This is a genomic window from Marinobacter nauticus ATCC 49840 (genome assembly GCF_000284615.1).
Lineage (GTDB): Bacteria > Pseudomonadota > Gammaproteobacteria > Pseudomonadales > Oleiphilaceae > Marinobacter > Marinobacter nauticus.
Map to the genome: position 1 here is coordinate 3,329,635 of NC_017067.1, position 56,412 is coordinate 3,386,046.

At 58.5% G+C, this 56,412-nt stretch carries 54 protein-coding genes (2 of these 54 cut by a window edge); 20 read left to right on the forward strand and 34 right to left on the reverse strand.

The genetic code is table 11. The features are described from left to right. From MARHY_RS15475 to pqqA, 11 genes are all read right to left on the reverse strand, one after another. On the reverse strand, window positions 1-40 hold the 5' portion of the coding sequence (locus MARHY_RS15475; protein ID WP_014422641.1) for a DUF4956 domain-containing protein. It extends 542 nt beyond the left edge of the window; only the first 40 of its 582 coding nucleotides appear in the window; it begins with the start codon at window positions 38-40; its stop codon lies beyond the left edge, outside the window. Beyond that, entirely contained in the window at window positions 24-782 is a 759-nt protein-coding gene (locus MARHY_RS15480; protein ID WP_014422642.1) for a polyphosphate polymerase domain-containing protein, read from the reverse strand. The genes MARHY_RS15475 and MARHY_RS15480 overlap by 17 nt, the downstream gene beginning before the upstream one ends. Continuing rightward, window positions 779-2,557, reverse strand: coding sequence for a CotH kinase family protein (locus MARHY_RS15485; protein ID WP_114433885.1), 1,779 nt, complete (start codon window positions 2,555-2,557; stop codon window positions 779-781). The genes MARHY_RS15480 and MARHY_RS15485 overlap by 4 nt, the downstream gene beginning before the upstream one ends. 101 nt (window positions 2,558-2,658) lie before the next feature. Beyond that, window positions 2,659-4,413: a hybrid sensor histidine kinase/response regulator gene (locus MARHY_RS15490; protein WP_014422644.1), complete on the reverse strand. Its 1,755-nt coding sequence runs from the start codon at window positions 4,411-4,413 to the stop codon at window positions 2,659-2,661. Then, window positions 4,397-5,560 (reverse strand): alcohol dehydrogenase-like regulatory protein ErcA, encoded by a 1,164-nt coding sequence (gene ercA, locus MARHY_RS15495; RefSeq protein ID WP_014422645.1) that lies wholly within the window; start codon window positions 5,558-5,560, stop codon window positions 4,397-4,399. The genes MARHY_RS15490 and ercA overlap by 17 nt, the downstream gene beginning before the upstream one ends. 92 nt (window positions 5,561-5,652) lie before the next feature. Beyond that, window positions 5,653-7,476, reverse strand: coding sequence for an alpha/beta hydrolase family protein (locus MARHY_RS15500; RefSeq protein WP_014422646.1), 1,824 nt, complete (start codon window positions 7,474-7,476; stop codon window positions 5,653-5,655). Continuing rightward, the gene (pqqE, locus tag MARHY_RS15505) at window positions 7,457-8,590 is read right to left on the reverse strand and encodes a pyrroloquinoline quinone biosynthesis protein PqqE (protein WP_014422647.1); all 1,134 of its coding nucleotides are present in this window, start codon (window positions 8,588-8,590) and stop codon (window positions 7,457-7,459) included. The genes MARHY_RS15500 and pqqE overlap by 20 nt, the downstream gene beginning before the upstream one ends. After that, window positions 8,587-8,850: a pyrroloquinoline quinone biosynthesis peptide chaperone PqqD gene (gene pqqD, locus MARHY_RS15510; protein WP_023009649.1), complete on the reverse strand. Its 264-nt coding sequence runs from the start codon at window positions 8,848-8,850 to the stop codon at window positions 8,587-8,589. The genes pqqE and pqqD overlap by 4 nt, the downstream gene beginning before the upstream one ends. 10 nt (window positions 8,851-8,860) lie before the next feature. Next, window positions 8,861-9,616: a pyrroloquinoline-quinone synthase PqqC gene (gene pqqC / locus MARHY_RS15515; protein ID WP_014422649.1), complete on the reverse strand. Its 756-nt coding sequence runs from the start codon at window positions 9,614-9,616 to the stop codon at window positions 8,861-8,863. A gap of 8 nt (window positions 9,617-9,624) precedes the next feature. Beyond that, window positions 9,625-10,542 (reverse strand): pyrroloquinoline quinone biosynthesis protein PqqB, encoded by a 918-nt coding sequence (gene pqqB / locus MARHY_RS15520; RefSeq protein ID WP_014422650.1) that lies wholly within the window; start codon window positions 10,540-10,542, stop codon window positions 9,625-9,627. 55 nt (window positions 10,543-10,597) lie between these two features. After that, window positions 10,598-10,669, reverse strand: a complete 72-nt coding sequence (gene pqqA / locus MARHY_RS18645; protein ID WP_007153157.1) for a pyrroloquinoline quinone precursor peptide PqqA — start codon at window positions 10,667-10,669, stop codon at window positions 10,598-10,600. Window positions 10,670-10,895: 226 nt separating this feature from the next. Between pqqA and MARHY_RS15525 the strand changes: the two genes are divergently transcribed. After that, complete coding sequence (locus MARHY_RS15525) at window positions 10,896-13,004, forward strand: NosR/NirI family protein (protein ID WP_014422651.1); 2,109 nt, start codon at window positions 10,896-10,898, stop codon at window positions 13,002-13,004. A gap of 12 nt (window positions 13,005-13,016) precedes the next feature. Here MARHY_RS15525 and MARHY_RS15530 read toward each other — a convergent pair whose 3' ends face one another. The 5 genes from MARHY_RS15530 to MARHY_RS15550 all read right to left on the reverse strand — a co-directional run bounded on the left by MARHY_RS15530 (window position 13,017) and on the right by MARHY_RS15550 (window position 18,888). Beyond that, the gene (locus MARHY_RS15530) at window positions 13,017-13,595 is read right to left on the reverse strand and encodes a peroxidase-related enzyme (protein WP_014422652.1); all 579 of its coding nucleotides are present in this window, start codon (window positions 13,593-13,595) and stop codon (window positions 13,017-13,019) included. A 40-nt stretch (window positions 13,596-13,635) separates the two neighbouring features. Beyond that, on the reverse strand, window positions 13,636-14,619 hold the full coding sequence (acuI, locus tag MARHY_RS15535; protein ID WP_014422653.1) for an acrylyl-CoA reductase (NADPH): 984 nt from the start codon (window positions 14,617-14,619) through the stop codon (window positions 13,636-13,638). Window positions 14,620-14,666: 47 nt separating this feature from the next. Then, entirely contained in the window at window positions 14,667-15,308 is a 642-nt protein-coding gene (gene acuR, locus MARHY_RS15540) for an acrylate utilization transcriptional regulator AcuR (protein ID WP_014422654.1), read from the reverse strand. A 229-nt stretch (window positions 15,309-15,537) separates the two neighbouring features. Next, the gene (gene exaC, locus MARHY_RS15545; RefSeq protein ID WP_014422655.1) at window positions 15,538-17,058 is read right to left on the reverse strand and encodes an acetaldehyde dehydrogenase ExaC; all 1,521 of its coding nucleotides are present in this window, start codon (window positions 17,056-17,058) and stop codon (window positions 15,538-15,540) included. A 204-nt stretch (window positions 17,059-17,262) separates the two neighbouring features. Then, entirely contained in the window at window positions 17,263-18,888 is a 1,626-nt protein-coding gene (locus MARHY_RS15550) for an AMP-binding protein (protein WP_014422656.1), read from the reverse strand. Window positions 18,889-19,059: 171 nt separating this feature from the next. On the opposite strand from MARHY_RS15550, the gene MARHY_RS15555 reads away from it, so the two are divergent. Further along, window positions 19,060-20,163, forward strand: a complete 1,104-nt coding sequence (locus tag MARHY_RS15555) for an AraC family transcriptional regulator (RefSeq protein ID WP_014422657.1) — start codon at window positions 19,060-19,062, stop codon at window positions 20,161-20,163. A gap of 61 nt (window positions 20,164-20,224) precedes the next feature. Here MARHY_RS15555 and MARHY_RS15560 read toward each other — a convergent pair whose 3' ends face one another. The 3 genes from MARHY_RS15560 to pedF form a co-directional block, all read right to left on the reverse strand. Next, window positions 20,225-22,000, reverse strand: coding sequence for a PQQ-dependent methanol/ethanol family dehydrogenase (locus MARHY_RS15560; protein WP_014422658.1), 1,776 nt, complete (start codon window positions 21,998-22,000; stop codon window positions 20,225-20,227). A 189-nt stretch (window positions 22,001-22,189) separates the two neighbouring features. Next, window positions 22,190-23,146, reverse strand: coding sequence for a substrate-binding periplasmic protein (locus tag MARHY_RS15565; RefSeq protein ID WP_014422659.1), 957 nt, complete (start codon window positions 23,144-23,146; stop codon window positions 22,190-22,192). Between the two features lie 75 nt (window positions 23,147-23,221). After that, a complete protein-coding gene (gene pedF, locus MARHY_RS15570) occupies window positions 23,222-23,650 on the reverse strand; it encodes a cytochrome c-550 PedF (protein ID WP_014422660.1) in 429 nt (142 codons plus the stop codon). A gap of 366 nt (window positions 23,651-24,016) precedes the next feature. Here pedF and MARHY_RS15575 point away from each other — a divergent pair, with 366 nt between their 5' ends. Both MARHY_RS15575 and MARHY_RS15580 read left to right on the forward strand, forming a co-directional pair. Next, entirely contained in the window at window positions 24,017-25,873 is a 1,857-nt protein-coding gene (locus MARHY_RS15575; protein ID WP_014422661.1) for a PQQ-dependent methanol/ethanol family dehydrogenase, read from the forward strand. Window positions 25,874-25,939: 66 nt separating this feature from the next. Then, on the forward strand, window positions 25,940-26,593 hold the full coding sequence (locus tag MARHY_RS15580) for a pentapeptide repeat-containing protein (RefSeq protein ID WP_014422662.1): 654 nt from the start codon (window positions 25,940-25,942) through the stop codon (window positions 26,591-26,593). 12 nt (window positions 26,594-26,605) lie between these two features. Here the strand turns inward: MARHY_RS15580 and MARHY_RS15585 are convergent, their stop codons facing one another. Next, the gene (locus MARHY_RS15585; protein ID WP_014422663.1) at window positions 26,606-27,262 is read right to left on the reverse strand and encodes a response regulator; all 657 of its coding nucleotides are present in this window, start codon (window positions 27,260-27,262) and stop codon (window positions 26,606-26,608) included. Continuing rightward, window positions 27,259-28,482 carry a sensor histidine kinase gene (locus tag MARHY_RS15590; RefSeq protein WP_014422664.1) on the reverse strand — a complete coding sequence of 408 codons (1,224 nt, stop codon included), beginning with the start codon at window positions 28,480-28,482 and terminating at the stop codon, window positions 27,259-27,261. Before MARHY_RS15590 ends, MARHY_RS15585 begins: the two co-directional genes overlap by 4 nt. 163 nt (window positions 28,483-28,645) lie before the next feature. Between MARHY_RS15590 and MARHY_RS15595 the strand changes: the two genes are divergently transcribed. From MARHY_RS15595 to MARHY_RS15610, 4 genes are read left to right on the forward strand one after another with little or no spacing between them, the layout of a single operon-like run. Beyond that, a complete protein-coding gene (locus MARHY_RS15595; RefSeq protein WP_014422665.1) occupies window positions 28,646-29,818 on the forward strand; it encodes a lanthanide ABC transporter ABC transporter substrate-binding protein PedA1 in 1,173 nt (390 codons plus the stop codon). 41 nt (window positions 29,819-29,859) lie between these two features. Continuing rightward, window positions 29,860-30,834, forward strand: a complete 975-nt coding sequence (locus MARHY_RS15600) for a YVTN family beta-propeller repeat protein (protein ID WP_014422666.1) — start codon at window positions 29,860-29,862, stop codon at window positions 30,832-30,834. Beyond that, complete coding sequence (locus tag MARHY_RS15605; RefSeq protein WP_014422667.1) at window positions 30,831-31,553, forward strand: lanthanide ABC transporter ATP-binding protein PedB/LutE; 723 nt, start codon at window positions 30,831-30,833, stop codon at window positions 31,551-31,553. Before MARHY_RS15600 ends, MARHY_RS15605 begins: the two co-directional genes overlap by 4 nt. Window position 31,554: 1 nt before the next feature. Then, entirely contained in the window at window positions 31,555-32,358 is an 804-nt protein-coding gene (locus MARHY_RS15610) for a lanthanide ABC transporter permease protein PedC (RefSeq protein ID WP_014422668.1), read from the forward strand. Here MARHY_RS15610 and MARHY_RS15615 read toward each other — a convergent pair. The 5 genes from MARHY_RS15615 to MARHY_RS15635 are packed head-to-tail and all read right to left on the reverse strand — an operon-like array spanning window position 32,296 to window position 37,154. Then, complete coding sequence (locus MARHY_RS15615; protein ID WP_014422669.1) at window positions 32,296-33,084, reverse strand: metal ABC transporter permease; 789 nt, start codon at window positions 33,082-33,084, stop codon at window positions 32,296-32,298. The two genes, MARHY_RS15610 and MARHY_RS15615, sit on opposite strands and share 63 nt — an antisense overlap. Next, the gene (locus tag MARHY_RS15620) at window positions 33,071-33,991 is read right to left on the reverse strand and encodes a metal ABC transporter solute-binding protein, Zn/Mn family (protein ID WP_014422670.1); all 921 of its coding nucleotides are present in this window, start codon (window positions 33,989-33,991) and stop codon (window positions 33,071-33,073) included. Before MARHY_RS15620 ends, MARHY_RS15615 begins: the two co-directional genes overlap by 14 nt. Window position 33,992: 1 nt before the next feature. Continuing rightward, window positions 33,993-35,108: a hypothetical protein gene (locus MARHY_RS15625; protein WP_014422671.1), complete on the reverse strand. Its 1,116-nt coding sequence runs from the start codon at window positions 35,106-35,108 to the stop codon at window positions 33,993-33,995. Between the two features lie 60 nt (window positions 35,109-35,168). Then, window positions 35,169-36,476: a hypothetical protein gene (locus tag MARHY_RS15630; RefSeq protein WP_014422672.1), complete on the reverse strand. Its 1,308-nt coding sequence runs from the start codon at window positions 36,474-36,476 to the stop codon at window positions 35,169-35,171. Window positions 36,477-36,518: 42 nt separating this feature from the next. Next, window positions 36,519-37,154: a DUF1826 domain-containing protein gene (locus MARHY_RS15635; protein ID WP_014422673.1), complete on the reverse strand. Its 636-nt coding sequence runs from the start codon at window positions 37,152-37,154 to the stop codon at window positions 36,519-36,521. A gap of 140 nt (window positions 37,155-37,294) precedes the next feature. On the opposite strand from MARHY_RS15635, the gene zigA reads away from it, so the two are divergent. Both zigA and MARHY_RS15645 read left to right on the forward strand, forming a co-directional pair. Further along, window positions 37,295-38,497: a zinc metallochaperone GTPase ZigA gene (gene zigA, locus MARHY_RS15640; protein ID WP_014422674.1), complete on the forward strand. Its 1,203-nt coding sequence runs from the start codon at window positions 37,295-37,297 to the stop codon at window positions 38,495-38,497. Window positions 38,498-38,626: 129 nt separating this feature from the next. After that, complete coding sequence (locus MARHY_RS15645; protein ID WP_226374351.1) at window positions 38,627-39,961, forward strand: peptidoglycan DD-metalloendopeptidase family protein; 1,335 nt, start codon at window positions 38,627-38,629, stop codon at window positions 39,959-39,961. A 19-nt stretch (window positions 39,962-39,980) separates the two neighbouring features. Here MARHY_RS15645 and MARHY_RS15650 read toward each other — a convergent pair whose 3' ends face one another. From MARHY_RS15650 to MARHY_RS15660, 3 genes are read right to left on the reverse strand one after another with little or no spacing between them, the layout of a single operon-like run. Next, complete coding sequence (locus MARHY_RS15650) at window positions 39,981-40,637, reverse strand: ATP-binding cassette domain-containing protein (RefSeq protein WP_014422676.1); 657 nt, start codon at window positions 40,635-40,637, stop codon at window positions 39,981-39,983. After that, window positions 40,630-41,406 carry an ABC transporter permease gene (locus MARHY_RS15655; protein WP_014422677.1) on the reverse strand — a complete coding sequence of 259 codons (777 nt, stop codon included), beginning with the start codon at window positions 41,404-41,406 and terminating at the stop codon, window positions 40,630-40,632. Before MARHY_RS15655 ends, MARHY_RS15650 begins: the two co-directional genes overlap by 8 nt. Further along, window positions 41,403-42,425, reverse strand: coding sequence for an ABC transporter substrate-binding protein (locus MARHY_RS15660; RefSeq protein ID WP_050999027.1), 1,023 nt, complete (start codon window positions 42,423-42,425; stop codon window positions 41,403-41,405). The genes MARHY_RS15655 and MARHY_RS15660 overlap by 4 nt, the downstream gene beginning before the upstream one ends. 265 nt (window positions 42,426-42,690) lie before the next feature. Between MARHY_RS15660 and MARHY_RS15665 the strand changes: the two genes are divergently transcribed. Continuing rightward, window positions 42,691-43,368 (forward strand): response regulator, encoded by a 678-nt coding sequence (locus MARHY_RS15665; protein WP_031210333.1) that lies wholly within the window; start codon window positions 42,691-42,693, stop codon window positions 43,366-43,368. Window positions 43,369-43,422: 54 nt separating this feature from the next. Here the strand turns inward: MARHY_RS15665 and MARHY_RS15670 are convergent, their stop codons facing one another. From MARHY_RS15670 to MARHY_RS15685, 4 genes are all read right to left on the reverse strand, one after another. Next, entirely contained in the window at window positions 43,423-45,696 is a 2,274-nt protein-coding gene (locus MARHY_RS15670; RefSeq protein ID WP_014422680.1) for a hybrid sensor histidine kinase/response regulator, read from the reverse strand. Continuing rightward, entirely contained in the window at window positions 45,668-46,831 is a 1,164-nt protein-coding gene (nosP, locus tag MARHY_RS15675; protein WP_041655635.1) for a nitric oxide-sensing protein NosP, read from the reverse strand. The genes MARHY_RS15670 and nosP overlap by 29 nt, the downstream gene beginning before the upstream one ends. 243 nt (window positions 46,832-47,074) lie before the next feature. Next, window positions 47,075-48,178: a porin gene (locus tag MARHY_RS15680; RefSeq protein WP_014422682.1), complete on the reverse strand. Its 1,104-nt coding sequence runs from the start codon at window positions 48,176-48,178 to the stop codon at window positions 47,075-47,077. A gap of 174 nt (window positions 48,179-48,352) precedes the next feature. Further along, window positions 48,353-49,711 (reverse strand): WS/DGAT domain-containing protein, encoded by a 1,359-nt coding sequence (locus tag MARHY_RS15685; protein ID WP_014422683.1) that lies wholly within the window; start codon window positions 49,709-49,711, stop codon window positions 48,353-48,355. A 347-nt stretch (window positions 49,712-50,058) separates the two neighbouring features. On the opposite strand from MARHY_RS15685, the gene MARHY_RS15690 reads away from it, so the two are divergent. Both MARHY_RS15690 and MARHY_RS15695 read left to right on the forward strand, forming a co-directional pair. Next, the gene (locus tag MARHY_RS15690) at window positions 50,059-50,982 is read left to right on the forward strand and encodes a hypothetical protein (protein ID WP_011786824.1); all 924 of its coding nucleotides are present in this window, start codon (window positions 50,059-50,061) and stop codon (window positions 50,980-50,982) included. Between the two features lie 81 nt (window positions 50,983-51,063). Then, the gene (locus MARHY_RS15695) at window positions 51,064-51,813 is read left to right on the forward strand and encodes a DUF8198 family protein (protein ID WP_014422684.1); all 750 of its coding nucleotides are present in this window, start codon (window positions 51,064-51,066) and stop codon (window positions 51,811-51,813) included. Window positions 51,814-51,819: 6 nt separating this feature from the next. Here MARHY_RS15695 and MARHY_RS15700 read toward each other — a convergent pair whose 3' ends face one another. After that, on the reverse strand, window positions 51,820-52,098 hold the full coding sequence (locus tag MARHY_RS15700; RefSeq protein ID WP_011786826.1) for a polyhydroxyalkanoic acid system family protein: 279 nt from the start codon (window positions 52,096-52,098) through the stop codon (window positions 51,820-51,822). 116 nt (window positions 52,099-52,214) lie between these two features. Between MARHY_RS15700 and ubiE the strand changes: the two genes are divergently transcribed. From ubiE to tatB, 7 genes are all read left to right on the forward strand, one after another. Beyond that, window positions 52,215-52,997: a bifunctional demethylmenaquinone methyltransferase/2-methoxy-6-polyprenyl-1,4-benzoquinol methylase UbiE gene (gene ubiE, locus MARHY_RS15705; RefSeq protein WP_014422685.1), complete on the forward strand. Its 783-nt coding sequence runs from the start codon at window positions 52,215-52,217 to the stop codon at window positions 52,995-52,997. Next, entirely contained in the window at window positions 52,997-53,638 is a 642-nt protein-coding gene (locus tag MARHY_RS15710) for a ubiquinone biosynthesis accessory factor UbiJ (protein WP_014422686.1), read from the forward strand. The genes ubiE and MARHY_RS15710 overlap by 1 nt, the downstream gene beginning before the upstream one ends. Beyond that, a complete protein-coding gene (gene ubiB / locus MARHY_RS15715; RefSeq protein ID WP_014422687.1) occupies window positions 53,635-55,278 on the forward strand; it encodes a ubiquinone biosynthesis regulatory protein kinase UbiB in 1,644 nt (547 codons plus the stop codon). Before MARHY_RS15710 ends, ubiB begins: the two co-directional genes overlap by 4 nt. Before the next feature lie 27 nt (window positions 55,279-55,305). Then, window positions 55,306-55,722 carry a phosphoribosyl-AMP cyclohydrolase gene (gene hisI, locus MARHY_RS15720; RefSeq protein WP_014422688.1) on the forward strand — a complete coding sequence of 139 codons (417 nt, stop codon included), beginning with the start codon at window positions 55,306-55,308 and terminating at the stop codon, window positions 55,720-55,722. Between the two features lie 12 nt (window positions 55,723-55,734). Then, window positions 55,735-56,064 carry a phosphoribosyl-ATP diphosphatase gene (locus MARHY_RS15725; protein WP_014422689.1) on the forward strand — a complete coding sequence of 110 codons (330 nt, stop codon included), beginning with the start codon at window positions 55,735-55,737 and terminating at the stop codon, window positions 56,062-56,064. A gap of 86 nt (window positions 56,065-56,150) precedes the next feature. Further along, window positions 56,151-56,378, forward strand: a complete 228-nt coding sequence (tatA, locus tag MARHY_RS15730) for a Sec-independent protein translocase subunit TatA (RefSeq protein WP_014422690.1) — start codon at window positions 56,151-56,153, stop codon at window positions 56,376-56,378. Between the two features lie 11 nt (window positions 56,379-56,389). Then, window positions 56,390-56,412, forward strand: the start of a protein-coding gene (gene tatB, locus MARHY_RS15735) for a Sec-independent protein translocase protein TatB (RefSeq protein WP_014422691.1). It continues 433 nt past the right edge of the window; the window shows 23 of its 456 coding nt (coding positions 1-23); it begins with the start codon at window positions 56,390-56,392; its stop codon lies beyond the right edge, outside the window.

Here is a 56,412-nt window from a genome sequence, read left to right on the forward strand (position 1 = left end):
ACAGCCGGATAACAAAATGGAGGTCAACTGCAGATTCCATGAACGCTCCTTAACAACGGTTTGAATCGATTGGTTTTCAGGTTGTCTCCGTCCAGAAAAACCCGACCAACGCAGTACTTGCTGAAAGTCACGGGCCTGTATCCGAGCGCGGCCAGACGCGCCATCAAAGGCGAGCCAGAGGCTTTCCGGTCATATTTGATTTCGAAAATGGCAAGACCTGGGAGCGCAACGGAATGCTGTCGATCAGGCGTCTGGAATGAGAGCCCGGTATCCACCGTCACCCGCTCATGGCCGTCCCGCCGGAGCAAAGTCATCCGTTCATACCGGACAAAAAGTGCCGGCCGCATCCCTGCAGCCGGAAGGCCGAATTGCCCGGAAAGGAAATCATTGATGACGCGCGGGTCCCGACCGTCTCCGGTTAACGACAAGCGGGTTTTGATGGTGCGTTGCCGGTTGCTCTTCTTCTTGACTTCAAGAAAGCTCTCTCCGCTTTGCCGGTAGTGACGAATCCGCAGCTTGAAACGATTGAGCTTGCCGTTGTGATGATCCAGATACAGCTGGCTGTCCGGCGTATCCAGATACAGGGTGTCGTAGGTAAAACGCCGAGCCGCCCCAATCTCAAGCATCGAATACTCGCGCTCCAGGCCCTGAAGACACTGGTCGAGCTCATGAGCCGGAATCATGAACTTGGTGTCCACACGGTTCATCAGGAGCGCTCTTGCCTGCGCCTCAAGGGAATGCCCGGCAAATCTCGCCACCGGGCTACCAACGGCCATGTTCATGGCACGTCGGCCACGTACTCCAGGGTGGCATCCAGGGTGATTGCCACGTCCCCGGCCTGCTCCCCGGTGCCAACACTGGTCAGGGTAATTTGCCCTTGAGCTCCCAGAGCAATCGTCCGGACATCTCCGGGCAGGCTCTCATCCACCTCAAACAGCAGCGCATTGGTGGCAAAGCCATGGAGGCGATGGCTACCCGGTACGTAGTCCGACGATTCAATAAACAGCTGAAGCACATAGGGTTTGAAGCTGTCACCGGCATCCACGCCGATCATCAGGAGGCTAACGACCGCCGGTTTGGTTTCCCGGTCCACGGAATACACCAGGCTGTCCACTTCAAAGGCGGCGTAGGTCAGGCTGGCACTGACGTTGCGCCCGTCCGGCAAGGTGAAATTGAATGCACCTCGGTCATTTCCGCTCTGGGATGTGATGTTGCCCGTCAAAGCCGTCGTGGTGGGCGCGCTGCAATCCGGCTCCTTGTCTGCCAGAAGCGAGACTTCGCCTGTCGGCGTCTCCGCCGCCATCGCCTGTTCCAGAACAGCCCTGCGGGCGGGCTGGTAATCATCGTCGCCCGGCTCACCGTTGCCGATGATAAAGCGTTGCAGGCTGGCCGCCGCCTCCTCGGTGGTTCCGGTCAATTGACGAATGCGCGCCAGGCGGTCGGTCAAGGCATTCTCATCCCACTGGGTTTCCAACAGGTTCTCCAGCTCCGCATAATAGGCTGCCCGGTATTCGGGTATCTGGAACAGACGATCTGCGAGCCGGAAGTTGCGATAGAAAACACCGGTTAGCGGCTTGAGCGGATGGTCCCCGCGAAAAGCCGTGTCCGCCCCCCAGGGAATGAAATGGAACAGTCCGTCCTCCGGGTTACGGTAAATATGGAAGTTGTTGGCATTACCGGTGGCAGAATCCCAGGCGCCGAGCAAGGTTTCCACCGCCCAGAAGCGGATGAACTCGTCCACATCGACCAACTGCGGCAACACGTTCAGCATCTGCTCATCTGGCAACGCCAGAGCTTCTGCAACGGCTTGCAGATCGCTTCGGTCGTTTTCCTTTTCGTTGGTCTTCTTCTCGAATCGCTGGCTCAGCCAGGTACCAAAATCGGCAGTCTGCGCCTCATACTGATTGCCCTCATCGTTGCCGAACGCACGGGTCAGGAAAGGCTTTTTAAGAGGCTCGACATTGGTAAACACGCCGAGTGTTTCGCCGTTCACGGTTACCCTGGCGTAGTTGCATCTTGGCGCCGCAATGCCGGCTTCACGGAACTGGTCATACGCCATGCATTGCCTGGCATTGGAAGGATCCTGGCGGTTGTTGTTCAGGGTCATCCGTGAGGAATTCTGGTAGGTCCGGCCTTTTTGCAGGTCGTTGAAATCCAGCTTGAGAGAGGGAATGCTTGGGCTGAGAGAACCCATATAACCCTTTTTGCGAACAATGACGTTGTCCATCCGATCGCCATCAATCGACACACGCGCGGTAAATTCCGTGTATTCGAACGGCGGTATACACTCGCGATCCGTGCTCGCCAGGGTACGCCCCTCGGCACGCAGCTTTTCGAAATCATCAGCGGACATACGAATGTCCACGGCCATTATCCGATCCGGGGCGTAAAGGTCGCCATCGCCACCAATGTTGACCGGCTCAACCGGAGCATCGAAGTCCGAGGGATCAGAAGAATCCGAGCCTCCGCCCCCGCAGCCCTGCAGCACCACCAACGCCATGCCTGCCATTAGCCAGCGGCAGCGCCCCCACGATGTTCTGAATCCTGTTGTTGTCATGAAGCACTCCCTGAAGATTGTCTATCGTGGCCGGGGGAAAACCGGCTTCAGGAAGTATTGCGGTTGGAATGCACGGGAGTCTGTAAGACGGTCTTACAGCGTCAGAACGACGACGAGGCAATCAGGCTGGTCAGCAATGCCCGCAGTCGGTTGGGCTTGACCGGTTTATTCAATACAGGAAGATACTGGGCTCGTAACAAGGCCCGCGTCTCGTCACTGCGATCAGCCGTAATGATGGCCCCGGGCAGGTCCATCGCCAGATGTCGCCGCACCGAGTGAATGGCATCAAAACCGGTCTGGCCATCATCGAGATGGTAATCCGCAAGCACGGCTCTCGGAGTCAAGCCGGATTCATCCAGTCGGGCCAGGGCATGCTCCCGGCCACCGGCCGTAATCACGACACACCCCCATCGACTGAGAAGCGTCGCCATGCTCTCAAGGACGGCTGGCTCGTTATCAATGACCAGAACCGGAGTTCCCTCAAAACCGCAGTCTGTCGACACGGCCGGGGCAGGTTTCGCAAAGGCCTGCAACGTTGGCACGGGAACGCGTGGCAGCGTTACGGTGAAGCGAGAGCCAAGCCCGGGTCTTGACGCCACGTCAATCCGATAGCCCAGAACCCGAACCATTCGCTCGACAATGGCCAGCCCAAGGCCAACCCCTTGCCTGCCACCGCCCCCCTGCGGCAGGATCTGATGAAACTCGGTAAAGATTTCATCGAGCTTGGCGGCATCAATCCCGACGCCGGTATCCCAGACTTCGAGCCGAACGTCATCATCGCGCACACGCACCGCCAGCATCACACCACCGGACCGCGTGTAACGGAAAGCATTGCTGAGCAGGTTTCGAAGAATACGGGTGAGCATACGTTGATCCGTGCGCACCATGGCCGGTGAAGAACGGACCCGAAAACCAAGCCCTGCGTTGGCCGCCACGGCCTCAAACTCGCTGCCGAGACTGCGCGCCAGCTCATCGACGTCGGTATACACCAGATCGGGCTTCATCGCCTGCTGATCCAGCTTGGAGATGTCCAGCAAATCCGCCAGAAGATCCTCTGCGCCTTCCAGAGCACGGTGGGCCTGGTGCACCATCCGGCGTTCGGCATCGGGCAGGGTGCTGTCCTGCAACGCCGAGATCATGAGCCGGGCGGCATTCAACGGCTGAAGTAAATCGTGACTCGCGGCGGCCAGATACTTGTCTTTACTCCGGTTTGCATCTTTGGCGGCATCGACAGCAATCACCAACTCCTGCTCAACTTTCTCGCGCTCTTCAATCTGATAGCGGAGGTCCACGTTGGCGTTCTGCAACGCTTCAGTGCGTTCCTCCACCCGGCGCTCAAGTTCGGCGTTGAGCTGTTCGAGCTTTTCCCGGGCCTGAACACGGTCAGTGATATCAGCAACAAAGGCTTCCACCACTTCAGGCCCGAGGTCTGGCCGCCGCAGCATGGTCACGGCGACATGGACGGCCGACTGGTCGGCCCGACGAAAACGAGCCTCCCGCGCGCTAAGGCTGCCGTAATCCAGCAATTCCTGGCGAATGACATCAAACTCCGCGGCGCTGAAAAAAAGCTGTTCGCGAAGCCGGATCATCCGGTTCTGTAGCTGTTCAGGGCTGTCGTATCCGCAAATCCGCGCCATCGCCGGGTTGCAGGCCAGAAAACCACCCCGCAGATTGGCCTGAAAAATGCCATGCAGCGCGTTTTCGAACAGCCATTTGTAACGGTTGCGCTCCCGCTCCAATTCCTCAATACGTTCCTGCAAGGCCGGATAATAATTCTTACGCACCGACTGACTGCCAAGTCCCAGCAGATCACCAACGCCAAAACCACTGTCAGACGATTCAGAGGGCTTCTTCATAAACCACCTGAACATCCCGAAGCGACGACTTCCTTGGGTTGGTCAGTATGCAGGGGTCCTTTAATGCATAGCCTGAAAGATAGGGAATATCCGATGTCGTCACGCCCAGCTCTTTCAACCGGGCTTCGAGGCCGACGGTTTTCTTGAGCGCAACAATACGGGCCATCAGGTGTTTTTTGACCTGGGCATTACTCATTCCCCGGGTATCAATATCCATGGCCTCCGCCACACGCCGGAAGCGGTCTTCGGCAAACGGGAAGTTGTAGGCCACCACGTGCTCCAGCAATAGCGCGTTGCACAATCCGTGGGGCAGGTCCAGGAAGCCCCCGAGGCTGTGCGACATGGCGTGTACTGCCCCAAGAATGGCATTTGAAAAGGCCAGGCCCGCCTGCATGGAGGCCAGCATGATCTGCTCACGCAATACCGGATCCGCCGGGTTGGCAACCAATGGCTCCAGATTCCGGTTGATCAGTCGGATGGCTTCGAGAGCGTGCGTGTCGGTGAGCGGTCCGCTGCCGGTAGACACAAATGCCTCAATGGCGTGAACCAGCGCATCCACCCCGGTGCAGGCGGTCAGGTAAGCACCCATGGTTTCCGTGACTTCCGGATCAATCAGAGAGACATCCGGCACGACCGCCTTGCTGATAATGGAAAACTTGAAGCGCCGATTGGGGTCCGAAATGATCGCAAACTGGGATACGTCGGCAGAGGTTCCCGCCGTCGTCGGAATCAGTATCAAGGGCGGAGGGGGATTGGTGATGGTATCCACCCCTTCGAACTCCAGAATGCTCCGACCGTGCGTGGCGACAATACCGATGCCCTTGGCACAGTCCATCGGGCTGCCACCACCAATGGCGACGATAACGTCACAGTCATTCGACCGGTACTGCTCGGCACCAGCCATCACCTCATCCACTTTGGGATTGGGGGAAACTGCAGTGTAAGTGGTGCAGGCCAGGCCGGCTTCTTTCAGGAGCGTTTCAATCTCACCAACCCACCCGGCAGCCTGGACACCGGGGTCCGAGACAAGAAACACGTGGCGCGCCCCGAAATTGCTGGCAAAATTGGCCACCGATCGGCGTGATCCCGCGCCGAACACAATCTCCGGAGAGACAAACTTTCGCAAAGCAGAAATGTCGTAACTCATGGGGCCTGACGCGTACGGTTGTTGTTATAGGAGTAACTGACATATTAACGCAACTTGGCGAGCGCTTCATCGACCTTTTGGCTAAGGCCGGCTCACTCTGCCAGTCTGCGATAGAAGCGCCATAGTGTATCCAGCATCGTGACCTGATTCTCCGGAGAGCGGAAACCGTGCCCCTCTTCATCAAACCAGACCAATTCGGCGCACTGGCCTGCCGCTCTGAGAGCCGCCACCATTTCCCGGGTTTGCTCCGGCACCACCACCCGGTCCTTTCCGCCCTGAAAAAACAGCGCCGGACAGGCAATCCGGCCTGCCTGGAGGGCCGGTGTCCGGGAACGCCAGTTAACACCTCGAGAACCCGGTGGGCCCAACAACCAGTCAAGATAGCCCGACTCAAACCGATGGGTGGCTGCCTTCAGCTTCAACGGTTCGGTCACGCCAAACACACTGCCGAGACCACGAAATAACTGTCCCGGCTGCATGGCTGCCATCAGCGCGGTATAGCCACCGGAACTGCGCCCCTGGATAAACACCCGCTCAGGGTCTATCCCGCGGCTGGCGCCAAGCGCATGTTTCACCCTTACAACATCGGCAACATCGGCTCGTCCCCAGTTGCCAGCCAGCGCCTGACGATATGCCCGACCAAAACCGGTGCTGCCGGTGTAATTCACGTCCGCTACCGCAAACCCGTGCTGACACCAGAACTGTATCTGGGCATTGAAGGTAGCGTAGGCAGCCGAGGTCGGTCCGCCATGGGCCAGGATGATGAGCGGTGAGGCCTTGGCTGGCTTTGCCGGCCGGTACAGAAAGCTTTGCAGCTCGAACGAACACTGGTCATCTGGAGGCAGGCACAGAGTCTCCGGCCAGACCCAGTCGCGTTCTGTGATCGGTGAAGAGGCCGCACTCAATACCTCCTCCCTTCCGGTGTCCGGATCAATCCTGAGAATGTGATCCGTGCTATCCGGTCGGCGGGCCAGACAAACGAGGCTATTATTCCACGCACACAGCCACCGGAAATCCGAGTAAGACGATGCCACCCGGCGACGCCTGCCGTCTCGATCAATCCAGAGTTCGGCCCACCCCCTGACATAACGGACCTGTCCCCACCCCCCGCCAGACAGGGGACAACTATGCCGCTCCCCGAGCTGCCAGGGCGCGTTGGCGTGATCGGCCATGACCTCAGTTCCTGCGGTCCAACGCAGCGAGTGGTGATTTCGATCCACCCTAAACGGCTGCCACCAGCCAAGGTGATCCGACTGAACCCAGAGCTGGCTATCATCGAACTGGGGCTGCTGGACAGACCCGCCTCCCGGCGGTTCCGCAACGAGCGCATCCCGCACATCGCCGTTGGCGCCAAGCCGCGCCAGACACAACATGGACCTATCCCAAGGCATGTCCGGGAGCTGCCAACTGACCCAGGCCAAGGCCTTGCCGTCCGGACTGAGCGCCGCCGCGCTGTAGAAGTCAAAACGGTCGTCGAGCACCGTAATCTGTCCAGACGAGCCAATCGCCACCAGGGCCTGTTGATCGCGGTATTCTCGTACGGCCAACCAGCGCTGCCGGTGGGGGTCTGCCACCAGCCCTCCCCACCGTGCCCCGGAGGGAGCGACCAGGCTGAGCCGAACGCCCGTTCCAAGATCCAGCTGCCAGAGACTCTGATCCTCTGCCACCCAGCATATGAATCGCCCCATCACCGCAAAGGCACCGCCACCGTATCCGTTCAGGCGACTGCCGACACCGTTACCGGTCTCGATTCTTCGTGTCCGCTCGCCGTCAAAGCGCCACAGGTTTACACGCCCGGAGCCGGGCTCAGAAGCCAGCCAGTACACTAGCCCGCCGTCGGCTTTCAGTTCCGAAAACTGCTGAGTTTCAAGACATGCCGTGCGGGCCGACAGGATTTCATCCCAGGCAAATGACACGGGAATTCCGGGCGTTTCGGTAGATCAGATCCTCCAGACCAGCCGTCGCGTGATCGGCTGCCGTTCGGGCGGCCAGGATCCGGTCGTGATGTGGTGACTTTCCGCAAACCGGATCGGCATTGTCGGCGTTCCCGGTCAACAGGTAAGCCTGACAGCGGCACCCCCCGAAATCCTTGCCTTTTTCGTCACAGGAACGGCAGGGTTCAGGCATCCAGAGGTCACCACGGTAATGATTGAACCCGGGACTGCGATACCAGATATCCTCCAGCGACTGCTCGGTCACATTGGGAAACTCAATCGGCAGAAGCCGGGCGCTGTGACAAGGCAGCGCCGTTCCGTCAGGGGCAACGGTCAGGAACAGGCTGCCCCAGCCATTCATACAGGCTTTTGGACGTTCTTCGTAGTAGTCCGGTGTTACGAAGATCACCTTCATCGGATGATCCCGCGCAAGCAGATCAGTGCGGTAGCGATTCACGGTGGCCTCAGCCGTTACCAATTGATCTCTCGAGGGCATCAGCCCTTCCCGGTTGGCAAACGCCCACCCGTAGTATTGGCAAGTGGCCAGCTCAACATAATCGGCCCCCAGCTTCTCACACAACGCAAGAATGTCAGGCATCTGATGAATGTTGTGACGATGGATCACAAAGTTGAGCACCATCGGATAGCCCGCCGCCTTGACCGCCCTCGCCATGGCCAGCTTCTGATCAAAGGCCTTTCTGGAGCCGGCCAGCGCATTGTTGAGCTCAGGATCCGATGCCTGAAAGCTGACCTGAATATGATCCAGCCCTGCCTCGGCAAAATCCTGAACCTTCGCCTCCGTCAGTCCCAGGCCCGATGTGATCAGATTGGTGTAGTAACCCATGCCCCGGGCACCGGCGATCAATTCCGGCAGGTCTTGCCGCACCAGGGGCTCGCCACCGGAAAAGCCCAGCTGGGCGGCCCCCATTGCCCGGCCTTGCTTCAGCACTTCCAGCCACTGGCGCGTCGAAAGCTCATGCGCCTGATCGGCATAATCCAGCGGATTGGAACAATACGGGCATTGGAGCGGGCAGCGGTAGGTCAACTCAGCAAGCAGCCAGAGCGGGTGACCAACAGTCTCGTGTTCACCACTCATAGCCATTCAATCCAGTGTTGGCGGGTTGCCTCGGCGAGAAAGTCCTCGACGTCGGCTGACAGGGGACCAGCCTCCGGAAACGCCCGCTCCAGAAGTTCGACAATCTCGGTACTGGTGCGAGAACCGTTCACTTCCGCCAGTATGGCACCGGCGCTGCCATTAAGCTTGACCATGCCCTCCGGATACAACAGAACGTGACTTTGCTGTGCCGGCTCCCACTGAAACCGGAAACCTCGACGCAAGCGGGGGACCTGAGCCATGGTTACCTCCTTACAGACCACGATGCCACACCGGCTGATCTGTCACTGTATGATAGGGCGGTGTCTCATGAACATACGCCATGGTCATGGCATCCAGCATGGTCCAGAGAATATCGAGTTTGAATTGCAGGATCTCGAACGCACGCTGCTGGTCCGCGGCCGAGACAAAATGATCCAGCGTAATACTCAGACCATGCTCCACATCCCGGCGCGCCTCAGAAAGGCGTTTGCGGAAATACCGATAACCCTCCGCCTCAATCCAGGGATAATGATCTGGCCAGCTGTCCAGACGAGACTGATGAATCTCCGGCGCGAACAGCTCGGTCAGCGAGGAACAGGCAGCCTCCTGCCATGTGGCCCGACGGGCAAAGTTGAGGTAGGCATCGACCGCAAAACGGACACCCGGTAACACGTGCCGCTGATCAATCACCTCCTCTCGCGTCAGGCCCACAGCTTCGGCCAGAAGCAACCAGGCCTCAATGCCTCCGGCATCGTCATCATGACCGTCGTGATCCAGAATACGCTGCAACCACAGACGACGAACGCTGGCATCCGGGCAATTCGCCATGATGGCCGCATCCTTCTGGGGGATGTTGATCTGATAGTAATAGCGATTTGCCACCCACCCCCGGATCTGGGCAGGTGTGCATCCACCGCTGTACATGGCCCGATGGAATGGATGATGGATATGGTAGTAGCCGCCCTTGGCACGCAGCGCGGCCTCGAAATCGTCCCGAGTCAGGGCAGGCGTAACTTGTGCGTTCATGGCAGACCTCACAGGTGTATGTGCATGCCATCCCACGCCACCTCGATACCATGCGCCGCAAGCTCAGCGCGCTCTGGCGAGGCCTCATCAAGGATGGGATTGGTATTGTTGATGTGAATGAGGATCTTGCGCGCGCCCGACAATGTGTCCAGCAGCTCAATCATGCCACCCGGCCCGGCCTGCGCGAGATGCCCCATCTGTTGACCGGTTTTGGTGCCGACTTCCTGGCGGATCATTTCATCATCATGCCAAACGGTACCATCCACCAACAGCACGTCAGCTCGGGCCATCCAGGCTTTGATCCGGTCATCCGGCTGCCCCAGGCCGGGCGCGTATAGAACGCTCTGACCACTGACGGAGTCTTCAATGAATAGGCCAATATTGTCGCCAGGGTGAGGCTGGTCTCGCCTTGGAGAATAAGGCGGAGCGTTACTCAGGAGCGGAATAGCCGTTAGCGCCAGAGTTGGCGCGCACGGTATCGTGAACGCCGTATCTTCGTTCGGCTCAATGGCTTGCCAATTCAGGCCGCCATTCCAGTGCCGGAGCATCTCGAACAGCGGGAAGCCGGTGGACAGATCGCTGTGCACCTGCGAAGTACACCAAACGTCCAGCGGCAGCCCTTCCCGCAGTGACAGCAATCCGGTGGTGTGATCAACCTGACTGTCCATCAGGACGATGGCCGAGATTCCGGTGTCGCGTAGCGAACGCCCCGGCTGCATGGCTGGAAAGTCCGCAAGCTGGGCCCGGATATCCGGTGAGGCATTGAAAAGAATCCAACGCTCTCCATCGTCGCTGATGGCAATGGATGACTGGGTCCGGGCACGGGCATTCAGGGTACCGGCCCGAAAACCGGCACAATTCCGGCAGTTACAGTTCCACTGGGGAAAACCGCCCCCGGCCCCTGAACCCAGAATTCGAATCTGCATGGCAACCTCCCGAGCAGAACGCAAATAGCCAGCCCGGGGGCTGGCTATTCGTGGCTCAGCGGTTAGCGAAGTACATAGTCACTTCAAAACCGATGCGAAGGTCTTCATAAGCTGGCTTGGTCCACATGATGCTCACCTCTTGTCATGATTGTTAGTGCTTGGCATTTATGGGCACCGCAGGCAAGCGCCCACGATCACTTTCATGCTAATCACAGTGCCTGCCACGCCATATGGTACTTTGGGACCGTTTTTGCCCGCCTGAAAGTAGCAGACCTTTGGCCCGGAGGTTGAATTGAGCCCCACCGGCCGCGCCCTACCATGAGAGAAACAATAACAATCACAGGAGACTTCTCATGGTGGGGCGCCTGATACTCTTGCTCTCACTGGTGTTCACAGCCTCTGCCTACGCGGCTGAGCCGCCACCGGAGCCCAGGGCCGTCATTCAGTCTCTGTTTCCATCAGCAACCGTCATTGAGGACAAGTTGCCGGACTTTCCCGTCTACCCCGTGTACCAGCTCCAGGAACTGCTGGGCTACGCCTATGTCTCAACCGATTTTGTTACCTTGCAGGGATTCGCGGGCAAGCCGATCACCATGATGATCGGCCTGGACACCAAAGGCCGATTCACGGGCGTCGAGGTGCTTCACCATCACGAGCCTGTATTTCTGCATGGCCTGGGCGAAGCACCTCTGAACGAATTTGTGGCGCAGTATGAAGGGCGGTCCCTGAAAGACCAGATCATCGTTCAGGCGTCCAGTCGTTCCAGTCGCGACACAGGTGGCCAACAGGTCTACTTTGATGGTGTGAGCAAGGCCACGGTTTCTGTGCTGATCATCAATGACACGATACTCTCCTCCGCCTTACAAGTTGCCAGAAGCAAGCTGGAAGGGTTCGCCCAGGCGGCCCCCACAAGGGCCCGACAAGATTATTATGAGCCTCTGACCTGGCAACAACTGCTGAACCGCGGCTACGTCCAGAAGCGGACACTCTCAGCGCAGGAGGTGGAGGCGAAGCTGGGCCGCCCGCTGACGGACTACCCAACCGACCTGTCGCCTCCATCCGGCGAGGCATTTACAGAGATCTATTTTGCCTATGTGAATTCACCCATGGTGGGGCGAAACCTGCTTGGCGACGAAGGCTACAAAGCGTTTCAAGAACGCCTGAATGATCGAGGCAAAGTCATTATGGTGATGTCACAAGGCGTATATTCTCATGTCAGCGAAGCCTTTGTGCCCGGCAGTACGCCCAGCCGAATCGGTCTCAATCAGAATGAGCTGGCCATCGAGATGAGGGATCTGAACTGGCTCGAACCGAATCAACAGATTATGGCTCCGGGCGCACCCGATATGGCCGCCATGAACCTGTTCCGGGTCGGCGGCAATGCGGGCTTCAACCCGGGTTCCGAGGCATCGTTCCATCTGGACATCACTGCGCCACGAAATCACCTGATCACCGACCACGCACGCTTCACGCTGCCCGTGACTTTTTCCCCGGACCTGTTTGAACCGGTCGAGGTGGCACCAGGCTTTAATGAAGGCCAGCAACCGGTTTGGATTGGGCTCTGGAAAGAACGATGGTGGCAGATCAGCCTGCTGATTGCTGGCCTGACCATACTGACGGTGTTCTTTGCGCACCAAAAAACCCTGACACGCTATCCCCGGCTGGTGCACGGCTTCCGCTGGGGCTTTCTGCTCTTCACGCTCTTCTTTATTGGCTTTTATGCCCAGGGGCAGCTCTCGGTCGTGAACATCTATACCTTGTTGCTGGCTCTCTGGGATGGCTTCTCCCTGAACGTATTTCTGCTGGACCCGGTGATATTCATTCTATGGACCTACACCTTTGTCACCCTGTTTATCTGGGGGCGCGGGCTTTTTTGCGGCTGGCTCTGCCCGTTTGGCGCACTTCAGGAACTGGTCGCGTGGATAGGTCAGCGGCTCGGATTGCGGCAGATAAAAATACCTGAGCGCTGGCACCGCCGGCTCATCCTGTTGAAATACCCGATACTGGCCGGGCTTGTGACCACCGCGTTCTTTTCACTGACCCTGGCCGAGCAACTGGCTGAAGTGGAGCCGTTCAAAACCAGCATTACTCTGTATTTCGTCAGGCACTGGCCATTTGTAATGTACGCCCTCGCCTTACTGGCGATCGGCCTGTTCGTTCACAAGTTCTACTGCCGTTATCTGTGCCCGCTGGGAGCAGGACTGGCGGTGCTGGGGCGACTGCGAGTGTTCAGTTGGCTGGAGAGGGTCAAACGCTGTGGCCAGCCTTGCCAGCATTGCAAAAACGAATGCGGTATCAACGCCATCCGCAAGGATGGCCGGGTGGACTACGACGAGTGCATCCAGTGCCTGGAGTGCGTTGTGATTCTGCGGGACCAGAATCAGTGCGTAGACGCCATTGTTCAGGCCAAACAGCGGCAGAAACAGGCGCGGATTCTGGCCACAGATGCAGCAGGGGCGTAAACGCCCCTGCACTCAGCGCCCCAGCGAATAGAATTCCGGGTTGGCCCGCATGCTGGTGACATTGGCCATGCGGTTGGACAGACCGAAGAAGGCCGTGATGCCTGTAATATCCCAGGCGTCCTCATCGGTAAACCCGTGCGCGCGCAATGTGGCAAAGTCGTCCTCATTCACGGCATAGGCCGACTGCGACACTTTCACGGCAAAATCCAGCATCGCCTTTTGGCGCTCGGAAATATCCGCTTTGCGATAATTCACCGCCACCTGATCGGCAATCAGTGGGTTTTTCTCCCGGATCCGCAAGATTGCGCCATGAGCTACCACGCAGTACTGGCACTGATTCAGGTTGCTGGTCGCCACCACAATCATCTCGCGTTCAGCCTTGGTCAGGTTGCTCTCCTTCTCCATCAGAGCATCGTGGTAATCGAAGAACGCTCTGAACTCGTCGGGGCGATGTGCCAGCGCCAGGAAGACGTTAGGAATGAACCCCGACTTCTCTTGTACTTTCAGAATCCGGTCGCGGATGTCGCTGGGCAACGAGCCCAGCTCTGGCACCGGAAACCGGCTGATCGGTTGTTCTTTTGGGTCCGACATTCTGCATCCTCTGTTGTTTTCAGTCTGTTCAAAACGCCGGTTAACCGGCGACCGGAATCACCACGCGACCCCGCAACTTGCCTTCGAGCAACTGCCCGGCGGCACCGATAGCGTCGTCAAAGGACACCTCGGTAATCATGCTGTCCAGAAGCTCCGGGGACAGGTCCTCGGCCAGACGCTTCCAGGCGTACAGACGATCAGCTTTCGGAGCCATAACACTATCAACACCGCAAAGGGTCACGCCTCGAAGAATGAACGGAGCGACTGTAGCCGGGAAGTCCATCCCTGCCGCCAGACCGCAGGCAGCAACAACACCTCGATACTTCATGGCCGCACAGACATTCGCCAACACTTGTCCGCCGGCCACATCAATAGCCCCCGCCCAGGTTTCACGGGCCAACGGCTTGCCGGGCTCCGTCAACTCAGCCCGATCCAGAATCTGCTTCGCCCCCAAGGACTTAAGATACCCTTCCTCTTCGGGCCGGCCGGTTACCGCAGTCACCGAGTATCCGAGTTTAGCCAGGATCGCTACCGCCACACTCCCAACACCTCCGGTTGCTCCGGTTACCAGGATGTCACCCGAATCCGGCTTGACGCCCTGCTTCTCCAGGGCGATCACGCATAACATGGCGGTGTAGCCCGCGGTGCCAATGGCCATGGCCTGGCGCGGAGTAAACGGGACTTGTAACGGAATCAACCAGTCTCCGGAGAGGCGTGCCTTCTCAGCCAGCCCGCCCCAGTGTTTTTCGCCCACACCCCAACCGTTCAGCACGACCTGGTCGCCGGGCTTGAAATCCGGATTGTCGGATTCCGTCACAACCCCGGCGAGGTCAATACCAGGCACCATGGGATAGGTTTTGGCAATCGGCGCCTTGCCGGTAATCGCCAGCGCATCCTTATAATTCAGGGTGCTGTAAGCCACTTCAACCGTGACGTCGCCTTCCGGCAACTGGGTCTCTTCAACAGACCTCAGGGCCACCTGCTGATCACCCCGACTGCCTTCAATCAGAATTGCTTTGAACATGTTGCCTCCCGCTCTCCGTTTAATCAGTGAACTTGCGTATCGAGCTCTCAGGCACTTTGTACAAGCGCCATGAATCCATGGAAAAACCGGTCCAGCGGCTGAGCTGACTGCTCCAGTTTGGCCCTGAGCACAGCGCCCTCCCAGCCAATCCAGAAAAACTGCGCTAACGACTCGCAACACGCGCTTTGAGGGATATCCCCCGCTTGCCGGGCCTGCTGAAGAACTCGGGCAACCCGGGCTTCCCAATCCCGAAAAGTATCGCTCAAAAGCTCGCGGAAACTTTCCGGGAGGGCCGCCATTTCCTGCCCCAGATTGCCGATCAGACAGCCTCGCCGGTAGTCGTATTTCTTCATGCCCGCTTTAGCGTCCTGAACAAACGCCTCCAGCCTCGACAGCGGTGGTCGGGAATCGTCAGCGAAGGATCGCTCCAGTTTACGGGCGAAGAAGTCACCGTAGGCTTCGATCAGCGCCCGGCCGAACGCTTCTTTGTTGTCGAAGTAGTGATAAAACGACCCCTTGGGTACGCCGGCCAGCCTCAGGATTTCGTCGATACCGGTATAGGAATAGCCCTTCTCGGTCAGCACTGCCAGCCCGAATTCAATCAACGCCTGCCGGGTATCCTGATAGCTGACGTTCTGGCTCTTGGGTGGCCTGCCGCGCCTGCGTTGGGGTGTCTTGGATTCTGCCATTACGCTTACTTTAGACCGCTCGTCTACAAAAACCTGAGAACACTTTAGACCAGTCGTCTACAAAAAACAAATGCCATAAAAAAAGGCCCTGGGAAGGGCCTAAGGAGAGTGGTAAAACATCCCGGGCTCCAGCAGGAGCCACCCGGCAGACGCCGGGCTCAACAAAAGCACCGTCCTTGTGCGGTCACACGAAAAAGGGGCCGATGCAGACAGCCCCGACGCATCCGGATCAGAAGAATCCCAGCGGGTTGGTGTCGTAGCTCACCAGCAGGTTTTTGGTTTGCTGGTAATGATCAAGCGCCATCTTGTGGGTCTCACGACCAACACCCGAGCGCTTGTAACCGCCAAATGCCGCGTGGGCGGGGTAGGCGTGGTAGCAGTTCATCCACACCCGGCCAGCCTGAATGGCACGCCCCATGCGGTAAGCCCGATTGGTGTCACGGGTCCAGACGCCCGCTCCCAGACCAAATTCGGTGTCGTTCGCGATAGCCAGTGCTTCTTCTTCGGTCTTGAAGGTGGTCACCCCAACAACCGGTCCAAAGATCTCCTCCTGGAACACTCGCATCTTGTTGTCACCCTTGAACAGGGTCGGCTGGATGTAAAAACCGTTATTGAATTCATCGTCGAGATGTTCACGGTCACCGCCGGTCAGGACAACCGCCCCTTCCTGCTTGCCGATTTCCATATACGACATAATCTTGTCGAACTGTTCTTTCGAGGCCTGGGCACCTACCTGCACTTCGGTGTCCAACGGATTACCGCGCTTGATCGCCTTGGTGCGCTCGACGACCTTTTGCATGAATTCCTCAAACATGTCTTCCTGAACCAGAGCCCGGGAGGGGCAGGTGCACACTTCGCCCTGGTTGAAGAACGCCAACACCAGACCTTCAACACACTTGTCGATGAACTCAGGCTCAGCCTTCATGACATCGGAGAAGTAGATGTTCGGCGATTTGCCACCCAACTCGACGGTGGAAGGAATGATGTTTTCAGCCGCACACTTCAGAATGTGGGAGCCAACCGGGGTAGAGCCGGTAAACGCGATCTTGGCGATACGTTTGCTGGTGGCGAGCGCCTGACCGGCCTCAATACCGTAACCGTTAACGATGTTGAGTACACCCGGCGGCAACAGGTCGCCGATGATTTCCATCAGAACCAGAATACTGGCAGGAGTCTGCTCGGCAGGTTTGAGCACCGTGCAGTTACCCGCTGCCAGACAGGGGCCCAGCTTCCAGGCCGCCATCAGAAGCGGGAAGTTCCAGGGAATGATCTGACCAACCACACCGAGGGGCTCATGGAAATGGTACGCCACAGTGTTGTGGTCAATTTCGCCCATATGGCCTTCCTGAGCACGAATACAGCCCGCGAAGTAGCGGAAATGATCAGCCGCCAACGGAATGTCTGCGTTCAGGGTCTCGCGCACCGCTTTACCGTTATCCCAGGTTTCAGCAACGGCCAGCTTTTCGAGGTTGGCTTCAATCCGGTCCGCGATTTTGAGCAGAATATTGGAACGTTCGGTTGGGGAGGTTTTGCCCCAGGCTGGAGCTGCTTTATGGGCGGCATCCAGGGCAAGCTCAATGTCCTCTGCCGTCGAGCGAGGGATCTCACAGAACGCCTCGCCGGTAACGGGAGTGATGTTCTCGAAATACTGGCCTTTAACCGGTGCTACCCATTCACCGCCAATGTAGTTCTCGTAGCGGGATTTGAAAGAAACAACGGAACCGTCCTTTCCTGGTTGTGCGTAGATCATGACATTGACCTCATTGTTGTGTTTGTCGCTTGCCAACGCGGCCTTCGCGTTTACCTATTCAATGTAGTCGTGAAACCAGGATTGGTGAATGATCCCAAGGGGGCGAAAAACTCATCCCTTGGTAGTAGATTGCAGGACGTGCACGCAGGTGCTCAGACGCGGCCCTTTGGCAGGGCCCGCGTCTGCGTCAAGCAGCGGTGAGGGTTAGAGATTCCGGAGATCTTTACGCAGGATTTTGCCCACATTGGATTTGGGCAATTCCTCCAGAATTGTCACTTCCTTTGGAACTTTGTAACTGGCAAGGCTTTGGCGGCAATGACTGATCAGCGCCTCCTCATCAACATCGGCACCGGCAACGGGCGCCACAAACAGCCGGATCCGCTCCCCGGTTTTCTCGTCCGGTATACCGATACAGGCCGCTTCCGCGACTTCGGGCAACTCCGCTGCCACCGCTTCAATTTCGTTCGGGTACACATTGAATCCGGAAACCAGAATCATGTCTTTCTTGCGATCAACAATCTCGAACTGGCCGTCCGGATGCATCACTGCCACATCACCGGTCTTGAAGTAGCCATCTCGGGTGAAGGCTGCTTCAGTCTCCTGGATCCGGTTCCAATACCCTTTCATCACCTGGGGACCGCTGGCACACAATTCGCCCGGGGTCCCTATCGGCACCTCCTGTTCATTATCATCAACGACTTTGACATCGGTCGAAGGTACCGGATATCCCACAGTCCCACTGAAACGGTTCTGCCCCATCAGGTTCAACGTCAGAATGGGAGCCGTCTCAGACAAACCAAAGCCTTCAACGATGTGAGCGCCGGTATGAGCTTTCCACGCTTCAGAGGTACTCGGGAAGATCTTCGAGCCGCCGCCAAACGCCACCTTGTAGCGAGACAGGTCCACCTGTTTGAACAAAGGATGCTTGGTCATGCCGGCATACAGGGTGTTGACACCACCAATAACACTGAATCCGGCATCCTTGATCGCAGCCAGGTAGGCGTCCATGTCCCGGGGATTAGGTATCAGTATCGCCTTTGAACCGATGGCCGCGTAGGCAACAAAGATCATCAGACCGAAAATGTGGTACATGGGCAGCGCCAGCACCACCACTTCCGCCCCCGGTTCATTGGCCGCGGGTATAAAGCTGCGGAACTGCAGGGTATTGGCAATCAGATTACGGTGACTGAGCGTCGCGCCCTTGGAGGGGCCGGTGGTGCCCCCGGTATACTGAAGAAACAGCACATCGTCCCCCGCCAGGGGTACGGCTTGCGGTCGCTTGCCAGCGTGTTCCGCCAGCAGATCCGCCAATGGGGTGTAATCCCCAAGATCCTCGGGAATGTCCGAGCCCGGGATCGAGAGAGTGGTGCCATCCCCGGGATTAACGGTGATCACCCGCGTGATCGACGTCTGGTGTCGGATGGCAGCCAGTGACGGTGCCGACCCGGAATAGACAAGAATGGTCTCAGCGCCCGAATCGTTAAGCTGGTGCTCAAGTTCCCTCGGAGTATAGAGCGGATTGACGTTTACCTGCACGGCACCGGTTTTCAGCACTGCCAGCAGGGCAATCGGATAGGCAAAGATGTTTGGCAGCATTACAGCAATCCGATCCCCCTTCGCCACGCCATACCGGCTTTGCAGCGCGTGGGCCAAGGCATCAGACTCATCGTCCAGCTCCCGAAAGGTCAGGGATGCGCCAAAACACTCAATGGCTACGTGATCGGGGAACTTGGCTATCGCATCCCTGAACAGGCCGAGAACCGAATCATAGGCATCCACGTCAACGGTATGGGGAACATCGCTGGGGTAAGAATCAAGCCAGGGTTTCATGTTTATTCCTGTTGGGTTTTATAAGTTGTTATGCCATGGGTCCGGGAAGACCCTTCCAAATCCTCGCGCACCGACTTGATACAAACCTGATAATACGCGCCAAAAATTTGATAATTTGCGCCACATCAGGAAGACTCCCTCTCATCGCCCACGGAACAACAAGATGCCGCCATGCCCCTGACTGACCTTTCCCGCGCCTCGTCATTGGCCCGGCTCGACGAGTTTTGTCGTAAACATACCCTCGACTACCGGGACATGCTCGCCAGCGCCGGTCTGCCCGAGGACACTCTGCAGCAACCAGACAGCCTGATCGCCTACACGCGCTTTACACAGCTCCTTGAAAACTGTGCCAGGGCCTCCGGACATCCCCTGTTTGGTCTTGAATACGGCATTTTTCAGGGCACCGCCGTCTTTGGCAGGCTTCTATACCTGTTCAAGAACGCCAATACCGTAGGGGACTCGCTCAGCGAGCTAACCCGGTACTACCACTTGCATTCCAGTGCTGCCGAAGTGACCACCTCGGTTCAGGAAGGAATGGCCTTCCTCTGTTACGAACCGGCGCTGCAGGAGAGCACACCGAGCCGACAGATCGTGGAACTGGCCATCGGCGTCGGGTTATCGCTGATGAGGATGCTCATGGGGCCTGCCTGGAAGCCGGCCGGGGTGCATTTCAGACACGGAGCAGGAAGCTCCACCAAAACCTATGCCCGCCTGCTCGGCGTGACACCGCAATTTAACAGTATCAGCAACGGCTGGGTGTTCGATGCGTCTTTGCTCAGCCTGCCCCTGAGTGACTCTGACCCGGGGTTGCATGCGCTTATGCGGGAACATCTGGAGAAAATGGACGCGCTCTCGGTGCGGGAACTGCCAGACTATGTCCAGCGCCTGATTCGAACCTGCCTGCCCGCCGGCAACGCAAGCATCGAGCTTGTCGCAGACTACCTGATGCTAAGCCCCCGGTCCCTGCAACGGTACCTGGCCCAGGAAAAGACCTCGTTCCAGACATTGCTTAACGCCACACGCAAGAACCTGGCAGAACGATATCTGCAGGAATCGACCGTGAGTCTTACCCAACTGGCAGGCATTCTCGGTTACTCAGACCTGGCCTCATTCTCCCGGGCATTTCAACGCTGGTATGGAACCAGCCCACGCCAGTGGCGCAAAGAGCACGGCTTGGGATTACACCCCAGGCGCCTTGCGCCGCACAGAAAAGCGCCGGTCTGGTTAAGCCCTTCAGGCCTCCCGGCAAAGAGTGGTGAATCGGCCATAGAATAGGCCTGTCTCCGGCAGGGGAATAAAAAAGGTCGCCCGGGGGCGACCTTTTTTATCGTTCAGATCACTTACTGGCGATCCGGTCTTTGGGTAACTTGAACGTCCACACCATGCCCCCCTGGTTGAAGTTTTTCACCACCTTGGCAACTTCTCCTCCCCAGAGCGGAACCGCACCACCCCAGCCAGAGGCCACGGACACATACTGCTCACCGTCCATGGTCCAGGTGATCGGAGTACCAACCACACCGGAGCCTGTGTTGAAGCGGTAGAGCTCTTCGCCAGTCTTGGCATCAAACGCCTTCAGATGCCCTTCCGGCGTGCCGGTGAAGACCAGACCACCCGCCGTCGTCATCACACCGCCCCACAGGGGGGCCGTATTCTCATAGCGCCAGACCTCTTCACCGGTCTTTGGATCCATAGCCCGCAGAACGCCGATGTAGTCATCGTTGGCCGGCTTGATAGTAAATCCAGCGCCCAGGAACGCCGCACCCTTCTTGTAGGAAACCGGCTCGTTCCAGATATCCATGGCCCATTCATTAGACGGTACATAAAACAGTTCCGTCTGTTGGCTGTAGGCCATCGGCATCCAGTTCTTGCCACCAAGGAACGCGGGCTGGGCCAGCACCGTCTCCCCTTTGCTACCGTCCATATCGGCAGGATTACCCGGACGACCGCCCTCGGTGTAGATTGGACGACCGGTGTCGGGGTCCAGCCCCTCGGCCCAGGTAATCTTGTCTACAAACGGGAAGCCACGGATGAAATCGCCGTTCTCACGGTTCAGAACATAGAAGAAACCGTTTCGGTCTGCCGTTGCGGCGGCCTTGACGATTTTGCCGTTTTCCTCGTAGTCAAAGGAGATCAGCTCGTTCACCCCGTCGTAATCCCAACCATCGTTCGGCGTGGTCTGGAAATGCCATTTGATGCTGCCATCATCCGGATCGATCGCCAGACGGGAAGACGAGAACAGGTTGTCACCCGGGCGCAGGTGAGAGTTCCACGGGGCGGGGTTACCTGTGCCGAAGAACAGGGAATCAGTATCGGGGTCATAGGTCCCGCCCAGCCAGGTGGCGGCACCACCGTTCTTCCACATTTCACCGGGCCAGGTCACTCCAGCCTTGCCGCCAGAAATACCATTCTCAATTTTTTTGCCATCCTTGTAGACATAGCCCATGTGGCCTTCTACGGTCGGGCGGGTCCAGACCAGATCACCCGTGTTGGCGTCATAGGCTTCAACCTTGCCGACAATACCGAACTCACCGCCGGATACCCCGGTAATGACCTTTCCTTTGACGATCATCGGAGCTGCCGTGATGGCATAACCAGCCTGATAGTCCGCCACTTTCTTGATCCAGACGGGCTTGCCGGTCTCTTTATTGAGTGCCACCAGTTTGGCGTCCAGAGTTCCAAAGATCACTTTGTCACCATAGATGGCAGCGCCGCGGTTTACCACGTCACAACAGGGCATGATGCCATCCGGCAGGCGCGCATCGTACTGCCAGAGTTCCTCGCCGGTCCGGGCATCAATGGCGTACATTCTTGAATAGGAGGCGGTAACGTACATCACCCCATCTTTTACCAGCGGCTGGGATTCCTGCCCCCGCATTTTTTCACTGCCAAACGAAAAAGCCCATGCCGGCTGCAGGTATTGAACGTTGCTGGTGTTCAGGTCCGCCACCGGGCTGTAGCGCTGGCCCTGCGTACCCATGCCATAGCTCACTACATCCTCGGGGCTCTTGTGATCGTTGATAATCTCGTCGTCGGTTACCGCATGGGCGCCATACGAAACAGCCATCGCCAGGGCGCTGGCCGCAATGCGAATCCCGAACTTGTTGGTTCTCATGGTTGCGCTCTCCAAGTCTCTTGTTTTCGGTTCTCTTGTCGTCGTTTCAGCGAACCGGGAACTTTTCCCGCCTCTGGTACGATTCTTCGCGCTGACACCAAAACCAACAATTGCCCCGGGGAACAGGTTTTCTCATCACTTGGTAGTAATACCCCAAAAAGAAAGCTCGCCGATGGCGAGCCTTTCTCACTAATGACGGCCCTCGGCGCGGGCCAAAGATGCCTCATCAAGAAAATCCCGATAGTATCCGGGCACACTGTATCGGAGCTGCCGGCCAGACATCAGCTCGTTCATCTCACCGGATCGCACTAACCTGTCTACAATGGCTTCGAGCGCATAGCCAAGCTGCCGATGGGTGTGTTTGATCGCCATACCAACATCCCAGACCTGCTTGCCAATACCGGGAAAACCGTTACTCGCAGCTTTGAATTGCGCGTTTTCGGGCTTGGAAAGCTCATGGTCGATCTCCGCTCGCATCCCCATCACCGCACTCACCTCGCCAGAGCGCATCGCACCGAACGCCTCCGCAACGTTTCCGTAATGCCGAACCTTCTCTCGCATACGGCCAGCAAACGCCGAGGTCAGGTAAAAATCAGGAAGGGTATCGATCTCCACGCCGATGGGGTGATACTGAAACACAGCGACAGTCTCAACGCTGTCGAGCCTGGCCGGATCAAAGGCAATCTGCCAGGTTTCCTGCTGGTAAGGACCAAACAGTACAACCTGTTCGTTGATGTACTCGCCGGTGGAATCCTGCATGTACGCGTAGGTCTTGTCATAAGGCACCCGAAGCATCACGTCGGCGAGCCGGCGCTTTGCCAGGTAATGGCCCTTCCACACATTGTTGCGCAGATCGTCACCCAGATTCTCATCCGGCACAATCCAGTGCACTTTGAACTCCACGCCCATTTCACGGGCGATCCGACGCCCGAGTTCAACATCGATCCCTTTCGGTTCACCATCCACCTGATAGGAATACGGCGGGAAATTCTGATACACCCCAACCTTCAGGTAGCCGGATTCAAGGATGACGTCGTAGTTGCGCTCCGCGGGACGGTTGAGCAGCTTGTCACCATCATCGATTTCCTGAGCCAGGATGGCCTGGGTGAAGCACAGTAAAGCAAGAATGGGCGCCAGTATTTTCATTGTATTCTCCCAACGACGACGGGCCGGCACTGGGCCGACCCGGTTTTAACCTTGAGCGAATCGAAGCAACTTCCGTTACTCCGGCTTGGGCAGAGACTCCACATAACTCCGAATGGCCCACATTGCGTTCTGATCCAGGGTTTTCTTCCATGACGGCATGCCCCGGTCGGTGCCATTGCGCACGCGGTTGATAAAATACTCGTCATCCCATTCCGTCAGTTCCCGCAGATCAGGCGTAAGGCCTCCGGACATCGCTCGAATTCCATGGCAACCCGCGCAATTACCGGCGTAAGCGCTCTCGCCGATCTTGACCGCCTGGGCGTTCATATCGCCGTACTCGTTACCTTCCCGGAACGGGTTTTCCATCCGGATTTCATCGCCGAGTGTCGGCAGGTTGCCCGTATCCACTTCCTGTGGTGTGACGTTGCCGTGCGCAAAGACGAGGCCCGCCAGGCCAAGCAGGGACGCAGTCACCAGTGCTTTGAGTGAAAAGGACATTGCCATTGTTGCTACCTCTGTTATTGGATTCCCAGTGGTTGGCTATTGGATTTATCAGTCGCCAACGTGCTGACTTCCAGTCTAGGAATCCACCGGGGCATTCCGAATGCCACTTTGGGGGTTTTGGCGTAGTTCCTTGGTAGTAGACGCAGAGAGCGAAGGCCAAAGCATGAGGGCTCGAATTCCTCCGGTGAAACTCGATGCATTTCAGTTAAAAAGCGCCTGTTCGGGAACATTTCCCGGTTTTCCCTGACGTTTTCCCGGTACTGAAAGGCGGTTTTCCGTCGCCAGATTCCCCGGTCACAGCCAATACTCGAGACGTCGATGCCATGGGCAAGACGATGGCGACAACAAAAACCAAGGGGAAAGAATATGAGCATCAGAACACGCAAGCACCCGCTGTTGCGGGGTATCAGTCTGGCACTGGCGCTGGGGACCACGGCCGGTCTGGCCGGCCAACTCCAGGCCAAAGAGGTTACCTGGGATGACATTGCCAATGACGCCCGCAGCCCCGAAAACGTGCTGGGATATGGTATCGGCCCCAAAGCCCAGCGTTACAGCCCGATGACAACCATCAACCGCGATAACGTGGAGCGCCTGGTTCCCGCCTGGTCCTTCTCCTTTGGTGATGAAAAGCAGCGCGGTCAGGAATCCCAGGCCTTGGTCCATGACGGCGTGATCTACGTCACCGGCTCATACTCCCGTTTGTTCGCGCTGGATGCCAGGACCGGGGAGCGGTTGTGGGAATATAGTCACCGCCTGCCCGAGGGTATTCGTCCCTGTTGCGACGTGGTCAACCGGGGCGCCGCGATCTTTGGTGACAAGGTGTTCTTCGGTACCCTCGATGCCGGCATCGTCGCGTTGAATAAAGACACCGGAAAAGTGGTCTGGCGCGAGAAGTTCGCCGATCACGAGGCGGGCTACACCATGACCGGAGCCCCGGTGCTGGTGAAAGACCAGAAAACCGGAAAAGTCCTGCTGATTCATGGTTCTTCCGGTGACGAATTCGGCGTCGTCGGCAAACTGTTTGCCCGCGACCCGGATACCGGCGAAGAAATCTGGATGCGCCCGTTCGTTGAGGGCCACTTCGGTCGGCTCAACGGCGAAAAAAGTACGCCAACGGGAGACCCTCGGGCACCCAGCTGGCCTGATGATCCGAATACTGAAACCGGAAAAGTTGAGGCCTGGAGCCATGGCGGCGGCGCACCCTGGCAAAGCGCCAGCTTCGATGCAGAAACCAACACCATTATCATCGGCGCCGGCAACCCGGCCCCCTGGAATACCTGGAAACGTACTTCGCCCGGAGGTGACCCCGCTGACTACGACAACCTCTATACCTCCGGCCAGGTTGGCGTCGATCCAACCACGGGAGAGGTCAAATGGTTCTATCAGCACACGCCAAACGACGCCTGGGATTTCTCCGGCAACAACGAACTCGTGCTGTTCGAATATGATGAAGACGGAGACACGGTAAAAGCTACGGCCCACGCCGACCGCAATGGATTTTTCTACGTGGTCAACCGTGAAAACGGTGAATTGAAGAATGCGTTTCCTTTTGTCGACAATATCACCTGGGCCACGCACATCGACCTGGAATCCGGCCGCCCGGTCGAGGTAGAAGGCCAGCGCCCGCCGGCGGTTGCTGAAGGAGAAACCCGAGGCAAGTCTATTGAAGTCTCGCCCCCTTTCCTGGGCGGTAAAAACTGGAACCCGATGGCCTACAGCCAGGACACCGGCCTGTTCTATGTTCCAGCCAACCATTGGAAAGAGGATTACTGGACAGAGGAAGTTACCTACAAAAAAGGTGCGGCTTACCTGGGTCAGGGCTTCCGGATCAAGCGGATGTACGACGACCACGTAGGCGTACTTCGAGCCATGAATCCGATCACCGGTGACATTGAGTGGGAGCACAAGGAAAGAATGCCATTGTGGGCGGGCGTTCTGACCACCAAGGGTGGCCTCGTCTTTACCGGAACCGGTGACGGATATCTCAAGGCCTTCGATGCCGAGACCGGCGAAGAACTCTGGAAGTTCCAGACCGGCTCGGGAATCATCTCGTCGCCGATCACCTGGGAAATGGACGGAGAGCAGTACATCGGTGTGGCCTCCGGCTATGGCGGGGCCGTTCCATTGTGGGGTGGCGACATGGCGGAGCTGACCAAGCCCATTTCCCAGGGCGGATCCTTCTGGGTCTTCAAGATGCCCTCCTGGGCACAGGCCTCCCGCTAATTTTCCTCCGGTTCGGGCCTGGCACCTTGCCAGGCCCCTTTTTACGATTGATTCAGGAGTGAATCCATGAGAGCCACCGCAACAGCCGCTCTTCTTTTCGCGTTCACCCCCGTTTTCGGCGGTGACTATATGGCCGATATTGAGCCGGTTCCGGTCATCAACGGCTGCAAACTTGAACGTGAAACCAGTTGCCCCGGAGCGGACCTTCAGGGCGCGGATCTGTCCAATATGGATCTACGCTCTGCCAACTTTCGTGGTGCCAACCTGTCGGGCGCCAACCTGAGCCACACCAGTCTGCGAGGCGCCAACCTCGACGGGGCGAACCTCGACAACGTCACCGGATATCGTCTTCAGGTCTACCGGGCCAGCATGAGGGGGGCATCGCTAAAGGATGCCGAATTGCAGGGAATACAAGGCGAATACCTGTTCGCCCAGGGTGCAGACTTCAGCGGCGCCAATCTGACCGGCGCCAACTTCGACTTCTCCCGTTTTTCCGGGGCTACCCTGATAAACGCCACCATGCCATTCAGCAGTTTCGAGATTTCCTGGATGCCCAAAGCGAATCTTGAGGGGGCCAACCTCAGGGGCGCGAACCTTCAGGAAGCCAAGCTGGGGCTGGCCAATCTGGCAGGCGCGGACCTCACCGGAAGCCGCATCCACTATGCCACCTTCGAGGGCACCTACATGGAGGGCTGCAAGGCCTGCCCCTTTGACTGGTGAGCCGGGGCGGGCTCAGACCCGCCTGGCTTGCTCCAACTGGCCATAGCGAATCAGACCGGCATCCACGGCCAGGTGAATCAGCTCTACGGAGGAAGAAACCTGCAGCTTGTTTTTCAGTCCGGCCAGGTGGTTGGACACGGTCTTGCTGCTGACACACAAGCGTTCGGCGATTCCGCCCAGACTCTCTCCTCTGGCGTACATCAGCAACACTTCCATCTCCCGCTGGGTCATATCCCGCAGGCGGTGATCGACCGGCCGCTCCTGATTCATGGCCAGACGTGTGGCAATCGGGTGCTCAATATAGGGCTGGCCTGACGCTACCCGCTTTACGGCCTCCGCAAGCTCCTCGGGTGCGCAGCTCTTGGAGACAAAACCGAGCCCTCCCACATCCAGAGCCTGACGCACCATGGGCAGCTCATCGTGCATGGTGAAGAACAGAATCGCCGCTCCCCGCCAGCGCTGACGCAGTCGTCGCCCAACCTCCAGCCCGGAGATATCGGGCAACCCCATATCCAGCAGCACCACATCGGGCCGCAGCTCGCCATAGCGGGCCACCGCATCCTGACCGTTATCGACCTCGGTGATGGCTACCGCCGGCAACATGGATCGCAGCAGGTTGGCGATGCCCTGTCGGACTACCTGGTGGTCATCCACAATCATCAGTTTCATGCAACACCTCCGGTACCTGGAGTCAGCGGCACGGCCAGCCGGATTCGCGTTCCCTCGCCCAACCGGCTCAGAAACCTTACCTCGCCACCCAGGCAGCGGGCTCGCTCACACATCGAACGCACGCCCAGGCCGGCATTGCCTGGGAATTGATCATTGCCCACACCATCATCACGCACCTCTACGCTCAACTCGTTATCGTTGCGGGCAACCGCCAGCGTGGCGCAGGAAGCGTTGGCATGACGGGAAACATTGTTCAGGGCTTCCTGAAGGAACCGATACAGATGGGTTTGCTGCTCCCCGGTAAAATCGGGCAGGCGCTCGTCCATCGCCAGGCGGCATTCCAGGCCGCTGAGCTGTTGCCATTGCTCGGTCAGATGGCGAATGGCACTGCCCAGCCCCAGTTGCTCCATCACCAGCGGATGCAGCTCCTGCAACAAATGCCGAAAGTGCTTCTGGATGGTCTCGCAGTGTTCCGCCAGATCTCTGGCCTGCTGCTTCTGGCGATCGCTGAGATCCGGGTCGTAGAGCAGGCTGCGTGCCTGGGCCCGAATGCCCGTCAGGTACTGGCCAAGATCGTCGTGCAACACCCGGGCGATGTGCTCGCGTTCCCGATCCTGCAACTGCAGGAGTTCGTTAAGCAGGCGGCTCACCGTTTGCTGTTCTGACTCGAGCGCCACGGCCATGGAATTGAACCGGCAAACCAGCGCATCCAGTTCCTGTTCACCCTGACGCGGTAGGCGGGATGTCAGTTGACCTGTCGAAACCGCCCCCATGGCCTCAGACAGACTGGCCAGTGTGCGCATGCCGCGCCGAACGATGAAGAACAAGGCAAGAAAACACAGGCCCATACCAATAGCATAGGCGCCCGAAATCAGCAGGAAACCTTCCCAGATCTCCTCAACTTCGTCTTTGGGATTCACCTGCCAGCCGTTTACCACAGGCGGAGACGATTCCGCGGCGATCAGTGCAGAGAACCATGCTGGCACCTCTCCACCCCTGCTTCCGCCTGTGTCATCTACAGGCGTCAGGTGACGAAGAGTCCCTACAACGGATTCTGGAAGAGTAGTGGGGCTCACAAGGCTCCCGGCGAGCCCGGCAGCGCCTTCGAGCTCCCGTTGAACGTCATGGCGGGCTTGCTGGGTGTAGAACAGCGCTCCAAGCAAATAAACAAGAAGGAAAACCGCCAGCATCAACAGGGAAATCTTCCGATATACGGTCATTGTTTTTATCCGTTGCGAGAAAATACCATCTCTACCCCCATGCTAAAGCCAACAATTTCCACCGGAATAGTTCTTTAGTACCGCCACTTTCCTACTTTCTGAATATTTCCGGGCTTCTCCCCCTTTCATAAGCTGGAAGCACAACAACAAACCGGAGAATCCCATGTCTTTTCTCGCCCGGACCGTGGCTCCATTACTGATTGCCCTGGCTGCAGCAACCCCGCTGAAAGCGGAATCGTTGGACGTGCGGATTGGCTATCTGCAGTGGGTGCCGGATCAGGGACCGGTGCTGTCCAACGTGCTTCCCGACCCGGAAGACGCCGGCCTGCGGGGCGCCGAGCTAGCCATCAACGACAACAGCACTACAGGCAAATTCCTGGGCCAGACCTACTCCTTGCAGAGTGATGTGGCGGATTCGGAAGAGGCGGCCATTGCGGCCTTTGATGCCATGCGCGAGAACGGGCTGGATCTGTTTGTAGTAAACGCGCCAGCCTCGACCTTAAAGGCCCTCACTGAGAAGGCCGGCGACAACCCCCTGATTTTCAATGCCGGCGCCGAAGACGATGCCCTGCGCACCGGCCAGTGCCATGTAAACCTGATACACACCATACCCAGCTATTCCATGCTCACCGATGCGCTCGGCCAGTGGCTGAACCAGCGGCGGTGGGATGAGGTTTTTCTGATTACCGGCCCCACCGAGGCGGATAGGAACTGGGCCAATGCCTTCCGCCGTTCTGCCAGGCGCTTCGGGCTCGAGATTGTCGAGGACAAGCCCTGGACCTTTGACGCTGATCTCCGCCGCACGGCCTCCAAAGAGCTGCCCCTGTTCACTCAGGCCAGAGATTACGACGCGGTGGTGGTGGCCGATGTGCGGGGCGATTTTGGCGAGTACGTGCCATTCAATACCTGGCTGCCACGCCCGGTGGTGGGCACCCAGGGCATGTCGCCGGTCACCTGGCACCGGGTAGTGGAGAGCTGGGGCGCAGCGCAACTGCAGAACCGGTTCCACGAACTGGCCAATCGCGACATGAACAGCGAAGACTACGCCGCCTGGGCCGCCATTCGCGCCATTGGCACTGCCGTGACCGACCTGAACTCAGCCAATGCCACCGAGATCCGGAATTTTCTGTTCAGCGACAAGTTTCAGTTGGCGGCTTTCAAGGGCCGAAAAGTGACCTTTCGGGACTGGAATGGCCAGATGCGTCAACCCATTCCGATGGTTCACCCCAGAGGGCTGGTGGCCACCGCCCCGTTCGAAGGCTTTCTTCACCCGAATACCGAACTGGATACCCTCGGCTTCGACCAGCCCGAGAGCGAATGTCGGAACAACGGCTGAACCAAAGATTAGCCACTTATAAAACAATAAGGAGTACCAACATGAAATCCCTGTTAAAGCACACAGCCCTGGCGGCGATGATCGGCCTGTCGACACCGGCTCTGGCCAGCGTGGCCTATGTCTCCAACGAGAAAGACAATACTCTATCGGTGATTGATACCGAAACCCGGGAAGTGATCGAAACCATTGATGTTGGCCAGCGGCCCCGGGGCATCCTGCTCTCCAAGGACTACACCAAGCTGTACATCTGCGCCAGTGACGACGACACGGTGCAGGTACTGGACCTGGCCACCCGCAAGATTGTGGACACCCTGCCCTCGGGCGAAGATCCCGAGCAGTTTGCGCTGCACCCGAACAACAGGCACCTGTACATCGCCAACGAGGACGACGCCATCGTGACGGTGGTGGATGTGGACACCAAGGATGTTCTGGCACAGATCGATGTGGGTATCGAACCGGAAGGCATGGCGGTGAGCCCGGACGGCAAGTGGGCGGTGAACACCTCCGAAACCACCAGCATGCTGCACTGGATCAATACCGAGACTTTCGAGATCGAGAAGAACATCGTCGTGGGCCAGCGCCCGCGCCACGTGGAGTTCTCCAAAGACAGCAAGATTGCCTGGGCGTCTGCCGAAATCGGCGGCACCGTGCACATCATCGACGTGGATAACCTGGAGCAGATCCATGAGATGTCCTTCAAGGTGCCCGGCGTAAATCAGGATCGGGTCCAGCCGGTGGGCATTGAACTGACCTCCGATGGCAAATACGCTTTTGTGGCACTGGGGCCCTCCAACCACGTGGCCGTCGTAGACGCCCAGACCTATGAGGTTCTGGACTATCTGCTGGTCGGCGCCCGGGTGTGGCAGTTGGATCTCGACAAGGACGAAAAACATCTCTACACCACCAACGGCGTGTCCGGCGATGTCTCCGTGATCGATGTGGAAGACCTGAAGGTGATTAAATCCATCAAGGTAGGCCGCTACCCCTGGGGTGTGGTGATCGACCCAACGTCATGACCATTGAAGCGAGCAACCTCAGCTTTCGTTACGGCGACAGGCCGGTGCTCCGGGAGGTCAGCTTTGCGCTGACCTCTGGCCGTTTTCATGCCCTGCTCGGGCCAAACGGCGCGGGGAAATCCACCCTGTTTGGCTTGCTCACTCGTCTGCTGGCCTTGCAGCAGGGAGAACTCCGGTTGGCCGGGCAGTCCCTAAAACACCAGCCGGCCGAGGCCATGCGCCAGATCGGCGTGGTGTTCCAGCAGAACGCGCTGGATCTGGACCTGACCGTTCGTCAGAACCTGCAATACCACGCCGCTCTGCACGGACTGTCGCGCAAAGAAGCCAGAGCCAGGGGTGATCGGGAACTGGAACGCTTCAACCTGCTGGAGCGCGCCAACGATGCCGTCCGCCAGCTTAACGGTGGCCATCGCCGGCGGGTGGAAATCGCCCGGGCTCTCCTGCATGAGCCCTCGCTGCTGTTGCTCGACGAACCCACGGTGGGCCTGGACGTTGCAAGCCGCATGGCGCTCAACGAACACGTTCGGACCCTGAGTGAAGAAGACGGCCTGACCGTACTCTGGGCCACCCACCTGATTGAAGAAGTTCGCGCCGATGACCGGGTACTGATCCTGCACCAGGGCCAACTGCTGGCTGACGGCAATGGCCAGGCCATCTGCGACGCCGAAGGCACCCGCGATCTGGCCGAAACCTTCCACGCCCTGACCGGAGCCGGCTGATATGAAAGCAGCTCACTACTGGCATTGTTTTGTAGGTATCCAGACACGGGAATGGCTCCGGTTCTGGCAGCAGCGCACTCGCTTTGCCAGCGCTCTGGTCCGGCCGCTGCTCTGGCTGGTGGTCTTCGCCGCCGGTTTCCGGGCTGTGCTGGGCATTTCCATCATTCCGCCCTACGACACCTACATCACCTATGAAACCTACATCGCGCCCGGTCTGTGCGGCATGATCATCCTGTTCAACAGCATGCAGGGCGCCCTGTCCATGGTGTATGACCGGGAGCTGGGCAGCATGCGGGTGCTCCTCATGAGCCCTCTGCCTCGCCCCTTCCTGCTGGTGACCAAACTGTTGGCCATGGGCGTGGTCTCCATCGGCCAGGTGTATGTCTTCCTGCTGTTGGCCCTGCTGGTGGATGTCGAGCCGCCATTGTGGGGTTACCTGGCTGTGCTGCCGGCGTTGATTCTGACCAGCCTCATGCTGGGCGCTCTGGGCCTGCTGATCGCCACCTGGATAAAGCAACTGGAGAACTTCGCCGGGGTAATGAATTTCGTCATCTTCCCGATGTTCTTCATGTCCTCGGCGCTCTACCCGCTCTGGCGCATGAAAGAGGCCAGCCCCTGGCTTTACTGGATTTGCCAGTTCAATCCCTTCACCCATGCGGTGGAAGCCATCCGGTTTTCCCTGTACCTGGAGTGGAACCCGATGGCTTTCGGTATTACCGCGGGCGTGACGGCGGTGCTGGCGTTACTGGCCACGGCCGGCTTCCGGCCCCAGCGCACCCGGGTTCTGCGCAGCAAGCCCGCGTAGGACGAACAACCAGAGCAGTGACATGGCGAGGCTCGCCACCACGATGGCCGGGCCGACCGGTACATCGAACATTACGGAAACCACTACCGCACACAGGTGCCCGGCAATGCCACAGCAAGCGGCCAGGAAAGGCCCTTTACCGACAAGGGAGCCGAGGATCAGCGGTGTCATAATCAAGGTCGCAAACACCACGTAGATGCCAGCCAGGGAGACCGAATAGGTCACCGCCACCGCGAAAACCGGCATGAAAACCGCACCCGTCATCCAGCCAGGGCGCCACAGGCTTAGCAACCAGACCAGCGCAGAGAGCATGCCAACGGCAAGCACCGCGGGCCAACTGGCCCATAGCAGGTCACCCGACGCGGCTCTCTGGAGCGCCTGGGCGCCGTGGGGATCGCCACTGACCAACAGCACCGCGAGACTCGCCCCGACCACGTAGAGGATACCGATCCACGCCTCCTTCGCATGTGCCAGACGACGGAAGATCAGGTGAACCACCACGGCCGCCAGTAGCGCAAAAATCAGGCTGCTGACCGGTGCGCCAGCCAGGGTGTGGTTAGGCGGAAAATACACGCCGGCCAGGGTGCCCAATGCCGCCCACTGGGCAATGGCCAGATCCGCAAAGATCACGCCTCGGGCAATCACCTGATAACCCAACGGGACCAGCAGCAGGCAGAGCATGGCACTGCCTGCTGCTGGCAGGAGCAGCCATTCATACTCCGTCATGGGAGGCTCCGGCTGCAGCCGACTCAACCTGGCGGATAATCTCGCTGATCAGCCCACCCAGGGTGTCCGCCGGCGCCTCGCCCGTCACCGTGCCGGGCACCACAACCACCGGCAGTCCGGTTTGCTCCGCCAGCCATTCTCCCGGCTGCGGATCCTGGTAGCTGGCAATCAGGATGGCGTTGGCATCCTCCAGTTCTGGATTAGCCAGCAACTGGCTCAAATGGCTGGCGCTGGGGGGCAACCCCGGTTTTGGTTCCAGATCCGCTGCCGTTTCCACACCCAGCCATCGCAACAGATAGCCGAAGTTGGAGTGCTGAACCACCACAGATTGTCCTCTGAGTGCCTCTGCCCTGGCCCGCCACTCGGCACGCAGGCCATTCCAGTCGCCCCGCCAGCGAATGTAGCGGCCCTGTATGGCGACAGCCCTCTCCGGTTCAATCTCTCCCAGGCGCTTTGCCAGGGCACGGGCAATCTCTGGCAACTGATCCGGCGACAGGTGCACATGAGGATTACCTTCGGGGTGCACATCGCCCATGCTCCGATCCACGTGATCGTGGGGGGCGTGCAGCTGGGCATGGTCGGCGGCAAAGAACAGGCCCGGGCGCCCGGCCTGAATGTCCGGGTTCGAGGCCCGTTGAAGCAGCATGGGCAACCAGCCGGCTTCCAGCGAAGCACCGGTGCAGACAGCAATATCCGCACGCCGCACCGCCGCAATCAGGCTTGGCCGAGCCTCGATGTAGTGAGGATCCTGAAGGTGACTGGTGGCGGTGGTGAGCTCAGCATCCGGCACCAGCGCCCGAACCAGGGCCGCCCATTCCGGTTCACAGGCGAACACCCGAAGCTGGGCCTGGGCCGGCACGGCTGTCACGATCAACAACAGTGCCGCAACGGCGTTACGAAGTGTCATATCAGTACCCATGGGCGCCGTGGGCACCGAGGGACATGACGTACTGCACCATCACGGTATTGTCGGCGTTGCTGAACCCGGTCGCTTCCTGATGGGTGTACTGCAGCCGTACCGTGGAGAAGTGAGAACGGGACCAGGACAGCATCACGTCGGTCTCTTCCAGGGTCTGGTTGTGGAAGTGATCGCCGTGGGCTTCCTGAAGATCCACCTCACCGTAACGAACGCCCGCCGACCACTGGGGCGCAAACTGGTAAACGCCGGAAACGTACCAGCCTTCATTGGTATCGTCAGACGCCGCAAACTGGTTCAGCTCATCCGCATAGAGGTATTCGCCGCTGAGCGTCAGCTGTTGCTCGCGGTTGTTGCCGTTGGGAGACCACTTCCAGACCAGATCGGCGATATAGAGGTTTTCGCCGGTGTAGGCCGCACCGTGGCTGTGGTCGTGCCCTTCCTCATGATCGTGATCGTGGCTGCCGTCCCCGGTTTCCGCCGATTTCGCATGGCGGTTCCGCAGCCAGGAGAGCCCCAACTGCCAGCTTTGTGACAGACTGATATCACCACCAAGCCGGGTATTGACGGTGTAAACACCAATGTCTTCCTCACCCTCAGTCAGCTGGTCACCAGCAAAGGCTTCCGCACCGACCTGCCAGAAAAAAGGCGTTGGCAACAACACGTTCAGGCGTGCCCCGGTGTCGTAATAGTGGCTGCCAAGCATCGCGCGATAGGCGGCCGGGCGCTCGACAAAGTCGTCCTCATGCATATGGCGCCCATTCAGATAGCCCACCTGCGACAGGAACCGCCCTGCCCGAACGTTCAGTGCGTACGGTAACCCGTTCGTTTGCAGATACGCCTCTTCAATCAGTACCTCACTCTCACCGTCGTGCTCTTCGAATACAGCGGTGAGTCGGCCGGAGAACAGGTCATCAATCGGGGAAGACAGGGACAGTTCTGTGTGGCCGAGGCCGAAGCCCTGCTCGCGATGGGACAGAGCGGTCTCGTTCTGTTTGTAGTATCCGTCCAGCGTCACACTGACGTCCGGATTGAGTTCTTTGGCGGTTGCCCAGCCCGCCGTCATGGCCAATGGAAAAATGGCAAAAGGAGCAAAACGTTTAAACATAGGGACTCCGGATATAAAGCAGCAGGGCGCGTCGACGCGCCCCGCGGGATTGAAAGCAGATTAGTGGGAATGCTCGTCGTCGTGATCGTGGTCGTGGCCCGCTTCGGCCAGACCCAGCCAGGCGATGGCAGAGGCACTGAAACCGAGGTCGATGGTCCGAACGATATCGCCATCGGTGGTATCCACTTCGATCACAGACTGGTTGTGCAGCACGAACAGTCGCTCCTGGGCGGCAGACGTGGTCACGGCCATCGTGTCCTCTTCACCCGGCGCGGCCATCAACTCAACCGTGGTGATCAGTTGCCAATCGTTAGACGGGTCAAACAACCTCAGGCCGCCATCATCGCCGAGCACATAGAAGACCTCCCCGTGGGTCGTGAAGCCCTGGGCCAGGCGGCCAACGCCCTCCCCGAGGTCAAGCTCGTGGTAGACCTCAGTGGTGGATTCCGGATGGATCGCGAACAGACGGTCACCGGCAATGCCGACCAGCTCCTCAACATCGTGATTGGCAACCACGGTTCCGATGCGAGCGCCCTCCGCCAGGCCCTCGGGGTTCGCCAGCTTGGTGGCCGGATAACCGGTTTCCTGCAGATCAATCACCAGAACGCCATCGCTGCAGCCAAAGCCAAGGCTATGGGCATTGGCGGCAGCACCGTGAAGCCTCGGGCAAGCCTGGCTGTAGCGTTCTTCGAATTCGAAGCTGCTGCCGTCCAGGTGGTAACGTTCAACCGCCGCTGGCAGCGTGGTGTCCGTGATTGAGCTGTCCCGATAGGTCACAAACAGATGGCCATCGATCATCTTGGCAACACCGTGCATGTTGTTCTCCAGCTGAAGGCTGGCCACGGTGGTGCCACTTCCCAGAGTTGCATCGGAAAACACGGTCACTTTCGAGCTTGCGGCCTCACCACCGTCGAAGAAAACGACACCTTCCGATTCACCCGAAGAATAGTGCGTCGGTTTGTGATCGTTCAGGGTGAGGGTCAGCATGCTCGGCGTCTCTGCGTAATCATGCATGTGATCGCCGTGGTCCTCGGTATACAGCCCACCGTCAACAAACGACACCAGATCGTCGCCCCGCTGGATAGCGACCGCATACCGATTGCCGGGTGAGGCATAGAGGCGCGGCGCTTCACCATTCATGGCCATGGAGGCAAGCACTTCACTGTTGTCGAGGTCCAGTACCTTGAGCTGCGAAGCGTCGGAATCGAACAGGGCCAGACGACCGGCGGTGTCGATCTCCGTGTGCTCGTGCTCATCCTCAGAGCTGCTGCTACCGCCACAGGCCGTCAGCATTGCAGCCGAAACCAGCAGCGCAGAGGTAGCAATCGGTCGCAGGCTGAAGGGGAATTGGCGGAATTGATCAGACATCAAAAACTCCTTAGTTAATGTTATAACATTGCTTTTGTTGCTTCAGGAAAGCCAGTCCAGTCCCAGAACCAGCCTTGGGGTATCACCCGGCGCGGGCGAGCGGTGAACGAGGCCGCGACCTTCGTTGCCAATCCAGGCTTCTCCCTTGAGAATCGCAACCGAGCCGGTTGGCATGACCTGGATGCGGTTCTCCGCAACTGGCTGCTCCGGCAACGGGCCCGGGGTTAGAGGGCGCAGAACATCCGGTTCTGCAAGCCACTCGGTCCCGCGTCCCGAATAGGTCACCAGCAATCGAGCTGGAACCCGGTCGGTGTGAAACCGGGGACACATGGTGTCAGCCAGCACATGAACCCGAATCCCCACGGCAGCAGGCTCGAACAGGCATCGATACATGGCGATCAGTTCCCTGACATCCGCCAGCCACGCCCGGGCGCCAGACACCGCCAGTGCCCAGCCGGGAAGAATCTCATCAACAGGTTCGTCTTTCTCCTGCGCCACAAAGCGCTCGAAGCTGGAAATTTCTGACGCGAAATGGCGGGCAAACTCAAGGCATTCCGTGCGCGGTTCCCGGCGCCAGACCGCGAGATTGGCCTCATCCCGGAATATCTCTGTCAGACATTCAGGCCTGCTCCCGTGAACAGCCACAGGACCGGACACTGAATTGGACTCTACTGTCATGGACAACCTCCGTGCCTGCCGGCGATCGGAACGAACTTAAAAACAGGTAACGTTTCAGGGCCGAAAATGTTATGTTATAACATACCTAAAGTAAAGCGCCGTGGACGCGGCGCGTAGCGGAAAAACGCAGGAGTTTACGAATGAACCAATCTGACTCGCGGTTACCGGTTACGGTTCTGTCCGGCTTCCTGGGCGCCGGCAAAACCACGGTTCTCAACCACATACTCAATAACCGCGCGGGCAAACGCGTGGCGGTGATCGTGAACGACATGAGCGAGGTCAACATCGATGCCGCCCAGGTCCAGCAGGAGGTCACGCTCAACCGTTCGGAAGAGAAACTGGTGGAGATGAGCAACGGATGCATCTGCTGCACGCTCCGGGAGGATCTGCTGGTCGAGGTCCGGAAACTGGCATCCGAAGGGCGCTTTGACTGCCTGGTGATCGAGTCCACCGGTATCTCAGAACCCCTGCCGGTGGCTGAGACGTTTACCTTTGCCGACGAAGACGGCGTCAGCCTGTCGGATATCGCCCGCCTGGACACCATGGTCACCGTGGTGGATGCGGTGAACTTCCTGAAAGACTATGACGAGGCCCAGTCACTCCTGGAAACCGGCGAGAGCCTTGGTGAGGAAGACGAGCGTAGCGTTGCGGATTTGCTGGTGGACCAGATCGAGTTCAGTGACATCCTGCTCATCAGCAAGACCGACCTGGCCAGCCCGGAAGATCAGGAACGACTCAAAGGAGTACTTCGCAGCCTAAACACAGAAGCGGAAATTATTCCGATCTCCCAGGGCGCAGTGCCGCTCGACAAGGTGCTGGAGACCGGCCGTTTCAGTTTCGAGCGTGCTCAGCAGGCACCCGGATGGCTCAAGGAAATGCGCGGCGAGCACATTCCTGAAACCGAAGAGTATGGCATTTCGAGCTTCGTGTATCGCGCACGCCGACCTTTCCATCCCGCCAAATTCTACGATTTCCTGCACGAGGGGACTTCGAAAGGCAAACTGATCCGCTCCAAGGGTTATTTCTGGCTCGCAACCCGCCCCGAATTCGCAGGCAGTTGGAGTCAGGCCGGCGGTATTGCCCGCTATGGTTTTGCCGGCATGTTCTGGAAAGCCGTGCCGGAAAGTAACTGGCCAGAAGACCCGGAATACCGAACGGCCATTATGGAAAGCTGGGAGGAACCCTTCGGCGACATGCGCCAGGAGCTGGTGTTCATTGGCCAGAACCTGGATCGCGACGTCATAACCCGCCAGCTGGATGCATGCCTGCTGGATGACGAGCAGTTGCTCGCGGGCAAGGAATTCTGGCAGACCCTCAATGATCCCTTTCCTGCCTGGAAGTAGGCCATCATGGCGATTGAAGCACATCACCACGGGTGAATCCGGCTACTCCGAGGAATCCGGAAAAACAGAGAAATCATAACTGTTATAATATCCGCCCCTGTCATTGTTGCGGAGCCAGCGGAACACCGCATGAAGCCTCTTTTAGTGAAGCTATACGCCATGTCCTCACCCTCCCATAAACTGGTCCTTGGCGCAGTAGCCGCAGTTCTGCTGGGATTAAGCCTGACACCACTCAGCTCATCACCGGCATCGGAATCGCCGGAGCGCGGAAAACAAACAGCCTCAGCTCCGGCAGAGGCCGTTGGACCAGCCGGCACGGAAGACCTGCAGGCGGCGGAGCGCCCTAAGGGGATAACCGTTGATTGGCGTGTGGAAACTGGAGACACGTTAAGCCGGATTTTCCGCGCAAACAACGCGCCTTTGGAGGACCTCCAGGAGGTTCTGGCAGCAGACGCCGAGTATCTGCATCTGGAAACCCTGAAGCCCGGAACCCGACTCGTACTGCACTTCAATGAGCAAGGGCAGTTTTCAGAACTGGTTCTGTTTCTCGACCCGGCACGCCATGTGACCTACTCGCGCCAAACCGATGGCACCTTCGTGCATCAGGCTTTTGAGGAAGAGACGTTTTGGGTCTCCGAGGTGCTCAGGGGCACGATCAATGGCAGTTTTTACGCCTCAGCTATGCAAGCGGGCGTAACGCAGGCGCAGATCCTTCTCATCGACCAGCTTCTGGGTAGCCAACTCAATTTCCGGAGGGATCTCAGGGCCGGCGACCGGTTCTCCATCATCATTGGCCACGAAATGACGGGCACCCAAAGCACCGGCAAGACCCGCATCGAAGCCCTGTCTCTGGAACGCAGTGCCAGAACCCATTACGCCTTTCTTCATGACGATGGCAATTACTACGATGAGAAGGGCGAGAGTGTGACGCCCGCCTTTCTGCGCCTGCCCACCCGGAAGCAATACCGTGTGAGCTCACGTTTCAACCCCAGGCGATTACACCCCGTGTCAGGGCGTACCGCACCTCACAACGGGGTGGATCTGGCGACACCAACGGGCACCCCGGTACTCAGTACCGGAGACGGCATCGTGACCCGCGTTGGAAACCACCCCTACGCCGGCAAATACATCGACATCGAGCATGGGGGGATGCACACCACACGGTACCTGCATCTCCATAAGATCCTGGTTCGTAAAGGCGCTGCGATAGAGCGCGGACAGAAAATTGCCTTGTCAGGAAATACCGGGCGCAGCACCGGCCCCCACCTTCATTTTGAGTTCCACATTAATGGTCGCCCGGTTGATCCCCTGACGGCCGACATCCCGACCGCCGCAGCCATTCCGGAAACGGAGATTGCATCCTTCAAGAGAAAACTCCGTGCACAAAGGACGGTCATGGAACATGCCGCAAGCCGGTCAGAGCTCGCGATGACCCAAGGTTTGCCGGAATTCGACGAAACCTGACACCACGAGCGCGACGCGACTACCCATGTCGCAACCTTCCCAGCAGTTTTTCCAATCGTTGGGGATCGCCCACCGTGTCGGTCCATTGCAAACTGGCCGGCTTCCCATTCAGGTACCACAGACGGTTAGCCAGACTCACGACATCTTTGTCATCGTGAGTCACACAGATCATCGCCATATCCGGCTGCGCGTCCAGAATCCCGGAGACCAGCGCTTTGAGTTCGGCGACCATGATCGGATCCAGCGAGGCAAACGGCTCGTCCAGCAACAGCAGGTCCGGTTTAACAGCCAGGCATCGCGCCAAGGCCGCTCGCCTGGCCATTCCCAGGGATAACTGGTCTGGCAGATAGGCCCCGTAACCGGCGAGGCCAACCTGCATCAGCAATTCCTCGGCTTCCCGTTTGCTGGCGCCAACCAGCCTGAGGTTCGACATCAGGCTCTTCCAGGGCAGCAGGCGATGCTCCTGAAACAGGTACCCCACCCGAAGCACCTCACGCCCCAGCACGGCCGATTCCGGAATCGATTTATCAAGACCGGCAATGGCATTCAGCAGTGTGGTCTTGCCAATGCCCGAAGGGCCCATCAGACAGATACGGTCGCCCCGTTCAATACCCACAAAGATCTCACCCAGCACCGGCTGACCGAAATCCCGACCGGCGATCCGCAACTCAAGCATGGACCGACTCCGGTTGGCGCCATCTGCTGGAACGGTTTTCAAGTGGCTGCAGTATCGCGAGCTCGATCAGTTGCACCACGGCGATAAACGCCAGACTGTATGCCAGGATGGCGGACACATCGAACACCTGGAACGCCATGTGCAACTGAAATCCGACCCCATTCGATCGGCCGAGCAACTCAACGACCAGGACAATCTTCCAGATCAGCGCCAAACCTCCTCTCGTCGCCACCATCAGGTAGGGAAAAAGCTGGGGCATCCAGACATCGCGCAACCGCTGCCATAGGGAGAATCGGTACACGCTGGCCATTTGCTCAAGCCGGTAATCAAGGCTCCGGGCTCCTTCCCTCACCGTCACCGCGACATTGGGTATCTTGTTTACGACGACGGCCATCACAGCCGCAGTTTCCACCAGTCCGAACCAGACGTACATCAGAATGATGGTCACCAGAGCAGGCAGGTTAAGCATGAGCACCAGCAGAGGATCGAACAGCGCATTGAAGGTGCGTGATCGCCCCAACACCAGGCCAATAGCGGTACCGAGCAGCATTGCCAGGGAAAACGCCAGGATAACGCGGGACAAGGTTGCCCCCAGGTGCATCCAGAGCTGGCCTGAGGAGGACTCTCTGACAAGGGTATCCAGTACCTCCATCGGACCCGGCAACAAAGGGGAACCCAGATACCCAGCAGTCATCGCCCACACCATCATCAGGCCAGGCAGCACAATCCAGTAGCTCCAGATCGGCGGGCGCGCCGTTCCCACGTTCATGGCTGCCACCGATAGAACAGGTCGTCGGGCATTAACTGTGACGGGTCGGCGCCGGTCAGAATCAGCAACTGTTTCATATCAGCGATGCGCTGGTCGGTCTGAGATCCAGGAACACCCTGCACAAATCCCCGTCTGAGCGCCTCGAATACACCATCCGCAGGATGCCCCATTAATGGCCGGAGACGGTCCCAGTGCCCCGCTTCTCGGACCAGTTCGGCTTTCGTGCCAGCCAGGGCGACGGCAAACCGATCAATGAGATCAGCATGCTGCCGGGCCCAGTCTTCGGGGAACACATAACCGAGCACCGGCAGTTGGCGCTCAAGGCCAAGCTCTGTCAGCAACTCGGCCATACTGAACGCCGACCGCCATCCACCCGCCCCCTGCATTCGTGCCGCAAAATGCCAATAGGTCACGATGACATCCAACTGCCCCCGCTTGAGGGACTGGCTGAGCAACGGAGGTGCGGCAAACTGGACTGACGCAGACGCCGACAGATCTATCCCTTGTCGGGCGGCTACACGATTCAGCAGAACCCAGCCTTTGCTGTCAGGTCCGCCAGCGACACCAATGCGTTTGCCCGGCAGGTCTGCCAGTGTGGATATATCAGACGTCTCGGCCACCAGTATCTCGCCAATCCGGGAGGAAAACGGCAAATACAGGTAGGAGGCCCCCGCCTGATACCGGAACTGAGTCCAGAGCAGATCGGCGACGGCACCGTTGACAGACCCCGCTGTCACTGCCAGCCTCGAGGCCGGCAGATTCGCCACCGGCAACAATTCAAGCCGGAATCCGTTGGCCCTGTCGAGGCCCCGATACTGCAGATGATCCAGTTCCCAATGGGCGGTGCCAAACTGGAGAACACTCAGGGACAAAACCGGTAGATCACTCCCATCGTCATCGCCCGCCGCGATCACCACCGGGCACCCCACGAGCAACAACAGCGCTGTGAGGGCGGTAAGCAACCAGTGGCGACCGACAGGGTGGCCGGGAGAGCGTGTTGTATGTATTGGCGCGTTCATGACTCAACGATACGAACCGCACCCCGGCGCAAGAATAGTACTTTGGTGCCTGTTTTTTGGTGCGATGGTCGCATTCAACCTCTGGCGCAGATCGCGTGTAATGAGAGAATCACAATAATAAGCAGGGAATCGAACCGGAAGCCGGCGATTCTCTCCACAGGAGGCCGCCATGCTGAACGAGCTCGATGCCGCACTCTCTTCCGAAAACCGCTATGATGATCCGGAATCTACCCCCGACAATGATCAACAACAGGCGGACGCACCCATGGACCCGGTCTACAAGATCCTGATCGCTGACGACCACCCTCTGTTCCGCGAAGCCATCAGTAGCGTCATCGCCTCAGGCTTTGCCGGCACTGAAATTCTGGAAACCGATGATCTGGACAGCGCCCTGGAGATAACCCGGGAGAACGACGATCTCGACCTGATTCTGCTGGATCTGAACATGCCGGGTATGCATGGCCTGAACGGACTGATTTCGTTGAGAAACGAGGCCCCAACCATCCCGGTCGTGATCGTTTCAGCGGAGGAAGACAAACAGGTCGTTCTCCAGGCCATCACCTACGGAGCTTGCGGCTTTATCACCAAGTCTTCACCACGAGCGCAGATGACCGATGCCATCCAGCAGATCCTGAACGGCAACGTCTATCTTCCGTCCGATATCATTCGCACCGGGAAAGAGAGCAGCCAGCGACGGGTTCGGAGCGACGAAAACCCGATCTCGCCGGAATTGCTGAACTCCCTTACCCGGCGACAGCTTCTGGTACTGGAGCGGATGGCGAAGGGCGAATCCAACAAGCAGATCGCCTACAACCTGAACATTGCCGAGACCACGGTCAAGGCTCATGTATCTGCAATACTCCGCAAACTCGGCGTGCACAACCGGGTCCAGGCCATCCTGTCGGCAGGCGATGTCGATTTCAATCAATACCTGAAGCGCTGAAACCGACGCCTGGACAGCCGGCCGGGCGCGCTTTCCGGATGAACCAGCGGCTCCTCAGGTCCGGATCACGTGAGTCAGCACACTGCGCAGCTTGAGCGGTTTCACCGGTTTGTTCATCAGCAGATAACCGAGCTCCCTGATATGTTGCTTGAGTTCATTGGTGTAATTCGCGGTGATCATCAGAACTGGAGCTGGCCGGTGGCGCTGACGGTTGATGATGGCTACGGCATCCACACCATTCTCGTCATTGTCCAGGTGATAATCCGCCAGGATTAAATCGACCCGAGCGTTGACGACATCGACCTTGGCCGCCAGGTCATCCGCAGAGATGGCCGTAACTACCTGACAATCCCACCCTTCAAGCAGGGTTTTCATACCCTGGCAAATGGCCAGATCGTTATCAATCACCCACACCCGGGCACCGGACAGCCCATGATCTGCTGACACGACCCCGGTATCTCTGGGGGCCGGCGGGGCTGGTCGAAGCTTCCCGAGCGGCACACGGACGCTGAACACTGACCCCCGGCCCTCCTCCGAAGAGACCGAAACCTCATGCCCCAGCATTCGCGCAATCTTGTCCACGATCGCCAGCCCGAGCCCCAGGCCCTTATCGCCCTGGCCGCCCATCGGTCGGATGCGTTTGAACTCCTGAAAGATTTCGGTGAGCTTGTCACCGGGAATACCCGCCCCGGTATCCCACACCTGCAGGAGCACATGGTTCGCTTGACGGCGGCAACCGAGGACAATTCGCCCCTGTTCCGTGTAGCGGATGGCGTTGGTCAGGAAATTCCGCAGGATTCGGGCCAGCAACTGGGAATCAGAGTGAACAATCGCTGATGAGGGTACGAAATCGAGGCGCAACCCCTCGGCCAACGCCATTTGCCGGAACTCCCTGGCGATATTGTTGAGCAGGTCTCTGAGATCAAAGGCGGTCACATCGGGTGTGATCACCCCCGCGTCCAGCTTGGAGATGTCGACCAACGTGCCCAACAGGTTTTCGACATCGTCGAGTGAGGTGCTGACGGATCTCACCAGACCTTCAGCCTTCGGCCCGAAACTCTGTTCGAGCAAAGCGCTGGTGAAGAGACGAGCCGCATTCAGAGGCTGCAACAGATCGTGACTGACCGCGGCCAGAAACTTGGTTTTCGACAGGTTCGCCTGCTCCGCTTCACGCTTGGCCTCTCGGAGCCTGGACTCGGCAGCGGAACGCTCGGATATCTCCTGGCGCAACTGCTCGTTCAGGCCGGTCAGTGCGGCCGTGCGCTCCCGCACCCGATGTTCCAGATCGTCATAGGCCCGCTCCAGCGCAATCGCCGTTTTGCGACGCTCGGTGATATCGCGAATCAGCACAAAAAAACCAGTTACCTCACCGGTCTCATCGCGATTCGGCACGTAGGATCGCAGCATATAACGCTGGTCACCATGCTCACCGGTTTCTTCAAACTCAAAGTTAACGCTATGGCCGTCCAGGACTTCCAGTATCTGAGGCAGCAGACGCTGGTAAAAATCTTCGGAGTGCACCTCTTCCAGGTGTTTACCCAACGGCGAAACGCCGTTGCGACCGTACCAGGACTGATAGACCTTGTTACAGAACTGGACTGTCAGATCCGCGCCGACATAGGCGATCAGCGCCGGCACATGATCCGTGACGACTCGAATCCAGCGCTCACTCTCTTCCAGCGCCTTGATCCGCCGTGCCATCTCACTGTTCTTGACGTCCGTAATGTCCGAGTAGAGCACAACCTGGCCGCCCTCCCGGGTAGAGCGCTCAGTCATTTGAACCCAGCGGCCGTTGGATAACAGAAAAACGGTGCCCTCGGCCTCCTCGTGACTGTGCTCCTCAACAATCAACCCCGAGCTCAGGGCCAACCTTTTCACTGCCTGAATATGGGTACCTGGCACCGGGACAGGCACACCAGCGTGCCGCCAGTAACTCCGAAAACGGCTGTTGGTCTGAATCAGGCGGTGTTCCCGATCGAACAACACAAAGCCGTCCGCAATACTCTCAATGGCATCGCTCAGGCGCTGCCGGGAGGTCTCCGCTTCCTCCCTTGCGCGGTTCAACGCCTTGTTGCTGACCTTGAGCTCCTCCATGGCGAGATTCAGCGCCTCGGTCCGTTCACGGACCTGCTCGGCGAGAATAACCGAGTGCTCAAACGCAGCGTAGGGGGCTGGCTTATGGCTGGCACCGGACTCCACGCGGTCAATCAATGCGTCGCGAATGCTTCGGAGCCGACGATTCTCATCCTCCAGTTGTGCAATTCTGGCGTCTTTCTCGGACGATGAGCGCAGAGTGGAGTCACTCGATACTGCATTCAGGCTGGCCAATGACCACCCCCGTGAAGGTCTGATTGATATGCATGCCATTGAACTGCTCACCGTAGGTGTTAAAGCCCACCACCCGGTGCTCGGTCAGGAATTCGGAAACCGCATCCAGTTGCCCGGTCAGCTCGGCTTCCAGTCTCCGCAGGAAGCAGTCGCAGGCCAGAGTGACCAAAGGTTTACCCACCACCCGCTCAGACGCCTCAATCTGAGTCCGAACGCTCTCCAATAACGACCCGGGATTCATCGCCACCATCACAATGCCGGTTTCAACTGCGCAGTAGAATGTGAGGCTGCCATCAGGGTTTACCCTCTGGATGGAGCGGACAAAATGGTTACCCCCGACCCGAACGCCGAGAGGATGAAGGGCAAACACACCTCGATCCAGCTCTGCCAGCGGCACCCCCACCGTCCGGGCATAGACTTCGGCGGCGGGTTCCGCATTCAGCTCATAAACGGTGCGGCTTTCGGGACAGGCCAGCGTCACCACCAGCTTTTCATCCTGAGCCTGCATGTGATGTGTTGAGAACACCCGGAAATCAAGAGGCGTATTGACCAGCATCACGGTGGCCGCAGCGCTGTGGAAGCGGCCATCAAAGAATACATGGGTATCAGCCAGGCGCTCATCGTCCCCGGCAGAGCCGCCGAACTGAGGAATGGTACCCAATGCGGCATTCAGGGTAGCCAGCACCAACTCCTCCCGGCTTGAAAGACCATCCAGCATCGTTATCGCGAAGGTGTTGCCTTTTACCGGCGCAAGCCGGGCCTCCCGACAGGTAGACAGCAAACCGTCGATCACCTGCTGGGCATCCTGCAAAGTGAAACGCTCCAGCTCACTGATCAGGGCGCAGTCAATCGCGAAAAAACGGGCATCGAACCCCAAAGCACTGATGCACCCGCGTCCGTATCCCTGTTCGGTAATCTCCCCGGCCGAGGTACAGCCGTAAATCCGGGTTTGCGGAAAGGCAGCCTGCAGCGCTGGCCCCAGTTTTTCCAGATCGAATTCCGCCGAACAGAAGAACAGAACACAACCCAGATGCTCATGCTGCAATTGCCGGGCGAGCTCGGCCGCGGCCAGTTCCGGGTCTCGGACGGTGGCACTGGCAACCCGGACCGCTACTGCGGATGCATCTGGATTCATGGAAACAGCTCTCGGAAGCTTCGACATCCCTGCCGATTCTACGCCGATGCTGGTAGAGGAAAATTCGACTTCGGTGCTCTTTATCGGCGTTCCGAATTCGGCGTAACTCATTGATTATAAAACTCCCGAATCAATGGCCAGCGATGATGCGCGATTTTTGCCGCAAGAAACCGGCACTTTAGTCTGAGACAGCCACTGCAGGACCGGAAAGCACCCTGGTCCTGCCGTGGCATCGGGGTGGGATCAGAACATGACAATCGCGCCAATGGCGAGGGTGTCTGTGTCTGCCGCTTCAGCGCCCGAAGATTTCACGTCCTGCTCAAACATGTTGTATTCCGCAACGAGTTTGAAATTGCTGTTCACATCATGAAACACGGCAACGGAAGTGTTCTCGGTCTCAAAGTCTCCCTGGTCAGAGTCCGTTTCCCCGTACGACAACACGAACCGGTTTGCCCCAAGGGTGTAGGAACCCTGAATCAGATAACCATCCGCATCCTCTTCTGAGGCGAGGGCCGCATCGGTGATCAGAACCGGAACATCTCCCTCGGAGGTAAAGCCGGAGGCGGTCAGGGAAAGACCGGCCACCGAGGCCTTGACCCCGTAGCCAATACCCTGGCTGTCGATCTCTGTGGTGGCATTCTCTGAGCTTTGATGACGCCCATTGAGCCAGCCGGTCAGCGAGACGCCCTGCAGCTCCGTCGCGTAGGTCAACTCTGCTTCAAGCCGCGGAGCGGATTGCTCGGACTCAGCGCCGGGCGTTGTGTTGGCGGGCTCGAAAATACCCACAGCCACGTTCAGGCCCGACATATCTGGCGAGCGATAGGTAATCTGCGCAGAGGGATTCGGGTACGGATACCCGGTGCGGATGTTGCCAAAAGAGACCCCGGTGGCCGCACCCGGCGATCCAAAGCCCATCAGCAACTCATCCAGGAAGATGTTGGATCGGGCGTACAACCCGAAATCTTTCCCGATCAGCACCTGGCCAAAGCTTCCGTCCACTGTGGCATACAGCTGTCGGACATCAATGCTGGTATCCGTAGGCGACTGGAGGCTGTCGTTGATGGTGGTCCAGAATGAAGAACGGCCACCCAGCGTAAGTTCGCCCATGTCCTTGCTGAAATTGAATCCGATGGTGTTAGGCAGGAAACCCATCTTGACATCAGAATTGCGAACATCGTTGACGCTGTCGTCACGGTTCACGTAAAACGCGTTGAAGTAGCCATCCACCGAAAAACTGGTTCCGTCCTGACTGTATACTTCAACCGCTGCCTGGGCACTGGCGCTGGCCCCCATCATCGCGGCCACGGCAATGGCCAACCCCGACTGTTTCAGTTTGTTGTTGTTCATACTTCCCCCGGTTTATTGTTCGGAATCTGGGATGAAAGAGCCGGCATCAGCACCGGCTCCACGGCGCGATAAGGCGCCTGAGGTTCATGGTCAGTGAATGACCGGGAGGGGAGTATTGGTCGTGAGAGCAGATTCCCTGCTCATTTAGGAGGCATCAGAGATCGGACTTTAGGACTAAGACTGGCTCGGGAAATGTCCGAGTTCCTGCAGGCAGTCATGGAGAAAATCTGCAGGATCGGCCATGAGGGCTTCATCCGCGACCACACCGAATTGCACCTGGCCAGCGTAGCTGACGATGCTTACGCCCAGGCCAATATCGCCCGCCTGGGGTACCCAGAACATCTGTTCCGTGATAGCGCAACCAGCGAGGTAACGACGCTCTGGCGTGCCGGGAACGTTCGAGACCACGGCCGAGGCCTTCCTGAAAAACAGATCGGCCAGCGGTCGACGTCCAGGCTCGGGCAGAAGCGCAGCCGAGGCGGTCAGCCCCCACGCGAGGCCCGGTTGCCAGCTTCGTTTCAGCTTCCGGGTTTCATGCTTGATCCGGAACAATCGTTCCAGAGCACTTTCACCATCGACAGGCAGGGGAACAAACACCGTTCCGAAACAATTACCCGGTTCCAGCGCGCCCGGCCGAATGCCTTCCGGCAAACGCGCCCGGATATCCACAGGCACAGCCGCATGCATGACCGCTTCGTCGAGGGCCTCGTCGCAGAGGCCAAGGCGCGGTCTGACCGCAGCGGCCACGCAGGCAAGCAAGACATCATTGATGGTGGTACTGGTAAGCCCGGCGATCTCCCGGAAGCGGGCCAGAGGGACCGGCGTCGACCACCGACAAAGGCGCCGCCCCAGCAATGGACGCTTAAGGTCAGACGGAGAGTCCTCCGGTGTCGCCAGAAACTCACTGAGTTCGTGTACAAGCCGAACCCCCTTGCCCAGAACTCCGCTCTCGCCCTGCTTCTGAGTAGCTCCGGGGGCTTCCCGGGGCCCGGGCACTGGCATCAGTTCTGTAATCCGGCCTTCCAGCCAGGTCTGCGCTGCGTTCATCCAGCGGCCGGCACGCGGCTCCTCTGGTGCACCATAGATAGCGGGATACTGACGCGGTGAAGGCGGACACAGATGATCAAATATGCCCAATAATGACAGACCGTCGGCATAACAATGGTGCAGACGAAGCAACAATGCCGCACCGCCCCTGGCGTTGGGGGCCAACCAGAATTTCCAGCGTGGACGATACAGCGGTAAGGGCTCGTTCAGGCGCTCCGAGACCCAGTCCTGCAACTGTTCCGGCTCGAACCGGTCCAGCGCCACGTCAAGATGCTGGGGCGCGGAGAAGGTCAGGTCTTTTTCCCAATACCAGGCGGGCGCACGCCATACCGGGCGGCAACGGAACCGCTCCCAGGCCAGCCAGTATACCTCCAGAAACTCCCGGAAACGGGTCGGCGTCAGCCCGTCGACCCTCAGCATAATGGTGATGGTCATCGGGTTTTCGGGCCGTTCCAGAGCCAGCCAGGCTGAATCCGAAGGCAGCATGAGATGCGATTGCTCCTGGCTCAAACCCGATTATCCCCGATCAATAGCGTGCCTGTATAAAAGAAAACCAATCCGGCATTGTGCCAGAGTCCGGATAGCGGCTCCATCCTCGGACGCTCCGCACACAGTTACAAAAAATTACACGTGAGTAACTGTTCAGTCCTATACTGGTTATATGGCCCGGTGCCATGGTTATAAAACCGTGTCCCGGATCGGCCAATTGGCCCCAACACACCATTTTTTAAGGCACTGGCGCCACTAAACCCGTTCGGCATTCACGGTACAAATGTCATACCGGCTCAGCAAAACCAATAACACAACGAAAAGCGGCCGGAGGGAGAAGAATCATGAAAGCCAGTCATGTTCGCAAGCTGATCAAACCGATCGAAAGCGCCTATTCCGAAATGTTCTCCGGCCGGGTTTACCGCGTGGGCCGGGGTGCGGTGTCTGTTCGAAATCACAGTGGCACAGCAGCGCACACCGTGATTGGCGTACATGGTTTTCTTGAAAATCACTGTTACTTCACCCAGGCCTACGATGGCCCCACCACAGAACTGATTCTGCTCACCTGCAGCAACTATCACATCCCGGTGAACGGTGTGACACCTGAGAATCCGGCCTGGGAAGTGCCCATCAAGCACCTGGAAGGCACCATCGAATACGATGCCTGTATCCTGAATCAGTCGTTGCAGAACCTGCCCAGCACCGAGAATATCCGGATCCATGGCCACTCCCGGGGTGGCGCGGTTATTCTGGAGGCCATCCGGCAGTGGCCGGAGCTTTACGAAAACGTGGAAGTGGTACTGGAAGCGCCGGTTTTACCCCAGGGCAAACTGCATGCGCTGGTAACCACATTGCTGGAGCCGGTCAGCCATGGCATGTGGCCCTGGTTGATTCGTCTGATCAACAGCGCCCCCCAGTCGGCCTATGGTCAGACCTTCTTTGGCAAGATGAATCCGCGCAAACGCCAATTGTTGAGCAAACTGTTCTATGCCACCAAAGACCACCTGACCATTGTTCGCAACATCGAGAACATCATGGAGTGGATGGCGCGCACCGACACCTCGGTGTATCGCCATGTACGCCATGGGACTTTCCTGATACCGGCCACCGACCGAATACTGGATCGCCAGGCCATGCTGGCCAGCGCTCGCACCAGCCCCACCACCATGCGCATTGTCGAAACCGAAGCCCCCAGCCACTTCATCACGCTGGACAGCAAGGAATGGGTGCCAGGCCTGGAAACCCTCGAGGCTGCGGCCCAAGGCTGAATTCAACGCAAACGGGCAGGTGCGTCACACCCAAGGCTTCGTTAAACTGGCGCTTTTCTGCCCGGTTGATTGGAGCCTTTAATGTATCGTGAGCGGCTGGTTGCCACGGATGTGCACACGGAGAACGCCCACCGCCTGAAACGCCTGCTGCTGGAATACCACGATTTCCGCCAACACAAGGCCGGGCACCCCCTGCGGGACGAGGCCCACCAGGTGGCAGACTGGCAGGCAGAGCGGCTGAAAAACACGCACCAGGATTTATACCGTCACCCGGGCTACCACACCGGCCTGGAATTTCTGCTGACCGACCTCTATGCCCCTGCCGGCATGACCCGCCGTGATGACAACATCGACCGGGTGTTCCCGAAAATGGTGAAATGGCTTCCCGACCACCTGCTGGCCACCTTTGCCGGCCTGGTCGAGCTCAACCTGATTACCCAGAGCCTCGATCTTGAGCTGGCAGAGATACTGGCGCAGCAGGGCTTTTCGGCAACAGGTCTTGATGATGAGCGTTACTGCGAGGCTTATCGCGCCAGCAAACAGCTTGCAATTCGCGAGCGACAACTGGCTCTGGTAGCGGAAACCGGACAGGAACTGGATCGCTACGTTCGCAACCGCACCCTCGGTTGGCTACTGTCCATGACCCGCGGTCCGGCCGAGATGGCCGACCTGGGTGATCTGCACAGCTTTCTGCACCGGGGCTACAGCGCCTTTCGGAAAATGAATCGGGTCGACCTGCTGATTGATCGCCTGCTCAGCCGGGAACAACGAGTGATGGACAACATTCTGTCGGGCCACCCGACCCCTTTCTCCCTGCCGGATGACCTGTAGCGGGATTCAGGCCTGGATGATCTGGTCCAGCTGAGAGTGAATCTCCTGCTCAATGCGGGATTTGAAGGGCCGAAGCATCAACCCCAGCTCCAGCCGGATATGCAGGTCGTTCTCGGAAATATCCAGCTGCCCTTTGACACCGCTGCGTTTGAACTTCAGCAGATCGCCTTCCCACTGGTAATTGACATCGAATTGTTTGGACAAATCCTTGGCCAGGGTTTCGGCCGCCTCGCGGGCGTGCTCCTTGTCCAGGGAATGGGCGCGATGGATATCGATAACAGACATGAATCAGTTTTCTCAGTGATTTGGAAACGGTTTTACAGTGTAAGCCGGCAATAAACTTGTAGCCAACCCCTCAAAGGTTAGAATACAGGGCTTAGATTCTGACAGGACCAACTTCCATGAGCGAGCAGCAAGCACCGGGCACCCAAGGCAACGGCCAGGACGACGTTACCCACTTCGGCTTTCGCAATGTGCCGAAAAGCCAGAAGGCCGGTCAGGTGGCCCAGGTTTTCCACAGTGTCGCCGGCAAGTACGACCTCATGAACGACCTGATGTCCATGGGCATTCATCGCCTGTGGAAGCGCTTTACTATTGAATTGAGCGGCGTACGCCCGGGCCATCAGGTGTTGGACATTGCCGGCGGTACCGGCGACCTGACCATGAAGTTTTCCGATCTGGTGGGCCCGTCCGGCAAAGTGGTGCTGGCCGATATCAACGCCTCCATGCTGCAGGTGGGTCGCAGCCGCCTGACCGACCGGGGTTACGCCGGCAACATCGAATACGTACAGGCCGATGCCGAACACCTGCCGTTCCCGGACAACAGTTTCCAGGCGGTGTCTATTGCTTTCGGCCTGCGCAATGTAACCGACAAGGATCAGGCCCTGCGGGATATGGCCCGGGTACTTAAGCCGGGCGGCAAGCTGATGGTGCTTGAATTCTCCAAGCCCACCAACCCGCTGCTGAGCAAGGCCTACGACACCTATTCCTTCACCGCCCTGCCCCTGATGGGCCAGCTGATTGCCGGGGACAGCGAGAGCTATAAGTACCTGGCCGAGTCCATCCGCATGCATCCGGATCAGGAAACCCTGAAGGGCATGATGGAAACTGCCGGCCTGGTGAACTGCAAGTACTACAACATGACCGGCGGCATCGTGGCCCTGCACGTGGGAATCAAGCCCTGATGTTCCCCGGCCCGACCCTGCTGTCTGCGACAGGCGCCATTATTGAGGGCGCCCTGAACCGGGCGCTGACACTGGACCCGGCGGGCCAGCGCGCCTTGCTGGGCGCCTTGGACGGGCCGGTTCAGTTCACCATTACCGCCCCGGTCACCATGCACTGGACCCTGAATCGCGTTGGCGAACGGGTGCAGGTTCGCAGCCAGCCGGATCCGCAACCGGTGTTAATCATCACCGGGCGACCGGTCGCCTTTGCCGCCCTGGCACTGGGCGATGACCGGGTATTTGCCGACGAACGCCTGACGGTGGAGGGCGACACGGCCCTGGCCCACCAGCTACAGCGCGCCCTGAACCAGCTGCAACCGGATTGGGAAGCGGCCATGGCAAACTACCTGGGCGATGTGCCGGCCCATTTCATCGGCAAACGCATCCGCCAGGCGGTCAAATGGAGCCGCCAGGCGTTCAGCACCATGAACGCCAATGTGGAGGAATATGTCCACGAAGAGAGCCTCACTCTGCCCGGCCGGCGGGAGCTGGAGGCCACCTTTCAGGATATCGATGAGCTGAGCCTGCGCACCGAACGCCTGGAGGCTCGGCTGAAGCAACTGCAAGCACCCGGCAGCGATAACAATACGGAGACCCTGTGACCCGCCTGCAACGCCTGTTCCGAATTGCCTGGGTATTCTGCCGCTACCGGCTGGACACGTTTCTGCCCTTGTCTGAACTGCCCACACCGCTGAAAATCTTTTTTCTGCTGGCACCCTGGCACCTGTTCCCGCAGCCAAAACTGAGCCGGGGTGACCGCCTGCGCCTGGCCCTGGAAGAGCTGGGCCCGGTTTTCGTCAAGTTCGGACAGATTCTCTCCACGCGCCGGGATCTATTGCCGGATGACATGGCCGAATCCCTGAAACAGCTACAGGATCGGGTTCCACCGTTCCCCAGTGAACAGGCCCGAGGCATTATCGAGAAATCGTTGGCTGCGCCCGTCTCGGAACTGTTTGCCGAGTTCAGTCCAGACCCCATGGCCTCGGCGTCGGTGGCTCAAGTGCACGCCGCAACCCTACCCAACGGCCAGAAGGTGGTGGTCAAGGTTTTGCGCCCCGGCATCGAAAAAGTCATCCGCCAGGATCTGGGCCTGATGTACCTGATGGCCGGCCTGCTCGAAAAGTACTGGTCTGAGGGTAAGCGCCTGCACCCCGTGGAGGTGGTGGCAGACTATGACGCCACCATCCATGACGAACTGGATCTGCAACGGGAAGCCGCCAACGCCAGCCAGTTGCGCCGGAATTTCGAGAACTCCCCGCTGATCTACATCCCCTCTATCGACTGGGATTACACCCGAAAATCGGTGCTGGTGATGGAACGCATTCACGGCATTCCTATTGCCGATGTACCCGCCCTTGAAAAGGCGGGCGTCAACATGAAGGTACTGGCGGAAAAAGGGGTGGAGATCTTCTTTACCCAGGTATTCCGTGACAGCTTTTTCCATGCTGACATGCATCCGGGCAATATCTTTGTCGATGTCAGCAATCCCGCCGACCCGAAGTACATTGCCATCGACTTCGGCATCGTCGGCACTCTGGCCCCCGACGACCAGAGCTATCTCGCCCGCAACCTGTTGGCCTTCTTCCGCCGGGATTACCGCCAGGTAGCACAACTGCACATCCAGTCTGGCTGGGTGCCGCCGGAAACCCGCGTCAACGAGTTTGAGGCCGCCATTCGGACGGTGTGCGAACCCATCTTCGAGCGCCCCCTGAAGGATATTTCCTTTGGTCACTTCCTGTTACGCCTGTTCCAGACCGCTCGGCGCTTCAACATGGAAGTGCAGCCACAACTTGTGCTGTTACAGAAAACCCTACTCAATGTCGAAGGCCTTGGCCGCCAGCTCTATCCAGACCTGGATCTGTGGAGTACCGCCCAGCCGTTTCTGGAAGACTGGATGCGGAAACGCATCGGTCCGTCAGGCCTGATCAAGTCTCTGCAGAACCACCTGCCATCATGGCTCGAACAATCGCCAGAGATGCCCCAGTTGGTTCACGACGCATTACTTCAGATACGCTCCAGCGGTCCCACCGAAGCGCAAAACCGGGCAACCCTGGCGCTGATGAAAGAGCAGCAAATGCGCAGCGAACGCCGTTGGCGCCGGGGCTTCATCGCCCTGGTTCTGGCAGGCGCGGCCCTGGTGGGCAGCCAGCCCCACGCCGGGCAGTGGCTGGCCGATCTGCCGGTCTGGAGCTGGGTCTTGCTTGCCGGAGCGGCAGGCGTCATGCTCCGGGGCAGTCGCTGAACCATCAAAGATTCAGGATTCATAAAAATGCAAGATTCTCCCGCTAACGTCGTACAGCCTGACTGGCTCGACGAGATCCAATGGACAGAAGACGGTCTGGTGCCGGCCATTGCTCAGGACGCCAATAATGGCGATGTCCTGATGATGGCCTGGATGAACCGGGAATCTCTCCGGCTCACGGTTGAGGAAGGTCAGGCGGTTTACTGGTCCCGTTCCCGTGGCAAACTCTGGCGCAAGGGCGAGAGCTCCGGGCACCAGCAGGTGCTCCGGGATATCAGGCTCGATTGCGATGCCGATGTGGTGCTGCTGAAAGTGGAACAAAAAGGCGGCATTGCCTGCCATACTGGCCGGCGAAGCTGTTTTTACCGAACCCTGAAAGATGGTCAGTGGGTGAGCGCCGATCCGGTTCTCAAAGACCCGAATACCATCTACGGCAGCAACTGAGGAGCAGACACCGTGAGTGATGTACTGGAACGCCTGGCACAGGTACTGGAAGCCCGCAAAGACGCGGATCCCGACACATCCTACGTCGCCAGCCTGCATGCCAAGGGGCTGAACAAGATTCTGGAGAAGGTGGGCGAAGAGTGCACCGAGACGCTGCTCGCTGCCAAGGATGCAGAGCATTCCGGCGAAACCCGGGACCTGGTGTACGAGACGGCCGACCTCTGGTTTCACAGCCTGGTGATGCTGTCACGGTTAGGCCTGGGCCCGAAGGATGTTCTGGAGGAACTGGCCAGCCGCTTCGACCTGTCAGGCCTGGAAGAAAAAGCCTCCCGGAATCCGTAAAGGAGTACCCCCAAGGGGTATTTCCGCAAGGGGTAGCGGTTGGCGTACAATGTCATGCAACAGCAACATTTGAACGAGGAACCCTCATGGGTATCAGCATCTGGCAACTTCTTATCGTACTTGGCATCGTCATCCTGTTATTCGGAACCAAGAAACTCCGGAACATCGGCAGCGATCTCGGCGGCGCCATCCGTGGATTCAAGAAATCCATGAACGACGAGGAAGAGAAGAACGCCGAACAGCAACCGCTGGAAAAACAGAACGCCGAGCAACAAGCCCAGGCGGAAGACAAGCCCAAAGAAAAGCAAGGCTGAGCACCCCCTGAATGTTCGACATCGGCTTTCTAGA

What these genes read in the sequence shown, in the direction of transcription:
- MARHY_RS15560 (WP_014422658.1), bottom strand. Translation starts at nt 22,000, where the DNA reads ATGAGAACCAACAAGTTCGGGATTCGCATTGCGGCCAGCGCCCTGGCG.
- MARHY_RS15665 (WP_031210333.1), top strand. Translation starts at nt 42,691, where the DNA reads ATGGACCCGGTCTACAAGATCCTGATCGCTGACGACCACCCTCTGTTC.
- MARHY_RS15590 (WP_014422664.1), bottom strand. Translation starts at nt 28,482, where the DNA reads ATGACCGTATATCGGAAGATTTCCCTGTTGATGCTGGCGGTTTTCCTT.
- MARHY_RS15530 (WP_014422652.1), bottom strand. Translation starts at nt 13,595, where the DNA reads ATGTCGGACCCAAAAGAACAACCGATCAGCCGGTTTCCGGTGCCAGAG.
- MARHY_RS15615 (WP_014422669.1), bottom strand. Translation starts at nt 33,084, where the DNA reads ATGACGGAGTATGAATGGCTGCTCCTGCCAGCAGCAGGCAGTGCCATG.
- acuI (WP_014422653.1), bottom strand. Translation starts at nt 14,619, where the DNA reads ATGTTCAAAGCAATTCTGATTGAAGGCAGTCGGGGTGATCAGCAGGTG.
- tatA (WP_014422690.1), top strand. Translation starts at nt 56,151, where the DNA reads ATGGGTATCAGCATCTGGCAACTTCTTATCGTACTTGGCATCGTCATC.
- MARHY_RS15710 (WP_014422686.1), top strand. Translation starts at nt 52,997, where the DNA reads ATGTTCCCCGGCCCGACCCTGCTGTCTGCGACAGGCGCCATTATTGAG.
- pqqE (WP_014422647.1), bottom strand. Translation starts at nt 8,590, where the DNA reads ATGAGTGGTGAACACGAGACTGTTGGTCACCCGCTCTGGCTGCTTGCT.
- MARHY_RS15680 (WP_014422682.1), bottom strand. Translation starts at nt 48,178, where the DNA reads ATGAACAACAACAAACTGAAACAGTCGGGGTTGGCCATTGCCGTGGCC.
- MARHY_RS15610 (WP_014422668.1), top strand. Translation starts at nt 31,555, where the DNA reads ATGAAAGCAGCTCACTACTGGCATTGTTTTGTAGGTATCCAGACACGG.
- MARHY_RS15490 (WP_014422644.1), bottom strand. Translation starts at nt 4,413, where the DNA reads ATGAAGAAGCCCTCTGAATCGTCTGACAGTGGTTTTGGCGTTGGTGAT.
- MARHY_RS15650 (WP_014422676.1), bottom strand. Translation starts at nt 40,637, where the DNA reads ATGCTTGAGTTGCGGATCGCCGGTCGGGATTTCGGTCAGCCGGTGCTG.
- zigA (WP_014422674.1), top strand. Translation starts at nt 37,295, where the DNA reads ATGAACCAATCTGACTCGCGGTTACCGGTTACGGTTCTGTCCGGCTTC.
- acuR (WP_014422654.1), bottom strand. Translation starts at nt 15,308, where the DNA reads ATGGCAGAATCCAAGACACCCCAACGCAGGCGCGGCAGGCCACCCAAG.
- MARHY_RS15635 (WP_014422673.1), bottom strand. Translation starts at nt 37,154, where the DNA reads ATGACAGTAGAGTCCAATTCAGTGTCCGGTCCTGTGGCTGTTCACGGG.
- MARHY_RS15685 (WP_014422683.1), bottom strand. Translation starts at nt 49,711, where the DNA reads ATGCTGCCTTCGGATTCAGCCTGGCTGGCTCTGGAACGGCCCGAAAAC.
- MARHY_RS15480 (WP_014422642.1), bottom strand. Translation starts at nt 782, where the DNA reads ATGAACATGGCCGTTGGTAGCCCGGTGGCGAGATTTGCCGGGCATTCC.
- MARHY_RS15585 (WP_014422663.1), bottom strand. Translation starts at nt 27,262, where the DNA reads ATGAAACTGATGATTGTGGATGACCACCAGGTAGTCCGACAGGGCATC.
- MARHY_RS15555 (WP_014422657.1), top strand. Translation starts at nt 19,060, where the DNA reads ATGCCCCTGACTGACCTTTCCCGCGCCTCGTCATTGGCCCGGCTCGAC.
- MARHY_RS15695 (WP_014422684.1), top strand. Translation starts at nt 51,064, where the DNA reads ATGTATCGTGAGCGGCTGGTTGCCACGGATGTGCACACGGAGAACGCC.
- MARHY_RS15485 (WP_114433885.1), bottom strand. Translation starts at nt 2,557, where the DNA reads ATGACAACAACAGGATTCAGAACATCGTGGGGGCGCTGCCGCTGGCTA.
- MARHY_RS15580 (WP_014422662.1), top strand. Translation starts at nt 25,940, where the DNA reads ATGAGAGCCACCGCAACAGCCGCTCTTCTTTTCGCGTTCACCCCCGTT.
- MARHY_RS15575 (WP_014422661.1), top strand. Translation starts at nt 24,017, where the DNA reads ATGAGCATCAGAACACGCAAGCACCCGCTGTTGCGGGGTATCAGTCTG.
- MARHY_RS15605 (WP_014422667.1), top strand. Translation starts at nt 30,831, where the DNA reads ATGACCATTGAAGCGAGCAACCTCAGCTTTCGTTACGGCGACAGGCCG.
- pqqC (WP_014422649.1), bottom strand. Translation starts at nt 9,616, where the DNA reads ATGAACGCACAAGTTACGCCTGCCCTGACTCGGGACGATTTCGAGGCC.
- MARHY_RS15525 (WP_014422651.1), top strand. Translation starts at nt 10,896, where the DNA reads ATGGTGGGGCGCCTGATACTCTTGCTCTCACTGGTGTTCACAGCCTCT.
- MARHY_RS15550 (WP_014422656.1), bottom strand. Translation starts at nt 18,888, where the DNA reads ATGAAACCCTGGCTTGATTCTTACCCCAGCGATGTTCCCCATACCGTT.
- exaC (WP_014422655.1), bottom strand. Translation starts at nt 17,058, where the DNA reads ATGATCTACGCACAACCAGGAAAGGACGGTTCCGTTGTTTCTTTCAAA.
- ercA (WP_014422645.1), bottom strand. Translation starts at nt 5,560, where the DNA reads ATGAGTTACGACATTTCTGCTTTGCGAAAGTTTGTCTCTCCGGAGATT.
- nosP (WP_041655635.1), bottom strand. Translation starts at nt 46,831, where the DNA reads ATGAATCCAGATGCATCCGCAGTAGCGGTCCGGGTTGCCAGTGCCACC.
- pedF (WP_014422660.1), bottom strand. Translation starts at nt 23,650, where the DNA reads ATGGCAATGTCCTTTTCACTCAAAGCACTGGTGACTGCGTCCCTGCTT.
- MARHY_RS15660 (WP_050999027.1), bottom strand. Translation starts at nt 42,425, where the DNA reads ATGAACGCGCCAATACATACAACACGCTCTCCCGGCCACCCTGTCGGT.
- MARHY_RS15625 (WP_014422671.1), bottom strand. Translation starts at nt 35,108, where the DNA reads ATGTTTAAACGTTTTGCTCCTTTTGCCATTTTTCCATTGGCCATGACG.
- MARHY_RS15595 (WP_014422665.1), top strand. Translation starts at nt 28,646, where the DNA reads ATGTCTTTTCTCGCCCGGACCGTGGCTCCATTACTGATTGCCCTGGCT.
- MARHY_RS15600 (WP_014422666.1), top strand. Translation starts at nt 29,860, where the DNA reads ATGAAATCCCTGTTAAAGCACACAGCCCTGGCGGCGATGATCGGCCTG.
- hisI (WP_014422688.1), top strand. Translation starts at nt 55,306, where the DNA reads ATGCAAGATTCTCCCGCTAACGTCGTACAGCCTGACTGGCTCGACGAG.
- MARHY_RS15565 (WP_014422659.1), bottom strand. Translation starts at nt 23,146, where the DNA reads ATGAAAATACTGGCGCCCATTCTTGCTTTACTGTGCTTCACCCAGGCC.
- pqqD (WP_023009649.1), bottom strand. Translation starts at nt 8,850, where the DNA reads ATGGCTCAGGTCCCCCGCTTGCGTCGAGGTTTCCGGTTTCAGTGGGAG.
- MARHY_RS15620 (WP_014422670.1), bottom strand. Translation starts at nt 33,991, where the DNA reads ATGACACTTCGTAACGCCGTTGCGGCACTGTTGTTGATCGTGACAGCC.
- MARHY_RS15700 (WP_011786826.1), bottom strand. Translation starts at nt 52,098, where the DNA reads ATGTCTGTTATCGATATCCATCGCGCCCATTCCCTGGACAAGGAGCAC.
- MARHY_RS15630 (WP_014422672.1), bottom strand. Translation starts at nt 36,476, where the DNA reads ATGTCTGATCAATTCCGCCAATTCCCCTTCAGCCTGCGACCGATTGCT.
- MARHY_RS15645 (WP_226374351.1), top strand. Translation starts at nt 38,627, where the DNA reads ATGAAGCCTCTTTTAGTGAAGCTATACGCCATGTCCTCACCCTCCCAT.
- MARHY_RS15655 (WP_014422677.1), bottom strand. Translation starts at nt 41,406, where the DNA reads ATGAACGTGGGAACGGCGCGCCCGCCGATCTGGAGCTACTGGATTGTG.
- ubiE (WP_014422685.1), top strand. Translation starts at nt 52,215, where the DNA reads ATGAGCGAGCAGCAAGCACCGGGCACCCAAGGCAACGGCCAGGACGAC.
- MARHY_RS15690 (WP_011786824.1), top strand. Translation starts at nt 50,059, where the DNA reads ATGAAAGCCAGTCATGTTCGCAAGCTGATCAAACCGATCGAAAGCGCC.
- pqqB (WP_014422650.1), bottom strand. Translation starts at nt 10,542, where the DNA reads ATGCAGATTCGAATTCTGGGTTCAGGGGCCGGGGGCGGTTTTCCCCAG.